The following is a 57671-nucleotide window of genomic DNA, read 5'->3' on the forward strand; positions in this document are numbered from 1 at the left end:
GAGGCCGAGATCGCTTGGATCGCCTACCTCAAGCGCGACGGCCAACCGCTGCTGAACCTGGCAGAGGGCGGATTGGGTCCTACCGGGGTGGTTTGGACCGGGGAGATGCGAGAAGCGGCTCGGGTTCGTTCCACTGGACGGAAGGGGCTGAGCCGGTTTGCGGATGACAATCCGTTCTATGGTCTCAAGCACTCCGACGAACAGCGTGAGAAGTGGTCGGTCCAGCGCAGAGGCTCTATCACCGGAGAAGCAAATCCGAACTTCGGGAAGTTCGGACCTGCTCACCCCAGCTACGGGCGCGTCATGTCGGAGGAAGCTCGCGCTCGACTGTCGGAGCAACGAAAAGGCGAGGGAAATCCGAACTTCGGGCGGCGCGCAAGCGAGGAGACACGCCGCAAGATGTCCGACGCTCAGAGGGGGCGTCCAAAGCCCTCGAGCAAACGGAATGCCCACACCAGGCACCACACGAACAAAGGCGTGTTCAAGAGCACGTGTCAGTACTGCATCGACGATGTAGCCAAACCCGATGAGTGAAGAAAGCGACATCTGCCATGTCTGAGAAGCTCAAGCTGGTCAGCCGGGTCTCGGCGATCAACTGGAACCGCGTGCCCGACGAGAAGGATGCCGAGGTGTGGGATCGCCTCACCGGCAACTTCTGGTTGCCCGAGAAGGTGCCGGTGTCCAACGACATCCCGTCGTGGGGCACGCTCACCGAATACGAGAAGCAGCTCACCATGCGGGTGTTCACCGGTCTCACCCTGCTCGACACCATCCAGGGCACGGTCGGCGCGGTGTCGCTGATCCCGGACGCCACCACTCCGCACGAGGAGGCGGTGCTCACCAACATCGCCTTCATGGAGTCGGTGCACGCCAAGAGCTACAGCTCGATCTTCTCGACACTGTGCTCCACCAAGGAGATCGACGAGGCGTTCCGCTGGTCGGAGGAGAACGAGCAGCTGCAGCGCAAGGCGCAGATCGTCATGGACTACTACCGTGGCGACGACCCGCTGAAGCGCAAGGTCGCCTCGACGCTGCTCGAGTCGTTCCTGTTCTACTCCGGCTTCTACCTGCCGATGTACTGGTCGAGCCGCGCGAAGCTCACCAACACCGCCGACCTGATCCGCCTCATCATCCGCGACGAAGCGGTGCACGGGTACTACATCGGCTACAAGTATCAGCGCGGACTCGAGGTCGAGACCCCGGAGCGTCGTCAGGAGCTCAAGGACTACACCTTCGAGTTGCTGTTCGAGCTCTACGACAACGAGAGTGACTACACCGAGGCTCTGTACGACGAGGTCGGGCTGAGCGAGGACGTCAAGAAGTTCCTGCGCTACAACGCGAACAAGGCCCTGATGAATCTGGGCTACGAGGCGATGTTCCCGCGCGACGAGACCGACGTGAACCCGGCGATCCTGTCGGCACTGTCGCCCAACGCCGACGAGAACCACGACTTCTTCTCCGGGTCGGGCAGTTCCTACGTCATCGGCAAGGCCGTCAACACCGAGGACGAGGACTGGGACTTCTAGTCCCACCGAGGATTTCGTAGCGTCAATGCGTGCTATATGCGCATTGGCGCTACGAACCGCCGGCGGTGAGACGGTCGTAGAGGTCGCCGAGCTCGTCGATCGCCTCGGCGATGTCGGCGGGCGCGACGCCGGTGGCGCGCAACGCCGCCCGTAGTTCGCCGCCGTCGAGCGCGGTCAGCGGGTTCATCCGCGACGGCGACGGCAGCGGAGGCAACGTCGAGGCGGTGCCGTAGTAGTCGTCGACCTGCAGTGAGGTTGCTGACCCACCGTCGTCGGAGGTCCGTGATACCGGTGGGCGAGAATCGATCTCGGCCAGCAGTGCTCGCAGGTCGGTGCCCATCACGGTCAGCAGGGTCAACGGGGTGCGGTCGATCTCGGCGGCCACCTCGTAACAGGTGACGAGCGCATGGATGCACCGCGGCGCCTCGTCGGGGCACGTGCAGTCGGTCTCGACGTCGGCGGATTCGGTGGGCACCAGCAGCTCACCCAGCGCCGGCGGCTGTTCGCCGCGGGTGAGCAGCATGAGTTCATCGCCAGCGTTGCGCTCGCGGAGTAGGTTCGCGAGTGTCGGGGTGTCGACGGTGCGGGTGGTCAGGATGACGTCGAACGGCTCGAGCTGGGTGCCCTCCACCGAGGCGGTCACCCGGCCGGCGCCGATCCGTAGGCCGCGCAGATGCCGATCGCGGAAATACCTGCGCGCCTTGGTGATACGCCGGCTGTCCGCGACCGATTCGCCGTCGGCGCCGCGTCCCTCGACGACATCGACGAAGGCGCGTGACCATGAGGTGAGGCCATAGCCGCGGACCGCGATCGTGCCACGCTCACCGCGGCGTTGCGTGCCCTTCTTGCGCACCGTCATTCGCTGACCGCCTCGTCGCGCAGCCGGATGAGTTCGAAGAGTTCGTCGTCGGCGAGGTCGGACACCCAGTTCTCGCCGGCCGCGACCGTCAGCCGGGACAGCTCACGTTTCTTGGCGATCATGTCGTCGATGCGCTCCTCGATGGTGCCGACACAGACGAACCGATGCACTGATACCTTCTGGTCCTGGCCGATCCGGTAGGCGCGGTCGGTGGCCTGGTCCTCGACGGCCGGGTTCCACCACCGATCGACGTGGATGACGTTGTTGGCCGCGGTCAGGTTGAGCCCGGTGCCGCCGGCTTTCAGCGTCGCCAGCAGGACCGGCGGCCCGTCGTCGGACTGGAAGTCGGCGACGAGACGGTCGCGCTCGGTGCGACCCAGACCGCCGTGCAGAAGCGGGATCTCGCTGCCGAACTCCGCGGTCAACCACGACGACAGCATGTCACCGAAGGCGGCGAACTGGGTGAAGACCAATGCGCGGTCGCCCTCCTCGGCGACGGTGGAGACGATGTCGGCCAGCAGTTCGACCTTGCCGGAGCGGTGCCCGCCGTCGCGGACGAGGTCGGTGCCGTCGGCGAGATAGTGCGCGGGGTGATTGCACACCTGCTTGAGGCGGGTCAGTGCGGCCAGCACGTTGCGGCGTCGTAGTGTGCGCTGCTGCTTGTCGCGCAGTGCCGCCATCAGTTCGTCGATCACCGCGCGGTACAGCGCCGCCTGCTCGACGGTGAGGTTGGCCCGGACGGCGAAGTCCGCCTTCTCTGGGAGGTCGGCGGCGATCGCCGGATCGGTCTTCTCGCGGCGCAGGATGAACGGCCGGGTGATCGCGGACAACCGTCGGAGGGCGGCCGGGTCACGGTCCCGTTCGATCGGTTCGGCGTAGCGTGCGCGGAACACCGACGCGGACCCGAGCAGGCCGGGGTTGACCAGGTCGATGACGGCGCGGAGATCCTCCAGGCGGTTCTCGACCGGGGTGCCGGTGAGGGCGAGGCGGTGGTCGGCGGGGACCGTCCGAACCGCCTTGGCCGCAATGGTGTTCACGTTCTTGAGGTGCTGGGCCTCGTCGACCACGATCCGATGCCAGGGTCGCGAGGACAGCAGCTCGTGGTCGCGCGCCGCGATCGCGAAGGTGGTGACCACGATGTCGACGGAGTCGCGGATGCCCGCGAACGCCGCCCCGGACTCGCGGGACGGCCCGTGGTGGATCGCCACGCGGAGCGCGGGCGCGAACCGGGCGAACTCCCGCGCCCAGTTGCCGACCAGGGACATCGGGCAGACGACGAGCGTCGGCTCCCGAGGATCATCGGCAGGCGACGCGGACGGATCGCTGCGCTCGTGGCATTCCAGAGCGATGACCTGCAAGGTCTTGCCCAGGCCCATGTCGTCGGCCAGCACGCCGCCCACACCGAGAGTCGACAGATGGGCGAGCCAGTCCAGGCCGCGCTGCTGGTAGGGACGCAGGGTGGCGGTCAACCCCGTCGGTGGCGCGACGGATTCGGGACGAAGGACGCCGGTGTCGGCGACGTCGTCGAGCCAGGAGAGGCCTTCGACTCGTGACACCGGTACGGGTAGACGGTCCGACTCGCCGGTGACGAGATTGAACAGCTCGCCGAAGTCGCTCGGCGGTTCGGCCGCGGCCAGCGCGCGCTGGGTGGCGACGAACGTGGCTGCCCGGGTCAGCGCGGCGCCCTCGGCGCGCATCCACACCCCGCGCACGCGGACCAGATCGCCTTTCTGGCCGGACAATTCGTCGAGGTCGGCGTCGGTGAGCGTGATCGCGTCGGGGGTGTCGCCGAGGGCGAGACGCCACTCGAACTCCCGGATCTCCCGCAGGCCGACCATCGCCGCCGGTGCCCCGCCTCCGGGCGGGGCGAGCGCGCGCAAGGTCAGACTCGGACGGACCTCGGCGATCGTCCGCGGCAACAGAACCGGTATGCCGACGGCGCCGAGCGCCGCCGCGCCCGTGGCGAACAGTTCTTCCGCGATCGCGGTCGGCAGCAGGAAGTCGAGGGAGCCCCGATCGGGGTCGGCGCGGCCCAGTTCGGGGAATTCGCGGACTGCCGTGGCCAACTCGGTCGTCAGTTCGTCGAGTTCGTGGGCGTCGAGGCGGTGCGGCGCGACGGGTTCGACCTGTCCGTCGATGCTCCGACGACAGACCTGCAGTCGCCACCGCGAGGTCTCGGCCACCTCGGCGCGGCTCGGCGGGTCGACCGTGTCGTCGTCCCATGCGTCGGCCCACGGAACGTCGGCGAGGTCGTCGTACTCGGGTTCGTGCAGCCGGAAGATGAGCGAGCGATCGTCGCGCGGAGCGCCGGCGTTCCACCGCGACCAGCCACCCGCGGCGGCGGCGAGCCGTTCGGGGGAGCTGGGCGGGCGGGGATCGGCGTCGGGGAGCAGTGCCCGCACGATGGGTGACGCGGGCCGTGGTTCGCCGAGGCGGACGGCGGAACGCGCGATGGCGGAACGGCATTCGTGGTCGACGAGTTCGGCGAGGAAGTCGTCCAGGGCGGGTGCGGACCCGTTGTGCAGCAGCGCATCCGGCGCGCTTCCCACGACGACGGCATGCCAGCTGCGCCACGTCGGCGTCGCGACGACGACCCAGCGCACCATCCACTCGCCGGCCACCTGCTGGACCGACGGCGCCACGGTGCCCGACCGCACGAAGGCCCGCACACCGTCGAGGAGATATCGATACCAGCGGACATCGCCGGTCACCGCGATGGATCGCGACGCGTCGAGGAGCGTGATCGCCGACGTCATGCCCAACGTCGCGGCGCGGACGAAACGTCGGTGGCCGTCGGCGTCGACGACGGGGATCTCGCTGCGGAAGCGACGGCCGTCGAGTAGGTCGCGAAGGGGCGCGGCGAGATCGGACGGGTCCCCGTCGACCCACACCGCCAGGCCGACGCCCGGTCGCCACAGGGCGTGCAGGGGCTCGGCGGGGCTGGGCTTCGGGGCAGAGTCGGTGGCAGGCTGCCCGCTGGACGGCGCATCATGTGGCATGGAGGATCGTCGGCCAGTTTAGCGACGGGCTCCGACACCAGTCGTCGACGGCGGACGGTGCGCGAGACCACCGACAGTGGTTTGCCCGCTCGGGGAGCCGGGTATCGACGATCGTCGCCCGGCAGACCGGCCGGAAGATCGTAGGAGGTACCGATGGGACAGTCCGAGAGCTCCGCGACCTCGGGGGACAGGGATACCGGCAAGGGTCCGGACACCGAAGTCGAGAAGGATCCGCCCGGCCCGCAGGACCACGGACGCGAGGGTGGGATGGCCACCCGCGAGAACGCCCCCGAAGCGGTCCAGCGCTCCGAGGGCGGCGACTCGTAGGAGGGTTGAGTTACCCGGGTCAGGACACCTGGGTCAGGACACCTCGCGCAGGAGTCCGGTCGCGACGTCGAAGACGAACCCGCGCAACGACGTGGTCTTCGTGACGAACGGGCTGTTCTGGATCCGGGTGATCGATTGGCGGACGTCCTCGTCGAGATCGGCGAACGCCTCCGCCGACCACGCGGGCTTCTGCCCGATCTCGTCCTGGATCTGGCGCTTGAAGTCGTCGTCGGTGAACGTCAGCATGCCGCAGTCGGTGTGGTGGATGAGGATGATCTCGGTGGTGCCGAGCAGTCGCTGACTGATGGCCAGGGAGCGGATCTCGTCGTCGGTCACCACCCCGCCGGCGTTGCGGATCACGTGGGCCTCGCCCTCGTTCAATCCGAGGATGCGGTAGACGTCGAGCCGGGCGTCCATACAGGCCACCACCGCGACGTGCTTGGCCGGCGGCAGGGGCAACGGCCCGGTGAAGGTCTTGGCGTATTCGGCGTTGTTCGCGAGGTATTCGTCGGTGACACTCATGCGCCGATCCTGATGTGTCGACGTCGCCCCGGCGAGGGTTTGGACGTCGGTGATCGGAAGTGACCGAAACGGCACCCGGCAGATGTAGTGCATCGTTGCGCCTGGGGCAACGATGTGCGACACCTGCCGATCGGAGACCGTCAGGAGTTGCCGTCGAGTGAGCCCTTGACGTCGTTGAGGACCAGCCAGGCGGCGGCGAGTCCCGAGGACTCGTACCAGACGTCGTCGTCGACGGCGAGCACACGTTTCCACACGGGTGCGCCCAGGCTGAGCCATTCGTCGCTGAGCAGGACCTCTTCCCCGTGGGCGAGGCCCTCCTCGCCCTCGAAGCTCACATAGATGAGGTCGGCGTCGGCGTCGCGGAGGTCGTCGTCGGTGAGGGCGAAGGAGTCGGGCACGCGCTGCGGGCCGGGCCGCTGGACGCCGATGTCCCCGAGCACCTGGCCGGCGAAGGTGTTCATCCCGGCGATGGTCTCGGAGTCGTCGCCGAAGCGCACCAGCGACACCTGGGTGTGCGAGGCGTCCATCCGCCGGCCGGTCTTGGTGGCCTCGGTCGTGTACTCGGCGAGGCGTGTCCGACCCGACCCGCTGCGGTTCACGGCGTCGGCGACGGCTTGGAACTGCTCTTGCCAGGTGCCGTCGGTCGGGACGGTGACGGTGCGGACACCGGGGAACGCGCGGGCGGAGTCCGCGGTGTCGGCGGTGGTGAGGACGAGTCCGGCATCGGCGTCGGCGACCGCCGCGGCGTCGGGCGTCGGTCCGATGGCCGGGACCGAGGTCAGCTGGGGACCGAGATACTCGGGCACGGAACCGGGCTCGGCAGCCACCGCGACGACCTCGGGGCCGAGCCCGAGGGCGCACAGCGCGTCGAGAACAGCGGGGTCGGTCACGACGATGCGTTCGACGTCGGCCTCACCCGGATCCGGCGCGGTGGGTGCGAGGCAGGTCTTCGCGTAATCACGGTCGGCCGAGACGATGTTCACCTCCGCCACCCGTGTCGTCACGGTGGAGATGGGGGAGCCGTCCGGAGTCGTCAGCGGCTCCTCGCCCGAACAGGCGGCCAGCGCGACCACGGTCAACCCGATCGTGGTCGCCAGGCCAATGCGTCGGACGAGTGAGCGCCGGGTCTCGCCGGTGGCTGCCTCGACACTTCTGGCGGCCTCGTTCGCGACCGTGACCCTCCGTTGCACCCGCCCAACCTAGCACCGGTCCCGAGGCACCCGGCGTAGGCTCGGATGCGCACTCCCGGGCGCCGGACGCCGGCAATCTGAGGGGTGCTCCGAGAGTCTGGCGCGTCGTCGAAGAAACCGCCGATGAGCACTGCCGATCCGGTGGCTCCGACATCGAATACGACAGATCGTAGGACCCGCTCGGCCCGGGCACCGGTGAGGGTTTAGGATCAGTAACCAGCGCTCGGTTTGTTCATGTGCCGACCGACGGCCGAAGGGGTTCGGCGTCGGGTTCGGGCAAGAGGAGGATCTGTGACCGCGGTAGACCAACCCACCACGCAAGTGGCTCCAGTGCGTCCGTTCCCGGAGCGCTATCAGCCCAAGGGTTCGTTCATCTACAAGCTGCTGACGACGACCGATCACAAGTTGATCGGCATGATGTACATCACCGCCTGCTTCGCGTTCTTCCTCATCGGCGGCCTCATGGCCCTGCTGATGCGTGGCGAGCTCGCGATGCCGGGCATGCAGTTCCTGTCCACCGAGCAGTTCAACCAGCTCTTCACGATGCACGGCACCGTGATGCTGCTGATGTACGCGACGCCGATCGTGATCGGCTTCGCCAACTTCGTGTTGCCGCTGCAGATCGGTTCGCCCGACGTCGCCTTCCCGCGACTCAACGCACTCGGCTTCTGGCTGTTCGTCTTCGGTTCGACCATCGCCGTCGCCGGCTTCATCACGCCCGGTGGCGCCGCCGACTTCGGCTGGACCGCGTACACGCCGCTGACCGACGCCGTGCACAGCCCCGGCATCGGCGCCGACCTGTGGATCATGGGTCTGGCCGTCTCGGGTCTCGGCACCATCCTCGGTGGCGTCAACATGGTCACCACTGTGATCTGTCTCCGCGCACCCGGCATGACGATGTTCCGCATGCCGATCTTCACCTGGAACATCCTGGTGACCAGCGTGCTGATCCTCCTCATCTTCCCGCTGCTGACCGCGGCGCTGATGGGTCTCGAGGTCGACCGCCAGTTCGGTGCCCACATCTACGACCCGGCCAACGGCGGCGTCATCCTGTGGCAGCACCTGTTCTGGTTCTTCGGACATCCCGAGGTGTACGTCATCGCCCTGCCGTTCTTCGGCATCGTGTCCGAGGTCTTCCCGGTCTTCTCGCGGAAGCCGATCTTCGGCTACTCCGGTCTGATCTACGCCACGCTCGCCATCGCCGCCCTGTCGGCCGCGGTGTGGGCCCACCACATGTACGTCACCGGCGCCGTGCTGCTCCCGTTCTTCGCCTTCATGACGTTCCTGATCGCGGTGCCCACCGGCGTGAAGTTCTTCAACTGGATCGGCACGATGTGGCGCGGTCACATCACGTTCGAATCCCCGATGCTGTTCTCGGTCGGCTTCATCGTGACGTTCCTCTTCGGTGGTCTGACCGGTGTGCTGCTCGCGAGCCCGCCGCTGGACTTCCACCTGTCCGACAGCTACTTCGTCGTCGCGCACTTCCACTACGTGCTCTTCGGCACCATCGTGTTCGCCACCTACGCCGGCATCTACTTCTGGTTCCCGAAGATGACCGGGCGCATGCTCGACGAGCGACTCGGCAAGATCCACTTCTGGCTGACGTTCATCGGCTTCCACATGACCTTCCTGGTGCAGCACTGGCTGGGCAACGAGGGCATGCCGCGTCGCTACGCCGACTACCTCCCGTCGGACGGCTTCACGACGCTGAACATGATCTCGACCGTGGGCGCGTTCATCCTCGGCCTGTCGACCCTGCCGTTCCTGTGGAACGTCTTCCGCAGCTACCGCTACGGCGAGGTCGTGACCGTCGACGACCCGTGGGGCTTCGGCAACTCGCTCGAGTGGGCCACCTCCTGCCCGCCGCCGCGCCACAACTTCACCGAGCTGCCCCGCATCCGGTCGGAGCGCCCGGCGTTCGAGCTGCACTACCCGCACATGATCGACCGCATGCGTGCCGAGGCACACGTCGGCCCGGGTCACGCCGCGGGCAAGGACCGTCAGATGGAAGAGGCTCGTCGCGAGCCGTTCACCGTGGGAACGCACGAGGGATCCCCGGATCCCGACCCGCGCTGACCCGGTGAGCAAGGACTCGACAGCCAGTTCCGGTACGACCGTCCTGGTCACTGTCACCGGTCCCGACCGGCCAGGTGTCACCTCTGTTCTCATGGGTGCCCTGGCCGGTCAGGCCGTTGCACTGCTCGACGTCGAGCAGGTGGTCATCCGCGGACAGCTGACCCTCGGAGTGCTGGTGTCCTCCACCGGCGACCCCGAGGCGCTGCAGGAAGTCGTCGAACAGGCGATGGCGTCCATCGGTTTCGACGTCCGGGTGGAGATCGGGGTCGATCCCGGTAGCCGTTCGCCGTCGTCGCATGCCGTCGTCATCCTCGGCAGCCCGGTCACCGCCACCGCGTTCAGCGCCGTCGCGGCGAAGCTGGCGAGCCAGGGCGGCAACATCGACTCGATCCGCGGGATCGCCGACTACCCGCTCACCGGCCTCGAACTCATGGTCAGCGTTGCCGGCCGGGGCGGTGTCGCCGCCGACGCCGCCCTCCGCAAAGGCCTCGCCGAGGTGGCCGCGAAGCATGCGGTGGACATCGCCGTGGAGCGCGGCGGACTCGCTCGGCGCGCCAAGCGCCTGATCGTCTTCGACGTCGACTCGACGCTCATCCAGGGCGAGGTGATCGAGATGCTCGCCGCGCACGCCGGCCGCGAAGCCGAGGTCGCCGCGGTGACCGAGGCGGCGATGCGAGGCGAACTCGACTTCGCGCAGTCCCTCCACGAACGCGTCAAGGCCCTGGCCGGACTCGACGCAAGTGTTCTCGACGATGTCGCCAAATCGCTCGAACTGACCCCCGGTGCTCGGACGACGATCCGTACGCTGCACCGTCTCGGATTCCACTGCGGTCTCGTGTCCGGCGGTTTCCGTCAGGTCATCGACGGACTCGCGCACGAACTCGAACTCGACTTCGTCCGGGCCAACACCCTGGAGATCGTCGACGGGAAGCTCACCGGCCGGGTCGTCGGCGAGGTCGTCGACCGGATGGGCAAGGCGCATGCGCTGCGGTCGTTCGCCGATCAGGTCGGGGTGCCGATGGAGCAGACGATCGCGGTGGGCGACGGCGCCAACGACATCGACATGCTCAGCGTCGCCGGGCTGGGAATCGCCTTCAATGCGAAGCCGGCGCTGCGCGAGGTCGCCGACGCCACGCTGAATCACCCGTTCCTCGACGGGGTCCTGTTCATCCTGGGCGTCTCCCGCGACGAGATCGAGGCGGCCGACGCCGCCGACGGTGTCTATCGCCGGGTACCCCTGGGCTGACCTCGCACCGCGCCATGGAATCCGAGCGCACGGTCTCCCCGCATGTCGATCCGGAAGCGATCGCGGCCGATCATCGGCGGCTGGTCGCCTACGTCGGAGGCGGCGACGACCCGTCGGACCCCGCCGACGTCCTGGCGATGGCGATGGTGCTCCGCATCGAGAAGAACGATCCGCCCGACCGCACCGAACTGCTGACCGCGGCGGCGCGAGCGGTGGCGTTATTGTGCCTCGACGAACGAAGTGCGGGCGACGGTCCGTGGGCGGCGGCGATGGACGCCTGGTGCGACGCACGGATCCGGAAGATCGCCCGGCGCGCGCGTGGCGCGCAATGGGCTGCTGCGCAGGAGGTCTGGGGTGTGACCGCGACCGAGGGCGGGGCGTCGGCACGGGCGTTCGTGCCCGGCCGCGTCGGTGACCTCGACCGGCGTGTGGCGAAGCTGCAGATCGGTGGGACCGAGGTCGAGGGAGAGCTGCCCGATCAGCCGCCGGTCTCGGGCGTCGTGCTGTGGACCAATCCCGACCTGCCGATGACCGTCGGCAAATTGGCCGCGCAGGTCGGTCACGCGTCGATGCTGGCGGCCAAGCTCCTCGCCGCGTACGACGCGATCGAGTGGCGTCGGGACGACTGCCCGCTCGCGGTCCGTCAGGCCACGCCCGGGCGGTGGCGAGAACTGCTCTCCGCCGATGCCGCCGGGAGGGCGGTGGCCGTTCGAGACGCCGGGTTCACCGAGATCGCGCCCGGTTCGGTGACCGTCATCGCCGAGGTCATCCGGGCCCAGGAGGACACGTGAGCGCTGCGGTACCGCCGGAATGGGTGAAAGCTCTTGATCTGCAACCCCATCCGGAAGGCGGCTGGTTCCGGGAGACGTGGCGGAGCGACGTCGTCGTGCCGTCGGCGTCGCTTGCCGACGGCTATACCGGCGACCGTGCCGCCGGCACGGCGATCTACTTCGTCCTCATGCCGGGCGACGAGTCGGCGTGGCACACGGTACGCGGCGCCGAACTGTGGCTGCACCATCGAGGAGCGCCGGTCGAACTCGATCTCGGCGGGGACGCCGATGCCCCCGGTGACCCCACCACGATTCTGGTCGGGCCCGACATCGAATCCGGTGAGCACCCGCAAGCGCTCGTGCCGCCGGGCGTGTGGCAGCGTGCCCGGCCCGCCGGGGACGAGCCGTCACTCGTCAGCTGCATCGTCGTGCCCGGGTTCGACTTCGAGGACTTCCGGCTGGCCTGACGGTCGGCCCTCGGATCCCGGCTAGCCGGCGGCGACCGGTGAGTTCACCGGCGCGAGGTGGCCGAAGGTGCCCAGCCACACGTCACGATCGGGCGCCAGCGACGCGACGATCAGCTCGTCGGCGTCGGCGTGCCCGGCGAACCACGAGAGGTAGTCGCGCACCTCGCCCGGCGTCCCGACACCCGAGTACGTCAGCATTTCGTCGATCTGGCGTCCCTGCGGCATCGAGAGGATGGCGTCGGCTTCCTCGTCGGTGAAGGTCCGGCCGCGGCCGTAGAGCAGCGACACGCGTTGACGTTTCGCGATCTGCAGCTGCGCCTGCGCACGGTCGGCGTCCTCGTCGGCGATCGCTCCGACACCCGCGATGACGTAGGGCTCGGCGAGGACCTCCGACGGCCGGAACTCGCGGCGGTACAACGCCACGGCCTCGGTGAGCGCCTGCGGCGCGAAGTGGGAGGCGAAGGCGTACGGAAGTCCGAGGGCCGCGGCGAGCTGCGCGCCGAACAGCGACGAGCCGAGGATGTAGAGCGGCACGTGGGTGCCCGCGCCCGGGGTCGCGCGAACGCCTTCGACACGCGACTCGTCGCCGAGGAAGGCCTGCAGCTCCAGGACGTCGTGCGGGAACCGCTCCGCGGAGGCGTGGGTGCGGCGCAGGGCCGCGAAGGTCTGCTGATCGCTGCCGGGCGCGCGCCCGAGCCCGAGGTCGATGCGCCCGGGATGGAGTTCGGCGAGTGTGCCGAACTGCTCGGCGATGGTCAGCGGGGAATGGTTCGGCAGCATCACGCCGCCGGCGCCGAGACGGATGGTCGAGGTGTGCGCGGCGATGTGTGCGATGAGCACCGCCGGTGCCGACGACGCGATGGCCGACATGTTGTGGTGCTCGGCGTACCAGATCCGGCGGTAGCCCCACTTCTCCGCGTTCTGTGCGAGATCGACACTGGCGGACAGGCTTTGCGCGGCAGTCTCGTCACGACCGATCTGCGCGAGATCCAGGATCGACAAGGGGAGGTTCGAAGGGGTCACGACGATGTTCAATGCGGCCGACGCCCCGGACTATTCCCGCCGTCCGGTCTGCCGTGAGTCGAACGGGTCGACCATTCCCTCGTGGTGCAGGATGGGGGAGTGACCGAATCCGATCCCGACCTCCTGATCGATTTTCGCGACGTCGCCGTCGTCCGGGGCGGCAAGACTCTCGTCGGCCCGCTGTCGTGGCAGGTGGAACTGGACGAACGCTGGGTGATCATCGGACCCAACGGCGCGGGAAAGACGACACTGATCCGACTGGCCGGGGCGGAGATCCACCCGACGTCGGGCACCGCCTTCGTGCTCAACGAGAAGCTCGGCCGGGTCGAGATCCGCGAGCTGTCGACCCGGATCGGGGTCTCGAGCCCGTCGCTGGTCGATCGAGTGCCGCCGGAGGAGATCGTCAGCGACGTCGTCATCTCGGCGGGATATGCGGTCCTGGGGCGGTGGCGCGAGAGCTACGACGCCGTGGACCGTGCGCAGGCCGTCGAATCGCTGGAATCGATGGGTGCCGAGCACCTCGCGGACCGTCGCTTCGGCACGCTGTCCGAGGGCGAGCGCAAGCGTGTCGTGATCTCGCGCGCGCTGATGACCGACCCCGAACTGCTCTTGCTCGACGAACCGGCCGCCGGGCTCGACCTGGGTGGCCGCGAAGAACTCGTCGATCGTCTCGCCCGCCTCGCCGCCGACCCCGACGCGCCGGCCATCGTGCTGATCACCCACCACGTCGAGGAGATCCCCGAAGGTTTTACCCATGCGATGATCCTGTCCGAGGGTGGTGTGGTGGCCCAGGGGCTGCTCGAGGAGGTACTCACGAGCGAGAACCTCACCGCCGCCTTCCGCCAGCAGATCGTTCTGGACAAGGTCGACGGCCGGTACTTCGCGCGGCGCCGGCGCCGCGCGGGTGGCCACCGTCGAGCAGCAGGAGGTAACTGAATGACGTCGACACAGGAGCAGGGCGCGGACATCGTGTCCGCACCGTTGCGGGATGCCGCGACCGTCGTGCTCGTCCGCGACGCTGCCGACGGCATCGAGGTGTTTCTCCAACGCCGCGTCAAGCAGATGGCCTTCGCGGGGGGAATGACGGTGTTCCCGGGCGGCGGCGTCGACAAGCGGGACGCCGACGCCGACCTGGCGTGGACGGGTCCCGAGGCCACCTGGTGGGCCGGGCAATTCGGCAGCGACGCCGAGATCGCCCAGGCCCTGGTGTGCGCGGCCGTCCGCGAGACGTTCGAAGAGTGCGGCGTCCTGCTCGCGACCGATGCCGACGGCGCCTTCGCCGACCCGGAGGGACTGGCCGAGGATCGGCAACGCCTCGTCGAGAAGTCGTTGTCGTTCGCGCAGTTCCTCACCGCGCGCGGACTGACGCTGCGTGCCGATCTGCTGCGTCCGCTCGCGCACTGGATCACCCCGGTGAACGAGAAGCGACGCTACGACACCCGGTTCTTCCTGGCCGCGATGCCCGACGGACAGCATGCCGACGCCGAGACCACCGAAGCCGAGGTCGCCCGGTGGGTGAACGCCCGCGTCGCGATCGATTCCTGGGCCGCGGGCCAGCACTTCCTCATGCCGCCCACGTGGTCGCAGCTCAACTACGTCTCGCAGTTCTCGACCATCGACGAACTGCTCGACGCCGAGCGTGTCATCGAACCGATCCTGCCGAACGTGACAGCCGGCGCCGGGCTGGCCGGCCTCGGTTTCCCGGGCTCCGACGAGTACTTCCGGACTCTCGGCGATCAGCAGCCGCCCGAGATCACGCTCTGACCGGACGCGCTGTCAGGTTGAGGGCGCCAGAGCCCCGGCGGCGTTCGTCCGTCCGCCGAACAGCATGACGATGTCGCGGATCGGCGCCTCGACGACCTCGCCCGTCCCGGCCGCGAAGTCGCAGTCGGTGGCCACGTAGCGTCGTCCCTCGTTTCGGCGACTTGCGTGGAACGGGAAACCCGTCGACCACAGGTAGTCGGCGCACGCCGTCGCGGCGTCGGTCGGCATCGGCCGGTCGAGTCCGAGCGGGACGGCGATGTCCTGCCCGTGCAGGAGCGAATCCAGTAGCGGCGCCATGGGAGTCGTCCCGATCGGATGCCGACGCGAACCGACCATGGCGCGCAACTTCGAGGCGGCCTGATCCGCCGTGGTGTCGTCGCGCAGCGCGAGTTCGCGGATCATCGTGTTGAACCGGAAGCCGTATCGGCACGCGGCGATCATCGCTCGTGCCGGTGAGGTGTGGGAGTGGGTGAGGTGGACCGCGACGTCGCGCACCGTCCACGCGTCGCACAGCGACGGGGTGGCGAGTTGCTCGGGCGTGAGGGTCTCGATCAGCGCGGCGAGTTCGAGTCGTTGCTCGTCGATGCGCTGCCAGATGAGGTCGGTGTCCATCGGTCGCTCCCGCCGCACAGATAGTCAGGTTACCTGACTGATATTAGTCAGGTTTTCGTACTAAAGTCAACGACGTGTCCGACCCGGAGATCGCCGTTCTGATGTTCATCGCCCATCGCGCGACCGAGCGCCGAGTGTTGGCACGGATCGCCGAGGAAGGGGCCGACGACATCACTCCGGCGCAGTCCCGGGTGCTACAGCGGCTGGCACCCGAACCCATGCGGCTGACCGATCTCGCCGAGCAGGCGGGTGTCACCAAGCAGACCGCGGGCGGCATCGTCGACCAGCTCGAGGCGGCGGGCTACCTGACCCGGGTGCCGGACCCGTCCGACCGTCGCGCCCGGCTGGTGACGCTGAGTGAGCGGGGCGTTCACCTGTGCGAGGTCGCCGCGCGAGAGGTCGAGGCGCAGCAGCAGGAGTGGCGCGAGCATCTCGGCGACGCCCAGTTCGCCGCCCTGGAAAGGGCATTGCGGTCGTTACGCGACGTCACCGATCCATATCGATGATCTCGGCGTCCTCGTCGGTGCCGATGTCGTCGCGGTCGGCCCAGTCGATGAGGGTGTCGAGTCGGTGCGCGACGTCGTCGATCTCCGCGTGCAGGTCTCCGAGTTCGGCGAACCGGGCCGGCACGGTGGCGATGGTGAAATCGTCGGGTTCGATGTCGTCGATCTCGGCCCAGGTGATCGGCGTCGACACGGTGGCCCGCTCGTTGCCACGCACGGAGTAGGCCGACGCCATGGTGTGGTCGCGGGTGTTCTGGTTGTAGTCGACGAAGACCGCCGCCGGGTCGCGGTCCTTGCGCCACCAGGTCGTCGTCACGTCGTCGGGCGCCCGACGTTCGACCTCCCGGGCGAACGCGAGAGCCGCACGCCGGACCTGCGGGAAGCCCCACTCCGGCGCGATGCGGACGTAGATGTGCAGCCCGCGACCGCCCGAGGTCTTGGGGAACCCGCGCATACCCAGTTCGTCGAGCACTTCTTCGACGACGTGCGCCACGCGCCGGATCCGGGGGAACGTGCAGTCGGGCATCGGGTCGAGGTCGATACGCCACTCGTCGGGCGACTCGGGGTCGTCGCGTCGTGAGTTCCAGGGGTGGAACTCGACGGTCGACATCTGCACCGCCCAGATCACCGATGCCAGTTCGGTGACGCACAGTTCGTCGGCGGTGCGGCCGTACCGCGGGAAGTAGATCTCGGTGGTCTCCAGCCAGTCCGGCGCACCGGCGGGGATGCGCTTCTGGTGGACCTTGTTGCCGCTGACGCCCTTGGGGAACCGGTGCAGCATGCACGGACGGTCGCGCAGCGCACGGACGATCCCGTCGCAGACGGACAGGTAGTACTCGGCGAGATCGCGCTTGGTCTCACCGCGCTCGGGAAAGTAGACGCGGTCGGGACTCGACAGCCGGACGGTGCGGTCGCCGACCTCGAGCTCGATGGGATCACCTGCGGAACCCGACGTTTTCGCCATGACCGCCACTGTATGGCTCCGATGCCGGTGGGCGGCGGACTCCGGGCCGCGTCGTGCGTGCCGGGTCGTCGGCCTGGGTCGTCGGGCTGGGGCATCGATCGGACTTACCTACCGGTAGCCTTCGACCATGCCTGAGTTCGTGACCCTCGAGTGCTCCGACGCTCATCCGGGGGTCGGCACCATCCTGCTGCACCGGCCGCCGATGAACGCGTTGAGCCGGCAGGTGCAGGCCGAACTGGCCGCCGCGGCCGAGGAGGCCACGGTCCGCGCCGACATCAAGGCCGTCGTCGTCTACGGCGGCCCGAAGATCCTGGCGGCCGGCGCGGACGTCAAGGAGATGCGGGACGTCGGCTACGCCGAGATGAGCCGGGTGGCGGGTCGCCTGCAGAGCGATCTCGGCGCGATCGCCGCCATCCCGAAGCCGACCGTCGCGGCCATCACCGGGTACGCGCTCGGCGGTGGCCTCGAAGTCGCGTTGGGTGCCGACCGACGGATCGCGGGCGACAACGCGAAGCTCGGGCTGCCCGAGGTCCTGCTCGGTCTCATCCCCGGCGGCGGCGGCACGCAGCGGCTGGCACGTCTCATCGGGCCGTCGAAGGCCAAGGATCTGATGTTCACCGGCCGCTTCGTCGACGCCGCGGAGGCACTGGCGATCGGACTCGTCGACGAGGTCGTCGCGCCGGACGAGGTCTACAACGCCGCGCTCGCCTGGGCCGGACAGTTCGACGGCGCCGCCTCGGTGGCGCTCGCCGCGATCAAGAAGGCCGTCGATCAGGGGCTCGGCGTCGACCTCGACACCGGGCTCAAGATCGAAGAGCAGTTGTTCGCCCCGCTGTTCGCGACCGAGGACCGCGCCATCGGTCTGACTTCGTTCCTCGAGAACGGCCCCGGGAAGGCGGAATTCGTCGGCCGCTGAGCCGTCGTCGCCGCGCACCCTTCCACCACAGCATCCCGTCACCACGCACACAGGAAGCGATCATGACCACCGACGCCACACCGGGCACCGATCCCGCTCCCAATCCGCACGCCACCGAGGAACAGGTCAAGGCGGCCCTCACCGACACCAAACTCGCCCAGGTGCTCTACCACGACTGGGAGGCCGAGACCTACGACGAGAAGTGGTCGATCAGCTTCGACGAACGCTGCATCGACTACGCGCGTGGCCGTTTCGACGCCGTGTCCACCGACGAGCCCCTGCCGTACGGCCGCGCGATGGAACTCGGTTGTGGCACCGGCTTCTTCCTGCTGAACCTGATGCAGTCGGGTGTTGCGTCGAAGGGGTCGGTCACCGACCTCTCGCCGGGCATGGTCAAGGTCGCCCTGCGCAACGCGGAGAACCTCGGTCTCGATGTCGACGGCCGGGTCGCCGACGCGGAGAAGATCCCGTACGACGACGACACCTTCGACCTCGTCGTCGGACATGCTGTGCTGCACCACATTCCCGATGTCGAGCAGGCGCTGCGCGAGGTGCTGCGGGTCCTCAAGCCCGGCGGGCGGTTCATCTTCGCGGGTGAGCCGTCGACGATCGGTGACTTCTACGCGCGCTGGATGAGTCGGGCGACGTGGTTCGCCACGACGAACGTCACGAAGCTCGGTCCGCTGCAGGGGTGGCGGCGCCCGCAGGACGAACTCGACGAGTCCTCGCGTGCGGCCGCGCTCGAGGCCGTCGTCGACATCCACACCTTCGATCCCGACGAGCTCGCCGGCATCGCCCGCGCCGCCGGCGCGCAGAAGGTGGCCACCGCCACCGAGGAACTGGCCGCCGCGATGCTCGGCTGGCCGGTCCGCACCTTCGAGGCCGCTGTGCCGCCGGAGAAGCTCGGCTGGGGCTGGGCACGATTCGCCTTCGGCGGATGGAAGCGCCTCACCTGGCTCGACGAGAACGTGCTGCGCAAGGTCGTGCCGCCGAAGTTCTTCTACAACGTCGTGGTGACGGGGACGAAGCCGCAGTAGGCGGTTCCGCCGTCAGGCCATGGGCTACTCCTTCGATCTCGACGACGTCGCGTTCCTGCGGTCGCGGCACGGCGAGAAGGCGCTCGACACGGTGTCCGCCCTCGAGCTCACCCCGTCGACGATGCTGGCCGACATCACCGAGGTACGCAGTCGATACGCGCCCCACGACGCCGCGCTGATCGAGACGGTGCAGTGTCGTAGGCGCGCCCGCTCGAAGCTGCGCGATGCCGAGGGTCTCCTGTTCACCGATGACGCCCTGCAGCAGGCGACCGCGTCGGTGGTCGCCGCGCACCGTGCGGAAGAGATCGCGGCGCGGTTCCCGGAATCGGTGGTGCACGACCTGACCTGTTCGATCGGGGCGGAGTTGCGAGAGCTGGTGCGCGCCAACGGTATCTCGGGTGTCATCGGGAGCGACATCGACCGGGTCCGGCTCGCGATGGCGCGTTCCAACGTGCCGGAGGCGACGCTGCTGGTCTCGGACGCGCTCACCCCGACCTCGACTGCGGACGTGCTCCTCGCCGATCCCGCGCGGCGATCGGATGCGGGCCGCATCTTCCGACTCGATCAGCTGACCCCACCGCTCTTCGAGCTGCTGACGACCTATCCCGGTCGCGCGCTCATCGTGAAATGCGCTCCCGGACTGGACCATCAGATGTTGCGAAACCGCTATGGCTTCGACGGCGAGGTCCAGGTCACCTCACTCGACGGCGGCGTGCGCGAGGCGTGCCTGTGGGCGGGCCCGGGTGTGGAGCCCGGCCGTCGGGCCACCGTGCTGCGCACCCGCACCGACGGAACGGTCGCCGAGGTCGAGGTCACCGACCGCGAGGACGACGACGTGCCGGCCGGTGAGGCGGGGGAGTGGATCGTCGACCCGGACGGGGCGATCGTGCGCGCCGGGCTGGTCAAGCACTACGCCCGCCGGTCCGGGCTCTGGCAACTCGACCCGCAGATCGCCTATCTCACGGGTGATTCCGTCCCCGACGGCGCCCGCGGGTTCCGGGTGATCGAGCAGACGGGGGTGACCGAGAAGGCGCTCCGGAAGGCGCTCACGGCGCTCGACTGCGGCCCCCTGGAAATCCTTGTCCGCGGACTCGACGTCGACCCCGACCGGCTGCGGAAGAAGCTCAAGCTCAAGGGCTCCCGGCCGTTGTCGGTGGTGCTGACCCGGATCGGGCGCAAGGGTGTCGCGTTCATCTGTGAGCCGGGTGTCCGGTTCTGAAACGAACCCGATCACGCAGAGTGCGGGATCGGTATCGGTTTCCGGTACGAATCCCGCACTCTACGAACACCTACTCGAGATCGGCCTTGCTGTCGAAGAAGTACACCTCGCCGAGATTGGTCGCGGTCGCGATCTGTCCGGCGTAGGACACCGAGACGCCGGTCGCGAAGCCGCGCGAATCCGGCAGCGGCAGAGTCCGTTTCGTCGCGCCGTCGGTCGTGGACACCTCGACCAGGGACAGGGAGTCCTTGCCGGGATCGCGGGCGACCGTCCACGCGGTCTGCTGCTGGGTCAGCGCGGACAGGCTCACTGTCGCCAGATCTGTGCGCTGCCAGACCTGTTCGGCGCGATCGCCCCGATCACGCAGCAAGGTCAGCGGGGCGCCGAGCGAACCGGTCGGGATGATCAGACCGTCCGGGGAGACGGTCATCGTCGCGAATCCGTGGCCGCCGATGTCGTAGGTCCACCGCGTCGATCCGTCCTCGGCGTTCAGGGCGACGATCTTGCCGTCGCGCGAGAACGCATAGACGGTCGCGCCGTCGGCCGAGAGCGTCGGGGTCCCGATGACGCCGCTGGGCACGTCGGCCTGCCACGCGGTCCGGACTTCGCGGTTCCCGGCAACGGCGCCGTACTTCATCGCGCGGATCTGCGACGTCGCTGCGCCCTGGGGAAAGAAGTTGAGGAAGAAGCGTTCTCGTTCGGTGTCGACGGCAGCGGGGGCGGGGATCGCGCACTGCGGCCCATTGCTCACGCAGTCGCCGAAGCCGCGGAGCGGTTGCGCCGGATCGGCGTCGTCGCGCAGTCTCACCTCAGGCGCGAGGAGTTCGTTGCGCTGGGTGTCGATCAGCAGGATCTGACCCTGTGTGGTGGCGACCAGCACCTCGTTCGGGGCCGCGAACTTCGCCGACAGCGGTACCCCGATCACGCCGGCCCGCCAGCGGATGGCGCCGCCGGCATTGAAGGCGAGGAAGGTCGTCTCCTCGCCGAGATAGGGCTGGTCGTACTGATCGACGAGCATCGCGTTGATCTCGACACCGGCCCGCATGTCCTTGCAGAAGTTCTTGCGTCCGGAGCGGCTGTCGAGCACGAGCACGTTGCAGCCCTGCGCCGCATTCGACGTCACGCCCACGTTCCCCTTGCCGGAGATCGTCACCGGTGCGGTGACCGGGCCGCCGGTCGGGCGTGTCCAGCTCAGCGTCAGGTCTTCCGGCACATCGGCATACGCGAAGTTGGCGTTGCCCGGGACACCTCCGTAGCTGGGCCAGCCGACGCTCGGCACGGAGCGGACGTCGATGTGGCCGTCCGAGCAGGCGGCGAGCGCCATCGAGCACACGGCCGTCAGCGCGACGAGCGGGCGGGTCAGCGCGGATCGGCGGCGTCGAGACACCTGCGGTCGTGCCAAAGCCATCCTGCTCCTCGTCGTCGTGCCCTGTTCTGCGTCGTGTCCAGGCGCCGGGCATGCCATCGAACGGCACTCCGCGCCAGCAGTGAGCCTATCGTGCGCGAAAATCGCGTCGATTAGGGTTTCTGGTCATGACCACCATGTGGAATGCGTCGTACCGGTCCCGCCGGCGCGCGGGCCGACGCCGCGACCCCGACCAGGCGCGTTTTCTCACGCTGGACTCGCTGCGATGGATCAGACGCAACCGGGCGTACACACCGTGGTACCTCGTGCGCTACTACCGCCTGGCGCGGTTCCGCCTCGCCAATCCGCACATCGTGCTGCGGGGCATGGTGTTCCTCGGGCGCAACGTCGAGATCCACGCGACGCCGGAACTCGCGCGCATGGAGATCGGTCGCTGGGTCCACATCGGCGACGGCAACTCCATCCGCTGCCACGAGGGCAGCCTCCGCATCGGCGACAAGACCGTCTTCGGCTGCAACAACGTGGTGAACTCCTACCTCGACCTCGAGATCGGCGGTTCCACCCTCATCGCCGACTGGTGCTACATCTGCGACTTCGACCACAAGATGGACGACATCACGCTGCCGATCAAAGACCAGGGCATCGTGAAGGGCCCGGTGCGCATCGGGCCGGACACGTGGGTCGCGGCCAAGGTGTCGGTGCTGCGCAACACCATCGTCGGGCGAGGATGCGTGCTGGGCTCGCACGCGGTGGTCAAGGGCGTCATCCCCGACTACGCCATTGCGGTCGGCGCACCCGCCCGGGTGGTCAAGAACCGGATGGACGACTGGGCCTCGAACGCCGCCGAACGCGCCGAACTCGAACGCGCCCTCGCCGACATCGAACGGAAGAAGGCCGCGGCCGAGCGGGACCCTTCGTGACGCCCTCCGCAGGCTCCGGGCTCCTCAGGGAGCAGGGGGCTATGGCTGGCCCGGGTCCCGTTCTGGCAGCGGGCGTTCCGGGATGTCGGGCCGTCCGATCGCGTGCCGGACCCGACGCTTCGCGGCGAGGTGCACGCTCGCGGTGCGCTCGGCGACCTCGGCCCAGGAGAACTCCGCGGTGAGCCGCGCCCGGGCCCGCAGTGCCCGCTGCGCGGCCGCGCCCGGATCGGACAGCGTGGCCCGGACCGCCGCGGCCAGACCGGCGACATCCGCGGGCTCGAACGTCAGCCCGGTGTCCGGCTCGCGAACCGCCTCACCCAGACCCCCGGCCGTGGTCACGATCAAGGGCACGCCGGTCGCCGCCGCCTCCAGCGCCACGATCCCGAACGGCTCGTAGCGACTCGGCAGCACGATGGCGTCGCAGCGGTGCATCAGCGTCACCAGCTCGGTGTGGTCGACCGGGCCGACGAACCGCACCGCCTTGCCGACCCGATGCTTGCGCGCCTGCTCCATCAGCCAGTCCCGCTGGGTGCCGTCACCGGCGATCGTCAGCGTCGTACCCGGATGGCTGCGCCGGATCCGGGGGAGAGCCGCGAGCAGATCCTGCACGCCCTTCTCGTATTCGAGCCGACCCGCGAACAGCAGCTCGGCCGGACCGCTCGTCCGAGCACGTTCGGCGAACGGCCACGTACGGATGTCGATGCCGTTGTGGATCACCGTGATGTCGGTGGCGTCGTAGCCGAACAGTCGGTTCACCTCGTCGCGCATCGACGCCGAACACGTGATGAGAGCATCGGATTCGGACACCAGCCACCACTCGACCGAATGCACCTGCCGGTTCGTCCGACCGCTCACCCAGCCGCTGTGCCGCCCGGCCTCCGTCGCGTGGATCGTGGAAACCAATGGCACATCGAAGAACTCGGCCAGCGCGATGGCCGGGTGGGCGACCAGCCAATCATGCGCGTGCACGACCTCCGGCATCCATCGCGACCCGATCGCTCCGCTCCCGGCGCCGTGCAGAATCCGAAGTCCCGCCCGCACGAAGGCATGCCCCATGGCCAGCGTCCAGGCCATCATGTCCTGCCCGAACTCGAACTCCGGCGGGTCCTCGGCGACGGCCAGAACCCGGACACCTTCGACGACGGTGTCCGTCGTCGGATGAGTCACCGCATCGGTCCCCGACGGACGCCGGGTCAGCACCACCACGTCGTGCCCGGCGGCGGCCATCTCGGTGGCGAGGTGATGGACATGCCGGCCGAGTCCGCCCACCACCACCGGCGGGTACTCCCACGACACGAACAACACCTTCATCGGATTCCCCCCTCGACACCGACCCGGTCGGCGGTCAGAGCCGTGTGCAGCCGGCGCGCATCGAGTGCGGGAAAGAGATTGTCGGCACGCGCCCAGGCGGCGGCGAGCGTCTCGGCTGCGTCGTCGCGGCCCCGCATCGCCGCGTCGCTGATCTCGCGGGTGGCATGCGCATGCGTGTGAGCTCGCGACACAGCGTACTGCGCCGCGGTGTCCTTCGACACCATGAACGGCCAGTCCGAGGACACGGTCAGCAGCGCCTCGCGCACGATCTGATCGGCGACCCGGCTGCGTGAACTCCCGTGTTGCCGCAGCTTGGCGACCGCGTCGAGCGCCGTCTCGGTGACCTCGGCGTTCAGGTCGACCAGGTGCTGCACGGCCGGGCCGTTCCACACCCGCCAGTCCTTACCCGACCCCCACGACGACCTGGGGAGGTCGATGGGCGCGCCGACGAGCCCGGCCTGCGTTGCGCCCGCGAGTGTCCCGACGGTGACCCCGACCTCGGGCAGACGTCGCAGCACCCGTTCCAGCCAGACCGGGCCCTCATGCCACCAGTGCCCGAACAATTCGGTGTCGAACGCGGCGACCACCAGCGCAGGCCGGCCGATCCGCGCGGACTCGTCGACCAGACGCTGCCGCACATGCGCGATGAAGTCCTCGACGTGCCGGTCGACAACCGCGTCGACGCGAGCCGGGTCGTAGGGCTTCTTGTCCTGCCCGGACACGGTCCGGCCGGTGACCCGGAACCGCTTGAGCCCGGTCTCATGGTCATAGGTGTGGAAATCCCGATAGGCGCCATGACCCGGATAGCCCGACTTCGGCGACCAGACGCGATAGCTCACCGTCAGGTCACGTCCGTAGGCGACGACGGCGCTGTCGCCGACGGGGCGTCCCAGCGCGGTGTCGCCGTGCAAGGCGGGCCCGTCGACCATGAAGTGGCGCACGCCCGCGCGGTCGTACTCCATCTCCATCCCCGGCGCGAAGGCGCACTCGGGTGCCCAGATCCCGGTCGGCTCGACACCCCACCGCGCATGGGCGTCCGCGAGCCCCTCGGTCAGCGAGAACCGGCGCAGTCGCGGGTCGAGCAGCGGTGCGAACGGGTGGGCCAGGGGGCCGCCCAGGATCTCGACGACACCGCTCGAGGCCAGTCCGCGGATCAGTGGTGACGCGCCGTGACGCCATCGGGAGGCAAAGGTGTCCAGCGCGCGCTGGGCGTCGAGGTACTCACGGCGGCCCGCCGCGGCTCGGTCGGCGTCGCGGGACATCGCTGCCTGCGTGGCCCGGAGCTGCCAGTCGGCGAGCCACTCGTACATCGACGACGCACAGTGCGGATCGTCGAGTTGCGCGGCCAGCACCGGCGTGATCCCGAGGGAGAGCTGGTCGGTGAAACCGTCGGCGGCCAGCCGCTCGAGCATGTCGAACAGCGGCAGGTACGACGCGGCCCACGACTGATACAGCCATTCCTCGCCGACCGGCCAACGGCCGTGATTGGCCAGCCACGGCAGATGCGAGTGCAGGACCAGCGTGAACTGGCCCGGGACGGGTTCGGTGCGGGTGGTCACCCTCAGCCCCGCAACGCGACGGCGAACAGGTCGAGCGAGTCGTCGATGTCGTACACGCCGGAATCGACGACATCGAAGTCCGCGGCGACCACGCCGGCGACATCCGCGGCCAGCTCGTCCGGCCAGGGCTCGCCGGCGAGCGCACGCTCGATCTGGGCGTCGATGAGCGAACCGCCCCATTTGGTGTCCAGGGCGCGAAGGCGCGGTCCGTGGACGACTCCCCACATCGCGTCGATCACGAAGCCGCCGTCGAGAAGCAGTTCGGTGAGTTCGGCCGCGTCGAGCTCACGGGTGTGGAACGGGTTGAGCGGTGTGTCGCGACCGGGGGAGAAGGTGATGCGGTTGGGCGTCGACATGAGCAGGACCCCGCCCGGACGCAGCACGCGGTGGCATTCGGCGACGAATCGCGGCTGATCCCAGAGGTGTTCGATGACCTGGAAGTTGACCACGATGTCGACCGAGGCGGAGGCGAGGGGGAGGTCGACGAGGTTGCCCTGGTGGACGACGAGCTGGGGATAGCGGCGTCGGGTGTGTTCGACCGCGGCGGCGTCGTAGTCGACGCAGACCACCGACGACGCCCCGGCGTCGGCGATCATCGCGGCGCCGTACCCCTCGCCGGAGCCGGCTTCGAGGACGTCGTGGCCCGCGCACCGGTCGGCGATGTGGCGGTAGGCGATCTCGTGGCGCCGGAACCAGTAGTTCTCGGCGGGAATCCCCGGGACCGTCCGCTCGCCGGTCAGCGCCAATTGCTGGTCGGTGTCGAGCGCCTCGAGACCAGTGGTTGCCGTCCCGCGCGACGATCCGAGGTCTGCGTCAGTCATCTGACAGAGAGTAGGGCATGCCCCGGGGACCGCCGGGGCCGTCGTGCCGAGCGAGCGAACGGTAGCGCGCATTGTGTGAGGTAGTCGATGTTTAGTGGAAACATAGGAGACGCTAAAGTGGTGGGGACCCATGGCCTTACCCGCCGGTAAGTTGCCGAACCCGATGCAGGAGGTCGACGTAGACCCATGACAAACATTGTCGTACTGATCAAGCAGGTTCCCGACACATGGTCCGAGCGCAAGTTGTCCGCCGACGACTACACCCTGGACCGTGAGGCCGCCGACGCCGTCCTGGACGAGATCAACGAGCGCGCCGTCGAGGAAGCGCTGAAGATCAAGGAGGCCGACGGCGGTGAGGTCACCATCCTGACGGCGGGTCCCGAGCGCGCCACCGACGCCATCCGCAAGGCCCTGTCCATGGGCGCCGACAAGGCGATCCACATCAAGGACGACCTCATGCACGGCTCGGACGCGGTCCAGACCGCCTACGTGCTGGCCCGGGCGCTCGGCACGGTCGAGGGTGTCGAGCTGGTCATCGCCGGCAACGAGGCCACCGACGGTCGCGTCGGCGCCATCCCGGCCATGATCGCCGAGTACCTCGAGCTCCCGCACCTGACCCACCTGCGCAAGCTGACCCTGGAGGGCGAGACCCTCAAGGGCGAGCGGGAGACCGACGACGGCATCTTCCACGTCGAGGCCAGCCTGCCGGCCATCGTCAGCGTGAACGAGAAGATCAACGAACCGCGCTTCCCCTCCTTCAAGGGCATCATGGCCGCCAAGAAGAAGGAGGTCACCGTCCTGACCCTCGCCGAGATCGACGTCGAGGCAAGCGATGTGGGCCTGGAGAACGCCGGCTCGGTCGTGACGGCGAACACCCCGAAGCCGCCGAAGACCGCGGGCGAGCGCGTCACCGACGAAGGCGACGGCGGCACCAAGGTCGCCGAGTACCTGGTCGGCCAGAAGATCATCTGACCTTCTCCACGCAGACCACCRGCGAACCCCCAGACATTCAGGAGAAAACCACCATGGCAGAAGTACTCGTTCTCGTGGAACAGGACGCCGAAGGCGCCCTGAAGAAGGTCACCAGCGAGCTCATCACCGCCGCCCGCGCACTCGGCACCCCGTCGGCGGTCGTCGTCGGCAAGCCCGGCTCGGCCGACGGCATCCTCGACGGACTCAAGGAGGCCGGCGCGGAGAAGATCTACGTCGCCGAGTCCGACGATGCGGGTAGCTACCTCATCACCCCGCAGGTCGACGTGCTGGCCTCGATCGCCGAGACCGCCTCGCCGGCCGGCATCCTCGTCGCGGCCACCGCCGACGGCAAGGAGATCGCCGGCCGCTTGGCCGTGCGCCTCGGCTCGGGCGTCCTCGCCGACATCGTCGACGTCAAGGAAGGCGGCGTGGGCATCCACTCCATCTTCGGTGGCGCCTACACCGTCGACGCCCAGGCCAAGGGTGAGGTCCCGGTCTTCTCGATCCGCCCCGGTGGCGTCGAGGCCGCTCCGCAGGCCGGCGCCGGCGAGCGTGTCGACGTCGAGGTCCCGGCTCAGGACGAGGGCGCGGTCAAGATCACCAAGGTCGAGCCGAACGTCGGCGGCGATCGTCCCGAACTGACCGAGGCGTCGATCGTCGTCTCGGGTGGTCGCGGTGTCGGCAGCGCCGAGAAGTTCTCCGTCGTCGAAGAACTCGCCGACGTGCTCGGTGCCGCCGTGGGCGCGTCGCGCGCGGCGGTCGACTCCGGTTACTACCCCGGTCAGTTCCAGGTCGGTCAGACCGGTAAGACCGTGTCGCCGCAGCTGTACGTCGCCCTGGGCATCTCCGGCGCCATCCAGCACCGCGCCGGCATGCAGACCTCGAAGACGATCGTGGCCGTCAACAAGGACGAAGAGGCCCCGATCTTCGAGATCGCCGACTACGGCGTCGTCGGCGATCTGTTCAACGTCGCGCCGCAGCTGACCGAAGAGGTCAAGAAGCGCAAGTGATCATGAGCTGATCAACTGCAGAACCCGGTGACCCCCGACTCCCCGTCGGGGGTCACCGTGCGTTCGGTGGCCGTTCACCCGCAGGTGGCCGCGGCGAGGCCTGTTCATCCGGTGGCGGCCCGAGTTCATCGAACCCGCACCGACACGACACGCTGCGGTGGTCCTGCCGATGCCCGGTCTCGTTTCCATTCGAGTCATGAACGCCATGCAGTCGCCAGTCCGCACCAGCCATGTCGCGCGCGCTCGGTTCTCGCGGGCCGTGCCGACGACCCTGCTCACCGCGGGGCCCATCCGGGTCCTCGTGTCCGACGATCCCGCCGACATCGTCGCCGCCCAGGAACTGCGGTATCGCGTCTTCGCCGACGAACCCGGCTTCTCCAACCGCATCGGTGACGCGGTCACCGGACGGGACGCCGACCGGTTCGACGCCTTCTGCGAGCACCTCATCGTCCGCCACGCCGACGACGGGGTCGTCGGGTGTGCGCGCCTGCTCTCCCCGGCGCGGGCGATCGCCGCCGGCGGCTGGTACTCGGCCACCGAGTTCGACCTCCGCGAGATGAACGACATCGTCTCCGCCACCGTCGAATTGGGTCGGGCGTGTGTCCACTCCGAGTACCGCGACGGGTCGGTCACCGCGCTGATGTGGGCGGCGCTGCTGCAGTACATGGACGACGCCGACCTGCGATACCTGATGGGCTGTGTGTCGGTGCCCCTGCACACGCCGGGTGAATGGCTGCCGGGGTCGTCGCTGCGCGCCCTGCGCGATCGTCTGCGGGACGACCACCGGGACCCCGAGCGACGTGCCCACCCGCTGGCACCGGCGCGCATCGGCGGACGCCTGCTCGACGACATCGTGCCGTCCGACACGGTCGCGATGCCGGCGCTGATGCGTGGATACCTCCGCCTCGGCGCCCGCATCTGTGGCGAGCCGGCGGTCGACGACGTCTTCGACGTCGCGGACTTCCTGACCCTGCTCGACCGCGAAGGGGCCAACAAGCGATACCTCGACCGGCTGCGATCGAGTGCCCGACGGCTGGGTTCGGCCCGCGCGGATGCCACGCCGGAGCCCGGTGGCGCGGCACGATGACCGCCCTGCTGGTCGGTCCGGTCGGACCTCGCTCCGAGCGTCCCCGACGCGAACACGCCGCGTGTCCGCCTGCCCGCCCGGCCGGCGCGCTCGCGCACCCGTGGTTCCCGATCAGCACCTGTGGCGACGGTTGCATCGGTGCACCGCGGGCCGGGCGGTTCGACGCGGTCTTCGGCGCGACGATCGTCGCGTGGCGTCTGTGCCGACTCGTCGTGGTCGTGGTGTGGATCGTCTGGGCGGCGCTGACCACCGGGGCGGTGGCGCGGCTGCGTCGTCGTCCGCCGCGTCCCCTGCGTCGATCCGCGTCGGGTGCACTGCTGGCGGCCCTGGGCATCGCCGTCCGCGTCGAGGACCGGCGCGGTGGCCCGACCCGCGCCGGACTCGTGGTCGCCAACCACATCTCGTTCCTCGACGTCTTGGCGCTCGCGCTGATCAGCCCTGCTGACGTGGTGGCCAAATCCGATGTCGTCGGGATGCCGGTGGTGTCGTCCCTTGCGCGCCGGTTCGGCGTCATCGCCGTCGACCGCGGCACACTCCGCGGTCTGCCGGGGACGGTCGGCGACGTGGCCGGGCGGCTGCACCGCGACTCGTCGGTCATCGTGTTCCCCGAGGGCACCACGTACTGCGGCCGCTCGGCCGGTGCATTCCGACCCGCGTTCTTCCAGGCCGCGATCGATGCGGACGTGCCGGTCGTGCCGGTGAGGTTGCGTTTCGTCGGCAGCGACGGGACCACGGCGACGGCACCGAGTTTCATCGGCGCCGACACCCCGGCCGACACGCTGCGGCGGGTCATGCGGGCGCGTGGTCTCGTCGTGACGATGGTCATCCACCCGCCCGAGGAACCCGGCGCAGATCGTCGCGAGCTGGCGCGTCGGTGTGAGCGCGTCGTGGCGGGGCGGTTCCCGGCCGCGGAAAGTGACATCAACCGTTCCCTGATATAGGTTTCTCCGGTAGCCGTCCGCAGCTCTGCGGACGATCAACCGCGTACCTCCAGGAGGCCGACGATGACGTCCACTCAGACCCGAGAAGCCGCGCGCGCCAAGTTCTTCGAACTCCGGGACGTCGACGGCCGGGTCGACGACGCCGACCTAGACACCGTGTGGGCGGGGCTGTCGCCGCTGCGGCCCGAGGAGATGCTCGGCGCATGGAAGGGCGGCGAGTTCACCACCGGGCACGCCATCAACGGCGCGCTCGCCAAGGCCAACTGGTTCGGCAAGACGTTCACCTCACGCAGCGACGTCCAACCGCTGGTGTGCCGCGACGAGAACGGCAACCTCTACTCCAACACCACACTCGGCAAGGGCAAGGCCAGCCTGTGGGCGATCGAGTTCCGCGGCGAGATCACCGCGTCGATGGTCTACGACGGTCAGCCGGTCATCGACCACTTCAAGCGCGTCGACGACACCACGGTGATGGGGATCATGAACGGCAAAGGCGGAGTCATCGACGGCCGTCACTTGTACTTCTACCTCGAGCGGGTCTGAGGCGGGCTGTCGTTCCGCGTCCGATCGCGGAATTTGTCGGCGACCTACGCGCGTTTATCCTTGCTAGCGATGCCCGTGCCAAGCCGACCGCCCGTGAAGGCGCCTGTCTACCTCGACCACGCCGCTTCGACGCAGATGCTGCCCGAAGCCGTCGAGGCGATGACGGCCGTCTTCGCGCAGCCGGGTAACGCCTCGTCGCTGCACGGATCCGGTCGCACCGCACGTCGTCGGCTCGAGGAGGCGCGCGAGGCCATCGCCGCGGCGGTCGGTGCCCGGCCCTCCGAGGTCGTCTTCACCGGCGGCGGCACCGAGGCCGACAACCTGGCGGTCAAGGGGATCTACTGGGCACAGCGGAACGCCGATCCCCGCCGTCGCCGGATCATCACCTCGGCGATCGAACATCACGCCGTCCTCGACCCCGCGCAGTGGCTGGCCGAGCAGGCCGGAGCCGAGCTCGTCCTGCTCCCGGTCGACGCCGACGGTGTCGTCTCGCCCGCCGACCTGCGCGCGGAGCTCGAGGAGCACGCCGCCGAGACCGCTCTCATCTCGCTGATGTGGGCCAACAACGAGGTCGGCACGATCCAACCGATCGCCGAGCTCGCCGCGGTCGGGTCCGAATTCGGCGTCCCGGTGCATTCCGACGCGATCCAGGCCGTCGGCCATCTGCCGGTGGACTTCGCCGCGAGCGGCCTCTCGGCGCTCAGCCTGACCGCCCACAAGTTCGGCGGGCCGCAGGGTGTCGGCGCCCTGCTGCTGGGTCGCGATGTCGGGTGTGTGCCGCTGCTGCACGGCGGCGGCCACGAACGCGACGTGCGCTCGGGAACCCAGGACGTCGCCGGTGCGGCCGGCATGGCCGCCGCACTGTCGTGGTGCGTCGAGCACCTCGACGAGAACACCGCGCACGTCCGCGCCCTGCAGACCCGGCTGACCGACATTCTCCTCGGCGTCGACGGAACGGTGCGGAACGGTGCCGACGGCGATCGTCGCCTCCCGGGGAACGTGCACGTGTCGTTCGCCGGTTGTGAGGGTGACTCGCTGCTCATGCTTCTCGACGCCAAGGGCGTCGAGTGTTCCACCGGATCGGCCTGCACCGCCGGGGTCGCCCAGGCCAGCCATGTCCTCCTGGCGATGGGTCTGGACATGGCCGACGCGCGGTCGTCGCTGCGGTTCTCCCTCGGCCACACCACCACCGAGGCCGACATCGACGCGGTCGCCGCGGTCATCGACGAGGTCGTCGACCGGGCGCGGGCGGCCGGACTGGTCTCGGTCCCCGGCGGAAGGATCTCCTGATGCGCGTATTGGCAGCGATGAGCGGCGGCGTCGACTCGGCGGTCGCCGCGGCCCGGGCGGTCGAGGCCGGTCACGAGGTGGTCGGAGTTCATCTGGCGTTGTCGACGGCTCCGGGTGCGCTGCGCACCGGCTCGCGTGGATGCTGCTCGCGCGAGGACGCCTCCGACGCCCGCCGGGCCGCCGATGTCCTCGGAATCCCGTTCTACGTCTGGGATTTCGCCGACCGGTTCAAGGACGATGTGATCGACGAGTTCGTCGAGGCCTATGCGGCCGGACGCACCCCGAACCCGTGTCTGACGTGCAACGAGAAGATCAAATTCGCGGCCCTCGCCGACAAGGCGATGGCGCTCGGCTTCGACGCGCTGGCCACCGGTCACTACGCGCAGCTGACCGACGGCGAGTTGCGACGAGCGGTCGACGCCGACAAGGACCAGTCGTATGTGCTGGCCGTGCTGACGCGTGATCAGCTGTCGCGGGCGATGTTCCCGATCGGTGACACCCCGAAGTCCGAGATCCGGGCCGAGGCGGCCCGGCGCGGCCTGGCCGTCGCGGACAAGCCGGACTCCCACGACATCTGCTTCATCCCGAGCGGTGACACCCGCGCGTTCCTCGGTGCCCGCATCGGCGTCCGGCCGGGCGCGATCGTGGACGCGACGTCGGGCGAGCGCCTCGCCGAGCACGACGGGGTCCACGGTTTCACCATCGGGCAGCGCAAGGGCCTGGGGGTCGAGGCGCCGGCCGCCGATGGCAAGCCCCGCTATGTCACCGAGATCGACCCGGATTCGGGGACGGTGACGGTCGGGACGGCTGCCGACCTGCAGGTCTGGGGCATCACCGCGACGCGCGCGGTGTGGACCTCCGGCGTCACTCCGGACGAACCCTTCGACGCGATGGTGCAGGTGCGAGCCCACGGCGGGCTCGCGCCGGTGCGCGCGACCGCCACCACGATCGACGGTGAACCCGCCATCGACATCGCGCTGCAGGAGCCGCTCACCGGCGTCGCCCGCGGTCAGGCCGCGGTGCTGTACCTGCCCGATGCCCGACGCGGCGACCAGGTCGTCGGGTGCGGACGCATCGCCACCACCTCATCGCAGCCGACTGTCGTCGCATCTCGGTGACCGGAGCGGCACTGCCCACCGGAGTGGGCACCGGCGTGGGGTCGATGCCCGGCACCGACGCACGTGCGGCCGCCGCGGTGGTGAACGGGGAACTCGATCTCGCCCACCTCGTCGAACTGCCCGCGCGAGGTATCGGTGCGGATCTGATCGGCCGGATGGCGGCGATCCTCGTCGACCTGCCGATGGACACCGCGACATGGGGTTACCGGCTGGCGCAACGCCACTCCCGCCTGGCCCGACGCGCCGCGGACCTGCTTGCCGAGGACCTCGACGTCGTCGAGGAACTGTGGGAGACAGCGGGTTTCATCGGTACCGGCCGCACCTTCAAGGTTCAGGTGGCCGGCCCGTTCACCACCTCGGCATCTGTCGAGCTGACGAACGGGCAACGAGTCCTGAAAGACCACGGAGCGGTCCGCGACATCGTCGAGTCGACGGCGGAGGGTGTGCGCGAGCACGTCGCCGAGGTGGAACGCCGGCTCGGTGCGCGCGTGGTGGTCCAGCTCGACGAACCGATGGTCGGCCAGGTCATCGACGGCACGGTGAAGCCGCTGACCCGCTTCGACCCCATCCGGGCGATACCGGCGGTCGAGGTGGCTCGCGCACTCACCGAACTCGTCGACCACGTCGGCGTCCCGGTGGTCTTGCACGATTGCGGCACACCGCGGTGGGACCTCCTCGAACATCTTCCCGGGGTTGCGTATTCGATCGACATCACCACACCGTCGGCGACCGATCTCGACGGCATCGGGATGCTCGTCGACCGCGGCGGCGTCCTGCTCGCGGGTCGTGTGCCGTCGACAGCGCCCGATCGTCCGCTGGCCGCCGAACACGTGGCGACCGAACTCGCCGCGCTGACCGACCGCATCGGGCTGGACCGCAAAGTGTTGTCGGACAACGTGATCGTGACGCCGAGCTGTGGTCTGGCCGGGGCGTCGACGAAGTGGGCCAAGACGGCCTTGGCGATCACCGCAGAGGCCGGTCATCTGCTCGGCAGCGATCCCTCCGCGCTCTGAAAACCCCTGCGGGCCCGGCGTCGCGGACCTATTCTCGTCGGTATGCCGCACCCGATCATGTTCGACGACGCGGATCCCTATCTGGGCCGCATACGGGAGATCGCGCTCGCGCTGCCCGACGCGACCGAGGTCGTCGCGCACGGTCGCCCGACCTTCCGCTGCGGCAAGATGTTCGGCAACTACGGCGGTGGCGTCAAGGGCAGCAAGGTGCGTCACGATCAATCGATCCTGGTCCTCGCCGACGACTCCGAGCGGCCCGCGCTGCTGGACGATCCGCGGTTCTTCCTGCCCGCCTACCTCGGGCCGGCCGGCTGGGTGGGGCTGATTCTCGACGCCGAGACCGACTGGGACGAGGTCGCCGAACTCCTCGACACGAGTTACCGCCAGATCGCACCCAAACGGTCGGTGGCGAAGCTCGGTCCGTTGTGATCGTCGGCGCGGAAACTCCCGCGGTCCCGTCTCCGTCCCGCTGATCGGATCCGATCAGCGGGAGGGAAGCAGTACCGCGCGAATGAGGCATCGGTTGACGAGCTGGGTCTGTCCCACCACTCCGATACCCTCGGAACGTGGCAGATACAACGGAGTCGGGTCAGCCGGTCACCGAGCAGTCGGGGCCGGAGGCGGACCTGCGTGAGGAGTGGACCGCGCTCGCCGAGGAGATCCGCGAGCACCAGTTCCGCTACTACGTGAAGGACGCGCCGGTCATCACCGACGGCGAGTTCGATCTGCTCCTCCGACGCCTGCAGGCGCTCGAGGACGCGCACCCCGAACTCGCGGCCGCCGACTCACCCACCAAGCTCGTCGGGGGTGGCTTCTCCACGGCGTTCTCCGCAGTGGACCACCTCGAGCGAATGATGTCGCTGGACAACGTCTTCGACCACGACGAGATGCGCGCCTGGGTCGACCGCGTGGTCGCCGACGCCGGCGCCCGGGCCGACTTCCTCTGCGAGCTCAAGATCGACGGCGTGGCCCTGGCGCTGGTCTACCGGAACGGGGTTCTCGAGCGAGGTGTCACCCGTGGCGACGGACGCACCGGTGAGGACGTCTCACTGAACGCGCGCACCATCGACGACATCCCGATGCGCCTGACCGAGTCCCCGGAGTACCCGATTCCCGAGGTCCTCGAGGTGCGTGGCGAGGTCTTCTTCCGGGTGGAGGACTTCGAGGCGCTCAACGCCTCGCTCGTGGCGGAGGGCAAGCCGCCGTTCGCGAACCCGCGCAACTCGGCCGCCGGCTCGCTGCGGCAGAAGAATCCGCAGGTCACGGCCCGTCGCAAGCTGCGGATGATCTGTCACGGGATCGGGCACACCGAGGGTTGGCGACCGGAGTCGTTGCACGACGCCTACCTGGCGCTCGGGGCCTGGGGTCTGCCGGTGTCGACCCACACCACCAAGGTGTCCGGCGCCGACGAGATCATCGACAAGATCGCCTACTGGGGCGAACACCGTCACGACGTCGAGCACGAGATCGACGGCATCGTGGTCAAGGTCGACGACGTCACCGTGCAGCGTCGCCTCGGTTCCACCTCGCGGGCGCCGCGGTGGGCGATCGCCTACAAGTACCCGCCCGAGGAGGCCACCACCAAGCTCTCCGACATCCAGGTCAACGTCGGACGCACGGGCCGGGTCACACCCTTCGCAGTCCTCGAACCCGTGCTGGTCGCCGGGTCCACGGTCTCGCGCGCGACCCTGCACAACGGTTCGGAGGTCAAGCGCAAGGGCGTGCTGATCGGGGACACCGTCACGATCCGCAAGGCCGGCGACGTGATTCCCGAGGTCCTCGGGCCCGTCGTCGATCTCCGCGACGGCACCGAGGTGGAGTTCGAGATGCCCGAACTGTGCCCGGCCTGCGAGACGCCGCTGCGTCCCGAAAAGGAGAGCGACGCCGACCTCCGCTGTCCGAACCAGGAGAGTTGTCCGGCCCAGTTGCGCGAGCGGCTCTTCCACCTGGCCGGTCGGGGTTCCTTCGACATCGAGGCGCTCGGCTACGAGGCCGCGTCGGCCCTGCTGTCGGCGGGGGTGCTCACCAACGAGGGTGACCTCTTCTCGCTGACGGCCGAGGACCTGATCCGCACGGATCTGTTCACCACCAAGGCGGGGGCGCTCTCGGCCAACGGCAAGCGGTTGCTGGCGAACCTCGACAAAGCCAAGGACGTGGCGCTGTGGCGCGTGCTGGTCGGGCTGTCGATCCGCCATGTCGGGCCCACCGCCGCCCGCGCCCTCGCCACCGAATTCGGTTCCCTCGAGGCCATCGAGGCCGCCGACATCGACCAGCTCGCCGGCGTAGAGGGGTTGGGAATGACCCTCGCCCAGTCGATCCACGACTGGTTCACCGTCGACTGGCATCGAGACATCGTCGAGAAGTGGCGCGCCGCAGGCGTTTCCATGGAAGACGAGCGCGACGAGTCGATCCCGCGGACCCTCGAGGGCAAGACGATCGTCGTGACGGGTTCGCTGGTGGACTTCTCCCGTGACGGGGCCAAGGAGGCGATCCTGCAACGCGGCGGCAAGGCGTCGGGTTCGGTGTCGAAGAAGACCGACTACGTGGTGGTGGGGGATTCGCCGGGCACCAAGGCCGACAAGGCCGAACAGCTCGGCGTGCCGGTGCTCGACGAGGACGCGTTCAAGAAGTTGCTGGAGACCGGCAGCCCCGAGTGACCGTCGATCAGCCCAGAGCGGACTCGAACGCGCGGAAGGCACGCTGGTCGAAAAGGACGAAACGGACCTCCTCGATCGAGGTCTCCGGCAGCGTGGCACGCACCGTGTCGACCGCCTTGCGGGCGCCGTCGTCCATCGGCCAGCCGTACACGCCGGTCGAGATCGCCGGGAAGGCGATGGTGGTGGCACCGAGTTCGGTTGCGAGGCGCAGGGACTCGCGGTAGCAGGAGACGAGCAGGGATGTACGGTCCTCGTCGTAGGAGTGCACCGGTCCGACCGTGTGGATGACCCAACGTGCGTCGAGGTCTCCCGCGGTGGTGGCCACGGCCTCGCCGACGGGTAGTCCACGTTCGTAGGTGCCCGCCCGCAGCTCCTTGCACTCGGCGAGGATCGCCGGGCCGCCCCGCCGGTGGATCGCGCCGTCGACACCGCCGCCGCCCAGCAGTGTGGAGTTCGCGGCATTCACGATCGCGTCGACCGACTGTGTCGTGATGTCGCCCTGTATCAACGTGATGGACGTCATCAGACCATGATGCCTCCGGATCGACCGGCTGTGGCTAACTCTCGGCGCGCAGCACGGTACTGACGATCCCGGCGAGATAACCGAGTCGGGCGACCTCCGACGGCCGGAAGTCCGGTCCGCCGATGCGTCCGAGCAGGATCGCCTTCGACTCCGAGCCCAGGGGAGCCGCCGCGAGACGGGTGTCCATGTCCTGCCAGGCGCCGGGCACCCAGTCGCCGTCGGCGTCCAGCTCGACGGCTCTCTCGAGCGGTAGCCAATCCGCCCTGGTCAGCGGGGTCTCCGGGGCGCCGGACGAGCCGAAGAGCTGCAGCACGCCGCCGCTGGCGGGTGTGACCACCATCGCCCAGGAGACGCGCAGGACGCGGGGCGCATTGTCCACCAGGATCTGCAACCGGTCACGTCCGGCAGTGGCCACCTGATCGACCAACTCGAGTTCACGATGGGTGTCCAGCACGCCCGAGTAGGGGCGGATCGAGTCGACACGGACGCCGTTGACCTTCTCGGCCGCGGTGATCAGGCTGTCGGGCAGCGCCCCGGGCGCCACCTCGACGACGAGGTCGTCCACGGCGTAACCGTTGCCGCGCTCGACGACCTCGAGGGACAGGATGTCTGCGCCGACCGAGCCGAGCTGCACGGCGAGCACGCCGAGGCTGCCCGGCCGGTCTTCGAGATAGACCCGCAACAGGTAGGACACGTGCGACATTCTCGCACCCACGCGCGGGCGGCGCGCAGTGCACGGCTGCCAACCGGTGGCTGGGGGAAGCGGTCGTCGCGGGTTCCCATAGTCTGGAGACGTCGCCCAGACGCCGACACGACATCGGTCGACGACACGGCGGGGACGACGAGACCCGAACGAACAGTGATGGAAGGAAGGACGCTGCGGTGGCTGGCGAACCGAAGTCCATATCGCGCAACGAAGTCGCGCATCTGGCGCGTCTGTCGCGCCTGGCGTTGAGCGAGGACGAACTCGATGTCTACGCCGAGCAGCTGGACTCGATCCTGACCCACGTCGCGTCGGTGTCGGAAGTGGCCGCCGATGACGTGCCCGGCACGGCCCACCCGGCCGAACTGGCGAATGTGCTGCGCCCCGATGTCGTCGTCCCGGGGCTGACGACCGACGCCGCGCTGTCCGGTGCACCGGCCGTCGAGCAGGACCGTTTCGCGGTTCCGCAGATCCTGGGAGAAGAGCAGTGAGTCCCGATTCCAGCGCCGCCGCGCCGCGTCCCGACGGTGATCTGACCGGGTTGTCCGCCGCCGAACTCGCCACCCGGATCGGTGCCCGCGAGGTCAGCTCGGTGGAGGTCACCCAGGCCCACCTCGACCGTATCGCCGAGATCGACGACCAACTCGGCGCGTTCCTCCACGTCAGTGGCGCCGAAGCGCTGGTCGCCGCGAAGGCCGCCGACGACGCGATCGCCGCCGGGGACGCCCCGTCGGCCCTCGCGGGTGTACCGATCGCCCTCAAGGACGTCTTCACCACCACCGACGCACCGACCACGTGCGGGTCCAAGATCCTCGAGGGTTGGGTTCCGCCCTACGACGCCACGGTCACCGCACGCCTGCGCGCCGCGGGTATTCCGATCCTGGGCAAGACCAACATGGACGAGTTCGCGATGGGCAGCTCGACCGAGAACTCCGCCTACCAGCTCACCCGGAACCCCTGGGATCCCAGCAAGATCCCGGGTGGTTCGGGGGGTGGCAGCGCCGCCGCGCTGGCCTCGTACCAGGCCCCGCTGGCGATCGGTACCGACACCGGCGGCTCGATCCGCCAGCCGGCCGCGGTCACCGCGACGGTCGGCGTCAAGCCCACGTACGGCACGGTCTCGCGCTACGGGCTCGTGGCGTGCGCCTCGTCGCTCGACCAGGGCGGCCCGTGTGGCCGTACCGTCCTCGACACCGCGATGCTGCACGAGATCATCGCCGGGCACGACCCGCGGGACTCGACCTCGATCGATGTGCCGGTGCCCGACGTCGTCTCGGCGGCCCGCGAAGGGGCCGAGCGGGATCTCGCCGGCGTCCGGATCGGTGTCGTCACCGAGCTGCAGGGCGAGGGTTACCAGTCCGGCGTGCTCGACTCCTTCCACCAGGCCGTCAAGCTCCTCGAGGAGCGCGGCGCCGAGGTGGTCGAGGTCAGCTGTCCGCACTTCACCTACGCGCTGGGTGCCTACTACCTGATCCTCCCGTCGGAGGTGTCGTCGAACCACGCGCGGTTCGACGCGATGCGCTACGGACTGCGGGTCGGCGACGACGGCTCGCATTCGGCCGACGAGGTCATGGCTCTGTCCCGGGAACAGGGATTCGGTCCAGAGGTCAAGCGCCGCATCATGATCGGGACCTACGCGTTGTCCTCGGGCTACTACGACGCCTACTACGGTCAGGCGCAGAAGGTGCGCACCCTGATCGCGCGTGACTTCGCCACCGCCTTCGAGAAGGTCGATGTGCTCATCTCGCCGACCACGCCGACCACCGCGTTCCCGATCGGGGAGAAGGTCGACGACCCACTCGCGATGTACCTGTTCGACCTGTGCACGCTGCCGGTGAACCTCGCCGGCATCGGATCGATGTCGGTGCCGTCGGGGCTGTCGGTCGACGACGGCATGCCCGTCGGGCTCCAGATCATGGCGCCCGCCCTGGCCGACGACCGGCTGTACCGCGTGGGAGCGTCGTACGAAGCGGCTCGGGGGCCGATCGTCTGACGACCCGGGCGGCGTGCCGTCTTCGGTGCACGCCGCCGCGGGCCGTCAGTTCCGCATCGGCTGCGGCGGTCCGGACTGTTCCGACCCGTACCGGTGGCCTACCCCGGCCGCACCGTCGAGTGCGCCGAGAAGGTCGATGCTCGTCTGTACGAAGCTGACCCCGGGTAGCCACGGCGCCGACGGGACCCGCGGTCCGCGGATGTGGGTGTCCTCGGTCGGTCGGGGCGGCCACCACAGTCCGGCGGCTGACCAGCGCACGACGGGGTCGCTGGAATTGGCGAGAACCGTTCGCGAGGTGCGGGAATCCGGGGCGACGGTACCCTCGGGCGGCGCGACCAGCACGGTCTCGTCGAGCAGAGCGGGGCGCTCGTTCTCCAGCCATACCCGGGCGGCGTCGGCGCCCACGGCACCGAGACTCTGCCCGTAGAGGATCACCCGCGGACGTTCGCGGTCGGGAACACCGTCGAGAACGGTTGTCAGAGCCGACACCACCGCGATCGCCGAGTCCGCCGATCGGGAGCGGTCGGACACGAAGGCCTGCCACGACGGCACGTCGTCGTAGGGGAGTGCGAGAACCCGGACGTCGCCGGCGAACCGGCTCTCGAAACCGTCGACCGCTGCCGGGTCGATCCATCCCGATCCGGTCGGCACCGCGACCACGACCGCCTGCGTCGACAGTCCGCCCGAACGCGTCCACGTCCGCACGAGTTGTGCAGCGGCGCGGTCGAATCCATCGGTGCTCAGCTCCCCGCGGGCCAGGACGTCCGAATGCGTCGCCACCGTCGTCGACGACGCCGGCACCGGCTGTTCGTCGGCGCCGGCGTCGGCGGGTGCCAGCAGTCCCGCCGTGAGTGCAACTGCGCCGGCCGCGAGCAGAGCGCAGCTACGCGGGACGGCGACGATCGCCAGGACGAGGACGGCGGGCGGGATCGTGGCCGCCGCCACCCATCCGGGCCCGACGGGTGCGACGTCGACCGCCGCACGGATGAGGTTCTGCCACCAGACCGCCACGCCGACCGCGCATCCGAGGATCACCAGGCAGGAGCCGAACACGACGCGCCGTGCCTGGTCGTCCGGCTGTCGCCGGCTGCGCCGGGCGACGATCATCCCGATGATCGCACCCAGCGCGCCGAATGCCGCTGTCACGATCGCGGTCGTCGTCGCGTCCCGGGGCAGAGTGCCCGGATAGACCGCCATGAGGTAACCGAGGGTCACCGCGACACTGATCGCGGGATGCGGCCACGATCGGAACGGGCCGTCACGCAGCCAACGGGCGTCTCGGTACTTCGTCATCGCCGCACCTCGCGCTCGTCGGGATCGACCAGGGCGCGCTCGACGGTCGTGTGGACCAAGGCCGACAACGACTCGCCCCGGGCCGGGGGACCGCCGTACTGCCGCCACGTGTTCCACGCCAACCCGATCCGAGCGCCATGCGTGGCAGTCGTGCAGGCAGCTGTCCGGCAGGAGGCGTACATCCGGTCGATCAGCATGCGGTCCAGCGCGATCCGGGCCCAGGCGCCGAGCGGTTTGCCGTTTCGCTGCGCCGCCCGCAACAGGTCGTAGCCGAGATCGTGGGTGCGGCACAGCGGGGTGAAGTGCGGTGGCAACGGAACCGGCGACGAGCAGTCCCCATCCGGGTCGATCGGGTATCCGTCGACGATCCGCGGGGAGTACCCCTGCGCCACGACGAAGGACGGCGGAAGGGACGCCAGTGCGGTGGCCGGGTGCGGTCCCACGAGGGCGACGACCACGGCCGCGTAGGGATTGGTCGCATCGGCCGCCGGCGCCGTCACCGCCGGGCTCGGTGCTGCGAGGAGCGGGCCTGCGACGGCGTGTGCGGTCGAGATCCGCTGGCCGGTGACGAGTACGGCCAGGGTGAGCATCGCCGCCCACCACCGCGACCGTCGTCGGCGAGTGGTTGCGGAGAGATCGCGGTGCTGGTGTAAGTCGTTGTCCGACGGAAGCTCTCGGATGTTCTCTGATCCGGTCATGAGCATCGACGCTATGAGTCCGGATCCGGCCGGCACATCGCTCCGCGGGACCGGCCGCGGTCGTCCCCAGGCCGGTTCGTCGGCGCCGAAACGCTACGACGGTATCGGGTCGTCTCCCTCGGAAGTATGAGGTCTTCGAGCGGTCGGCGAGCCTAGGGTGAGGGCATGTTCGGATACCGCAAGAAGCTCCGCGCGGTGGGGGCGTCCTCACTCGAATGGGCCTCGACCGCCCCGGTGGCCCAGGACCCCGCGGTGCGCCACTACTTCTCGTCGCGCCTCAACTGGTTCTTCCTGTTCGTGGCGCTGGTCATGTACTCGGTCGCCTGGCCAACGCTGCCGATCACCCACTCGATGCCGGTGTTCGTGCTACCCGTGGTCGCTGCCTTCGCGGCCCTGCCGATCGCCCTCGCGTGGTCGGCCCCGTTGCTGGGGTGGGCGATCTCGGTGGTCTCTGCCCAACTCATCGGCATCGTCGTCCCGACCCGGGGCGGGTGGGAGCTGACGATCCAGGTCACCCACCTGATCGAACTGCTGGTCCTCACGTTCATGGCCTTCCTCAAGTGCCCGCTGCGATGGATTCCGGTGGTCTGGGTCTCGACGTCGATCGTCATCGCCTTCGCCGTGCAACCGACCGCGCGCGTCGGGTGGGTCTTCGGGATCTCGGTGCTCGCGGTCCTGGTCGCGTTGCTGCGCGGATTGATGGCTTCGCGACGGCAGTTGGCGGTGCGCACCGAGCAGACCGAGGCCGCCGAAGCAGAGGCGGCCGTACTCCAGGAGCGCGCGCGCATCGCCCGGGACCTGCACGATGTGGTCGCTCACCGGATGTCGATGGTGGTGGTGATGTCACAGACCGCCAGATATCGCCTGCCGGATGTGAGCCCTTCTGCCGCAGCGGAATTCGACGCCATCGCCGAGGCGGCACGTACGTCCCTCGACGAGGTCCGACAGTTGCTCGGGGTCCTGCGCGTCGAGGGGGCGGATGCTTCGGCGGCACCCAATCCCGGCCTGGCCGAACTCGATTCGCTGGTCACCGAGACACGCCGCGCGGGTGCCGAGGTCGTGCTGGACCTGGCCATCGACGCCGACGCGGTCGGTGAATCGGCCGCGCTGGTGATCTATCGGATCGTGCAGGAGTCGCTGGCCAATGCCACCCGGCATGCCCCCGGCGGGCGCGTGGACGTCGAGGTGACGCACGGGGAGGGCGATCTCGTCGACGTCGCCGTGGTCAACACGGCCGCGACCGCTGGACCATTGCAGATCGGCGGGAGCGGAGTGGGTATCCCCGGGATGATCGATCGCGCTCAGGCGGTGGGTGGTTCGCTGGTCGCCGCCCCCACATCGACCGGCGGGTTCGCGGTACGCGCTCGCATCCCGGCGACGCCGCGCCGGGACGTCGTCGTGCCCGAGCCGATCGTGACCTCCACGGGTTCCGGTGAGCCGTCGTCACGACGACGGTAGCGTGACGGCGTGCCGATCACCGTAGTCATCGCAGATGACCAGGCCATGGTGCGTCAGGGCTTTTCGGCGCTGCTCGCCGCGCAACCCGACCTCTCGGTCCTTGGCGATGCCGCCGACGGGGTCGAGGCCGTCGAGGTGTGTCGTCGGGTGCGTCCCGATGTCGTGCTGATGGATGTGCGGATGCCGCGCAAGGACGGACTGTGGGCCGCGGAGCAGATACTCGCGTCGTCTGCCGAACCACCCACGCGCGTGTTGATGCTGACGACCTTCGACATCGACGACTACGTGTACGAGGCGCTGCGCATAGGGGCATCGGGATTCTTGCTGAAGGATGCGCCCGCCGATGAGCTGGTGCGAGCGGTCCGCGTCGTGGCCGCGGGTGAGGCGTTGCTGGCACCGTCGATCACACGGCGGCTGATCACCGAGGTCACCGCCAGGCGCCGGCGGCCGGCGCGGGATCAGAAGCTCGACACGCTCACCCCGCGGGAGCGCGAGGTGCTCGACCTGGTGGCCGACGGCAAGTCCAACGCCGAGATCGGCGCGGACCTGTTCGTGACCGAGCAGACGGTGAAGACCCATGTGAGCAGTCTCCTGAACAAACTCCGGCTCCGGGATCGGGCGCAGGCCGTCGTGTTCGCCTACGAGAACGGCATCAAGTGATCTCGCGACCAGCGCCGGGCTCGCCGGGGCACTAGATTGGGGTTGCTCGGGCAGGTTGACCGATGACGACAGGGAGGGTGGTCTCACCAGTGGCCAAGAGGTTCGGCATTCTGACCTCCGGGGGAGACTGCCCCGGACTGAACGCGGTCATCCGCGGCGCAGTGCTCAAGGGTGAGACCGTGTACGGCCACGAGTTCGTCGGCTTCCGGGACGGCTGGGCCGGACTGGTCTACGGCGACATCGTCGAACTGAACCGGTCGACGGTCCGCGGCCTGTCGAACCAGGGCGGCACCATTCTCGGCACGAGCCGGTTCGGTCCCTACTCCGAACCCGACGGCGGTCCCGAGAACATCAAGAAGGTGTTGAAGAACCTCGAGATCGACGGCGTGATCGCGATCGGCGGCGAGGGCACTGCGGCGGCGTCGAAGCGGTTGTTCGACGACGGCATCAACATCGTCGGGGTTCCCAAGACCATCGACAACGACATCGCCGCCACCGACTACACCTTCGGGTTCAACACCGCGGTGGAGATCGCGACCGAGGCCAWCGACCGCCTCCGCACCACCGGCAACTCGCACAAACGGTGCATGGTCCTCGAGGTCATGGGTCGCCACGCGGGCTGGATCGCCCTGCACTCCGGGATCGCCGGCGGCGCCCACGTCATCCTGATCCCGGAGAACCCCGAGAGTCTCGACCAGATCTGTGCCTGGGTCACCAGCGTCAAGTCGCGCGGGCGTTCGCCGATGGTCGTCGTCGCCGAGGGGTTCAAGCTCCCGGAGATGAAGGAGGCGTACTCCACCAAAGGTCTCGACGGGTTCAACCGTCCCCGTCTCGGTGGCGTGGGAGAGGTGCTCGCCCCGCTCATCGAGGAGCGGACCGGGATCGAGACCCGGGCCACCATCCTCGGCCACATCCAGCGCGGCGGCGTGCCGTCGGCCTACGACCGGGTGCTCGCGACCCGCATGGGGATGGCGACCGCCGACCTCGTCGCCGAGAAGGGCTGGGGGCAGATGGTCGCTCTGCACGGCACCGAGATCGCACGCATCACCTTCGACGAGGCACTCGGTGAACTGAAGACGGTGCCGTTGGATCAGTACAAGGAGATCCGGGTCATCTTCGGCTGAGTGACTTCGGGGCCTCAGGCCACCGGGGTGACCGTCGCAGCCGGCTCGCGCGGGATGATGATCCAGAGCGCCAGGTAGATCAGGACCTGGGGTCCGGGCAGCAGCATCGACAGGATGAACAACGCGCGGATGAGCGTCGGATCCCAGCCCCAACGCTCGGCGATACCGCCGCAGACACCGCCCAGCCACGAGTTGCTGCGCGAACGCATCAGGCGGGGGCCGCTGTAGGCGGGTTGCGGGGTGGTCATCTCGTCCTCCTGTGTGGATTGTGGTCCGGCGTCGTTCGCCGGTGACATCCACGCTACGAGCGGGTCCGGCTCCCGGCATCGGTGATCACCCTGAACGTGCCCCTGGGATATCGCCGCATAAACTGGCCGCTATGACTTCCGCAGCCGTCGACCTGTTGGACTACGACGAGGTGCTTGCCGCATTCGATCCGGTGATGGGTCTCGAGGTGCACGTCGAGCTGGGCACCGCGACCAAGATGTTCTGCGGGTGCCCCACCGAGTTCGGTGCCGACCCGAACACCCAGGTGTGCCCGGTGTGTATCGGACTGCCCGGCTCGCTCCCGGTTGCCAACGCCAAGGCCATCGAGTCCGCGATCCGCATCGGACTCGCGCTGAACTGTTCTATCCGGCCGTCGAGCGTCTTCGCGCGGAAGAACTACTTCTACCCGGATCAGCCGAAGAACTACCAGATCTCGCAGTACGACGAGCCGATCGCCTACGACGGTTTCCTCGACGTCGTGCTCGGCGACGGCACCACCTGGCGGGTCGAGATCGAGCGCGCCCACATGGAGGAGGACACCGGCAAGTCGCTGCACATCGGCGGCTCGACGGGTCGAATCCATGGGGCGAGTCATTCGCTGCTCGACTACAACCGCGCGGGCGTGCCGCTCGTCGAGATCGTGACGCGGCCCATCGAGGGCGCGGGGGAACGCGCGCCCGAGGTGGCCCGGGCGTACGTGTCGGCACTGCGTGATCTGCTCAAGTCGCTGGACGTGTCGGACGTGCGCATGGACCAGGGCTCGATGCGTTGTGACGTCAACCTGTCGCTGAAGACGAAGGACGCCACCGAGTTCGGTACGCGCACCGAGACCAAGAACGTCAACTCGCTCAAGAGCGTCGAGGTGGCGGTTCGCTACGAGATGCGCCGTCAGGCCGCCATCCTGAAGGCCGGGGGCGAGATCGTCCAGGAGACGCGGCACTTCCACGAGACCGACGGCACCACGTCGGCCGGGCGCCGCAAGGAGACCGCCGAGGACTACCGTTACTTCCCGGAGCCGGATCTTCCTCCGGTGCAGCCGGATTCGGCCTGGATCGAGGAGTTGCGGGCGAACCTGCCCGAGCTGCCGTGGCTACGTCGCGCTCGCATCCAGGAGGACTGGGGAGTCTCCGACGAGGTCATGCGTGACCTCGTCAACGTCGGCGCGGTCGATCTCATCATCGCCACCGTCGACGCCGGGGCAGCACCCGAGGCGGCGCGTGGCTGGTGGGTGTCCTTCCTTGCGCAGCAGGCCAATTCTCGCGGAGTCGAACTCGCCGACCTGTCCATCACGCCGGCGCAGGTCGCCGAGATCATCGGACTGGTCGACGAGGGCAAACTCACGACCAAGCTGGCGCAGCAGGTCGCGACCGCCGTCCTCGACGGTGAGGGTGAGCCCGCCCAGATCGTCGCCGACCGCGGCCTCGAGGTGGTTCGGGACGACTCCGCGCTCCAGAAGGCGGTCGACGACGCGCTCGCCGCCAACCCCGACATCGCCGACAAGATCCGCGGCGGGAAGGTCCAGGCCGCCGGCAAGATCGTCGGAGATGTCATGAAAGCGACTCGCGGACAAGCAGACCCGGCCCGCGTCAAGGAACTCGTCATCGCGGCCTGTTCCTGAGGCGGGCACAGCCCCTCTGCTCCCTGAGGAGCGAGGGGCGATCCCCTCTGCCCCCTGATCCGAAAGAACGACCAATCCGTTGGTCTGAGGGGTGCAAGCGATGCCCTCCCTTTGCTCCCTGAGGTGCGAGGAGCGTTAGCGACGAGCCACGAAGGGTTCGCGACGCACCTCGCCAGGACCCTTCGTGACGCGCCCTCCGCAAGCTCCGGGCGCTCCTCAGGGAGCGGGGGTTGGCCGCGCCATCCGCAAGCTCCGGCCTCCTCAGGGAGCGGAGGTTCTTTCGTTGTGCACGACGGCGCGAGGCGTCCCGGTCACGTCCGGTCGTTGCCACCGCCGGAGGGCAGGAAGCGGAACACGCGATCGTCGGTGGGCTTCGCTGAACCCACCTCCTTGTTGACGGTCGCCACCTGCAGCAGCCCATTGGGGAGCGCGGCCATCCGGCCGAGGGCACCGTACCGCCGGTCGAGCACGACAGCAGGAGCGGTGATCGTCGGCACCTCGCGAGTGGGCTCGTTGATGGCCTCGATCCGTTGGGTGCGCGTCGTCGAGACGAAGATGCTGCCGCCGGCGACCCCGCAACCCGCGATCTGCGGCCGGTCCGGCCACGTCCACAGCACCTTGGGCCCGCCTTCTTCGAGCACCTGCACGCGATCCTCGGTGGCCGTCTGGTCGGCGACGTAGACCGTCCCCGTGGAAGCGTTGGAGCACAACGCCACCGACGACCCGAAGCCGGATGCGAGGATCGCCGGCCGAGGGCCGTCGCCAGAGGTGAACGAGGTCACCAGCAGTACCTTGCCGGCCAGGGACGACGGATCGTCCGCGGCCGCGGGATTCCCCGCATTGCCGGTGGCGACGACGAGTTCGGTCGGCGACCGGAAGTACATCGCGCCCATGTTCCCGGTGGCGCCCTTGGGGATGCCGGTCAGGATCGGCTTGGGCACGTCTCCCGGTGCCAGGCGGACGATGCGGTTGTCCGACGGGGTCGTGATGTAGGCGTAGATCAACCGGTCCTGAGAATAGGTGGGGGAGTAGGCGAAATCGATCAGACCGCCGTCACCGGACGCATCGACCGGCGTCTCTCCCAGGGTCCGGGCAGGCCCGTAGCGTTTGGTTGTGATGATCTTGCCGGTCGTACGTTCGGCGACGACGGTGACCTCGCCCTGCTCGTCGCCGGGCATCACACCGCCGGTGGACGCGAGGCACGTCGCGATCACCGCGGGGTCGGGGTCGACGCACGGGCCGGTCGGTGGCGGTTGCGTCTCGCGCGGGGTCTCCGGCGGTGGCGTCGGTTCGGGCTGGCCGCTCGGCCGGTTGTTGGGGCTGAACGCACCCGCCTCGCGTTGATTGTCCTGGGCGCTGAAGTCCGCGCAGCCGCCGACCAGCACCACGACCGCCGTCAGCAACGTCACCAGCACTCGCCACCGGGCCCACACCCGGCGGTCCGCCGTCGCGGCTGAACTCGTCCGGGCATCGTCGCGCGTGCCCGTCGGGCGCCCCTTCCACATGCCGTCCACAGTAATGGTGCTCCGGGTGGCGGTGCCCCGAGCGTGGTGCCCCGACTCACCCCGTCGGGGTCCGGTGACCGCAGTCCGCGAGCCTCTAGAGTCGGGCGTGTGAGCGAACGCGACACGTCGGGCACCAGCGAGCGCGACACACCGGCGACGAGTCCCTACGACGAACCGACCGGACAGATCCCGGTCCCGGGTGCCGGGGGTGGAGTGCCCGGTGCCGGACCCGGCCCGGCGGCCGCGCGGCCCGAGCCCGGCCCGCCGACACCGCCCGCGGTGACCGACCGTGACGACTTCTACAACCGGCACGCCCGGCGGTCGCCGGCCCCCTACTCCCGGGTGGACGACCTCGACGACCTCGATCCCGGCGACGTGGAGACGCGTCCCGCCGCCGCGGGTACTCCGACGACGTCACGGCCCATCGCCGAGCCACCCCGACCCGCCGCGAAGACCGCGCCCCCCGCCCCACCGGCGGCCGGGGCGGCAGGGCCGGCGGACGACGATTTCGAGACCGTCCAGTTCGCGAAGCATCCCGGTCCCGCCCGCGCGCAGCCCATCGACGGCCCCACCGACGACGCGGTCACCACGCCGGAGCCGGCGCTGCCGCCGGTCGGCACCGCGCGCTACGACTTCGTCGATGACGACGACGATCTGATCTCCCGTGCCCGAGCGCACGACGCCGCGTCCGACACCGAAGTGCTCGACGACGAGCCGCGCGGTCGACGTCGGTTCGGGCGGCGCCGAACCGACGACGACACCGATGATCGGCGCGGTGCCGGGGCCGACGACGACCTCGAGGACGCGCTCGCGAAATCGCGGCGCGGCACCATCGACCTGGGTTTGCTGCTGTTGCGTGTTGCGCTCGGCGGCCTGGTCGGTGCGCACGGCCTGCAGAAGCTCTTCGGGTTGTGGAACGGTCCGCGGTTGAGCGGCTTCGAGTCCATGCTCGTCGACGCCGGCTTCACCGCCGACTACGCCCAGATCCTCGCCATCGTCGGTGCGCTGTCGGAGACGATCGGTGGACTGATGGTGATCCTCGGGCTGCTGACCCCGATCGGGGCGTCGGCGATCCTCGGCACCATGCTCGTCGCCGCGGCCTACAAGATGTCGATGGCTGATGGCTTCTCGTTCTTCGCCGCCGCCGGCGGGGTCGAGTTCGAGCTCTTCCTCGCGGTGGCCGCGGCGGTCGTCATCCTGACCGGCCCGGGTCTGTACTCACTCGACTATCCGCGGGGTTGGGCGCGACGGCCGTTCGTCGGCTCGTTCCTCTGGCTCATCGTCGGCGTGGCGGCAGCCGTCGCGGTCTGGGTCCTGGCCAACGGGAGCAACCCGCTCATCTGAGTCGGCACCGACACCGAACGCGGGGGACGTATCGGAATCCGATACGTCCCCCGCACTCTGTGGTGAGGAGTCAGTCGACCTGACGCACCGCGCCGCGGTCGGCCGACGTCGCGAGCTTGGCGTACGCGCGGAGTGCGGTGGTCACCGTGCGCTGACGGTCCTTCGGCTGCCACGGCCGTTCGGAGGCCTCCATCTTGGCGCGGCGCTCGGCGAGCACCTCGTCGTCGACCAGGACCTCGAGGCGGCGGGTCTTGACGTCGATGAGGATCGGGTCGCCGTCCTCGACGAGTCCGATGGCACCACCCGACGCGGCTTCGGGGGACATGTGACCGACCGACAGGCCCGATGACCCGCCGGAGAACCGGCCGTCGGTGATGAGGGCGCACTTCTTGCCCATCCCGGTGCCCTTCATGAAGGCCGTCGGATGCAGCATCTCCTGCATGCCGGGGCCACCCGCGGGACCCTCGTACCGCACGACGAGTACCTCGCCGGCCTGGATGGTCTTGGAGAGGATGACCTGGACGGCGTCTTCCTGGCTCTCGACGACACGGGCCGGGCCCTCGAAGTGCCACAGGTCCTCGTCGATGCCCGCGGTCTTCAGGACAGCGCCGTCGGGGGCGAGGTTGCCGCGCAGCACGCACAGACCGCCTTCGACGGTGTAGGCGTGCTCGAGGTCGCGGATGCAACCGCCTGCGGCATCGGTGTCGAGCGAACTCCACCGGTTCGACGTCGAGAACGGAGTGGTGGTGCGGACGCCGCCCGGTGCGGCGTGGAAGAGTTCGACGGCCTCGTCGATAGCCTTGCCGCCGCGGATGTCCCAGTCGTCGAGCGCTTGGGCCATGGTCGGGGTGTGCACGGTCGACGCGGTGTCGTCGAGCAGGCCCGCGCGGCGCAGTTCCCCGAGGATCGCCGGGATTCCGCCGGCCCGGTGGACGTCCTCCATGTGGTAGTCCGAATTCGGCGAGACCTTCGACAGACACGGCACGTTGCGGCTGATCTCGTCGATGACTCCGAGGTCGAAATCGGCGACCTCTCCCTCCTGCGCGGCGGCGAGGATGTGCAGGACGGTGTTGGTCGAACCGCCCATCGCGACGTCGAGGGCCATCGCGTTGCGAAACGCGGTCGGCGTGGCGATGTTCCGCGGCAGCACCGATGCGTCGTCGTCGCGATACCAACGTGTCGCCGCATCGACGACGACCGTGCCGGCGCGCGCGAACAGGGCGCGGCGGGCCTCGTGGGTGGCCAGCGTCGAGCCGTTGCCGGGCAGTGCCAGTCCGAGAGCTTCGGTCAGACAGTTCATCGAGTTGGCCGTGAACATGCCCGAGCACGAACCGCACGTGGGGCACGCCGACCGCTCGACCTCGTCGAGTCCGGCGTCGTCGACAGCACTGTTCGCCGACGCCGAGATCGTGGTGATCAGGTCTGACGACGGATGTGCGACATCGCCGACGACGACTGCCTTGCCGGCTTCCATCGGCCCGCCGGAGACGAACACCGTCGGGATGTTCAGGCGCATCGCGGCGTTGAGCATGCCGGGAGTGATCTTGTCGCAGTTGGAGATACACACCAGCGCGTCCGCGGTGTGGGCGTTGACCATGTATTCGACCGAGTCGGCGATGATCTCGCGGCTGGGCAGCGAGTAGAGCATGCCGCCGTGACCCATCGCGATGCCGTCGTCGACGGCGATGGTGTGGAACTCCCGCGGCACGCCACCGGCGGCCCGCACGGCCTCGGCCACGATGTCGCCGACGTCCTTCAGGTGCACATGCCCCGGCACGAACTGGGTGTAGGAGTTGGCGATGGCCACGATCGGCTTGCCGAAGTCGTCGTCGGTCATCCCGGTGGCGCGCCACAGGGAGCGGGCGCCGGCGGCTTCGCGGCCGACGGTGGTGGTACGTGACCTCAGAGCAGGCATGGGTTCCTCGAATCGATCGTGTGGCTCAGGCGGCCCGGCGCGATCGGACGTGCRGTGACGGACCGGCGCCGGACTCTTCGGCTCAACACCGCGACCCCGGGTGTGTTCCCACGGGCTGTGGCCGGGGGTGAAACTGTGTTGACGGGCGCCGCCTCGCTGAGGGTGGGCGTGAGGGAGCACCGAGAAGCAGGCTACTCCGCTGTGACGATGGGTAACAAAACCATTCGGGCGTGCGGGCCGGGCCGCGCCGGTGCCGTCCTCGGTCGGGGTCAGATCCCCAGCACCGTCTTGGCGATCGAGAAGTAGAGGAGAAGGCCGGTGGCGTCGCAGAACGTCGAGATGAACGGCGTGGAGAACACCGCGGGATCGACGCGGATCGACTTCGCGATCAGCGGCATCACGCCGCCCACGGTCGCGGCAAGGGTGCACACCGACAGGATCGTCAGGCCGATCACCACACCGATCTCGAGGCCGTAGACGAGTGCGGCGACGGTGAACCCGGCGAGTCCGAGTAGCGCGCCCATGGTCAGTCCGACGCGGACCTCCTTGGCGGCGACGCGGGCGACGTCGCGCGGGGCGACCTCGTCGGTGGCGAGTGCGCGGGTCACGGTCGTCGCCGCCTGCGAACCGGTGTTCCCGCCGATCCCGGTGAGCAGCGGGATGAACAGTGCCAGCGCGACCCGCTGCTCGAGGGTGCCCTCGAAGATCTCCAGCACGTTGACGGTGAGGATCGCCGACACCGCGAGCACGAACAGCCACACGATCCGGGCGCGCGTGATCGACAGGATGGACGAGAACAGGTACGGGTCGCGGAGGGGTTCACGCGCGCCCGCACGGGCCTCGTCGGTGTCCCGGGCCTGCTCGACGACGTCGACGGCATCGTCGATCGTCAGGACGCCGACCAGGCGGCTGTCGCTGTCGACGACGGGCATGGCGAGGATTCCCCGGTCCACACACCTCTGTGCGGTGGCCTCGGCGTCATCCTCGGCATGAGCGAACATCGGCTTGTTCATCAGGTCGTGGACGGGTTCGGCCGGGTCGGCCAGGAGGAGGTCGCGCAGGCTGACCACACCGCACAGCGAGCGAGCGCCGTCGAGGACGGGCACCGTGTAGATCGTCTCCGCGGCGTGTCCGCGTTCTCGCACGCGGGCCAACGCGTCGCCGGCCGGTTCGTCCTCTCGGGCGTGGACGAACTCGGGACTCATCCGACGCCCCACCGAACCGCGCGGGTAGCCGAGAACCACCGCGGTCATGTCGCGTTCGGCCGGGGTTAACTGCTGGATCAGCGACTTGGCGACTCCCGCGGGCAACTCGTCCAGCAACTCGGCGCGATCGTCGGGGTCGAGGTGGTCGAAGGCGGCGGCCACGTCCGCGGTGCCCAGATCGTCGATGAGGCGGCGCTGCGAGCCGGCCGACAGATCGTCGAACACCTCCACCGCGAGGTCCTTGGCCAGCAGACGGAACGCGACGCCACGGGACTTGTGGGGGAGCCGGTCGAGCAGGGCGGCGATGTCGCCCGCGGGCATCGCGGACAGCGTCGTCCCGACGTCTGCGAGGCGACCTGCCGAGATCAGTTCGTCGAGTTCACCGGCGTCGAATGTTCGGGTGTGCTCCACGGCCGCACTCTATCGCCGGCAGGTGGAGGCCTCTGAGACCGAGCGGAGTCGGATCCGTGCCGGAAACGAGGAGACCGTGACTACTCGGCAGAGCGGGCCGCCTCGAAGGGGTCCGGAATGCGGCCACCACTGACGAGCGACAACGCGGGAAGATCACGGAAACCGATGGCGGGCAGACGAACTCGACTGCCATCCGTCAGGACCGCACGCACCGAACTCCACTTCGGGAACTGCAGTCCGGCGATGTCGGACCAGGCGATCTCGGTGGTCGAGAACATCCGCACCGAGTTGAGTCCGTTCTCGGTGACCACGGTCCGCAACCGGTGGATCCACAACCAGACCAGGACCGGGACGATCAGGGCGAAGGCAAACCACGGGGAGGCGCCGACCAGGAGCACGACCACCAGCGCGGCCATCGGGACCGTGAAGTAGGCGGTCCGGTTGATACGGAACGTCACCGGATAGTCGAATGCGACGTCGTCGGCAGGGGTCGCGCTGGTCTTCGGGTCTACGGGGTCGGTGGAATCAGTCGGCACCGCTCCATTGTGCCAACCGGCCCCGAGGCCTCTCGCCGACGGGTTCGTCGCGCCGGACCGAAATCGAGGTGCGCAGACAACCGACTCGACCAGTGTTTTCCCAGATGGTGAGACGGCGTGGTCCGGAGTTTGACTCAGAACCGAACACAGTCCTACCGTGAACCCGTGATGCAGAACGGGATCCTCGTAGTAATCGGCTGGCGCGTCTTCGCCTGACCGGTCACCTCGCAGACCCCCAACCGGCATCGACGCGCCACCCTCGAACAGCGGAAGCTGTCGGGGGTTTTTTCATGCCAGGTACTTCCATCACCGATATCGGATTCCACAACCAAGATGAGGATCGTGCAGTGAGCGCACCAACAGCACGCACCGACGCCGGCCGCAACGAGCCGACGCGCAACGCAGGACTGCGGCAGCAGTCTCCGGCGGCGGGCAACCTCCGTGCGGTAACCCAGCACACCGTTGCTCCCGAGCGTGTCAGCGGCGCCCAGTCTGTGGTTCGTTCCCTCGAGGAGCTCGGTGTCGAGGTTGTCTTCGGCATTCCGGGTGGCGCGGTCCTGCCGGTCTACGACCCGCTGCTGGACTCGCAGAAGGTCCGCCACGTCCTCGTCCGTCACGAGCAGGGCGCAGGTCACGCCGCGACCGGGTACGCCCAGGTCGCCGGACGCGCCGGCGTCATGATGGCCACGTCCGGTCCCGGTGCCACCAACCTGGTGACCCCGCTGGCCGACGCCCAGATGGACTCGGTGCCGGTCGTCGCGATCACCGGCCAGGTCGGTCGCGCGCTCATCGGCACCGATGCGTTCCAGGAAGCCGACATCTCGGGTATCACGATGCCCGTCACCAAGCACAACTTCCTGGTCAGCCGGGCGATCGACATCCCGAAGACCATCGCCGAGGCGTTCCACATCGCCGAGAGCGGTCGTCCCGGCGCGGTCCTGGTCGACATCCCCAAAGACATCTTGCAGGCGCAGACCACGTTCTCCTGGCCGCCGCAGATCGACCTGCCCGGTTACCGCCCGGTGACCAAGCCCCACGGCAAGCAGGTTCGCGAGGCGGCCCGCATGATCAACGCCGCGAAGTCGCCGGTGCTCTATGTCGGCGGCGGTGTCATCAAGGCGAACGCGTCGGCCGAGCTGCTGGAACTGGCCGAGCTGACCGGCATCCCGGTGGTCACCACGCTGATGGCACGCGGCGCGTTCCCCGACAGCCACCAGCTGCACCTGGGCATGCCCGGCATGCACGGCACGGTGGCGGCGGTCGCGGGCCTGCAGCGCAGCGACCTGCTGATCACCCTCGGAGCACGCTTCGACGACCGGGTCACCGGACAGCTGTCGTCGTTCGCGCCGAACGCCAAGGTCATCCATGCCGACATCGACCCCGCCGAGATCGGCAAGAACCGGCCCGTCGACGTGCCGATCGTCGGTGACTGCAAGGCGGTCATCGCCGAGCTCACCGAGGCGCTGCGCGAGGAGCGGGCGACCAGCGGCTCGACTCCCGACATCTCGCAGTGGTGGTCCTACCTCGACAACCTGCGTCGGACCTATCCGCTGAGCTACGACCGTCAGACCGACGGCTCGATGTCGCCGGAGTTCGTCATCCAGGCCCTCGGCAAGGCCGCCGGCCCGGACGCGGTGTACTGCGCAGGTGTCGGCCAGCACCAGATGTGGGCCGCACAGTTCATCTCCTACGAGAAGCCGCGCACCTGGCTCAACTCCGGTGGTCTGGGCACGATGGGCTACGCGGTGCCCGCCGCCATGGGCGCCAAGGCCGCCGACCCCGACGCCGAGGTCTGGGCGATCGACGGTGACGGCTGTTTCCAGATGACCAACCAGGAACTCGCCACCTGCGCGATCGAGGGCATCCCGATCAAGGTGGCGCTGATCAACAACGGCAACCTGGGCATGGTCCGTCAGTGGCAGACGCTGTTCTACGAAGAGCGTTACTCGAACACCGATCTGTCGACGCACTCGCGGATGATCCCGGACTTCGTCAAGCTCTCGGAGGCGCTGGGCTGCGTGGCCTTCCGCGTCGAGCGCGAGGAAGACGTCGACGAGGTGATCGCGAAGGCGCGGGAGATCAACGACCGCCCGGTGGTCATCGACTTCATCGTCGGCAAGGACGCGCAGGTGTGGCCGATGGTCGCCGCCGGTACCGGCAACGACGAGATCATGGCCGCCCGCGACATCCGGCCGCTGTTCGACGACGACGAGTCGGCGTCGGGTCCGGTGGAGATCCACCAGGCGATGGATGGCCATCAAACGGTCGACAACGCGCCGGCCGATCGCGCAAACCAGAAGGACGAGCAGTGAGCACCACCCATACCCTCAGTGTCCTGGTCGAAGACCGACCCGGCGTCCTCGCGAGGATCTCGGCGCTGTTCTCGCGGCGCGGATTCAACATCGAGTCACTCGCCGTGGGCCCCACCGAGCTCAAGGGCATCTCGCGGATGACCATCATGGTCTCGGTGGAGGACTTCCCCCTCGAGCAGGTCACCAAGCAGCTCAACAAGTTGATCAACGTGATCAAGATCGTCGAGCAGGACCCGGCGAGCTCGGTCTCGCGCGAGCTGATGATGGTCAAGGTGCGGTCGGATTCGACGGTGCGCACCGAGGTCATCGAGGTGGTGAATCTGTTCCGCGCCAAGGTGATCGATGTCTCGCCCGAGTCGCTGACGATCGAGGCCACCGGCACGTCGGAAAAACTCGAAGCACTTCTGCGGATGCTCGATCCGTATGGAATCCGGGAGATCGCGCAATCGGGCGCGGTGACCCTCGGTCGGGGACCGAAGAGCATGTCGGCCAACCGCTGACAGAGAATCCCGCTGTCCTCGCGCTCATCTGAGCATCGGCGAGGAGCGACAAGGGAATTACGAATCCCGACGGATTCCGAGAATCCGCCAGGGACACCACATATCGAAGGGAAACATAGTGGCCATCGAACTGTTCTACGACGACGACGCGGATCTGTCGATCATCCAGGGTCGCAAGGTCGCGGTGATCGGCTACGGCAGCCAGGGCCATGCGCATTCGCTGTCGCTGCGCGATTCCGGCGTCGACGTCGTGATCGGTCTGCGTGAGGGCTCCAAGTCGAAGGCCAAGGCCGAGGAGCAGGGCCTCAAGGTGCTCACCGCATCCGAGGCCGCCGCCTGGGCCGACGTCATCATGGTGCTGGCGCCCGACACCTCGCAGGCGAAGATCTTCACCGAGGACATCGAGCCGAACCTGCAGGACGGCAACGCGCTGTTCTTCGGCCACGGTCTCAACATCCACTTCGGCCTCATCAAGGCGCCGGAGAACGTGACCGTCGCGATGGTCGCCCCGAAGGGCCCCGGCCACCTCGTGCGCCGCCAGTTCGTCGACGGCAAGGGCGTTCCCGCGCTCATCGCCGTCCACCAGGACCCCAAGGGCGAGGGCCAGGCGCTTGCGCTGAGCTACGCCAGCGCCATCGGCGGTGGTCGTGCCGGAATCATCAAGACCACGTTCAAGGAAGAGACCGAGACCGACCTCTTCGGCGAGCAGGCCGTGCTGTGCGGCGGCACCGAGGAACTGGTCAAGACCGGCTTCGAGGTGATGGTCGAGGCGGGTTACGCCCCCGAGATGGCCTACTTCGAGGTGCTGCACGAGCTCAAGCTGATCGTCGACCTCATGTACGAGGGCGGCATCGCGCGCATGAACTACTCGGTCTCGGATACCGCCGAGTTCGGCGGTTACGTGTCGGGCCCGCGGGTCATCGACGCCGACACCAAGGAGCGCATGCGCGGCATCCTCACCGACATCCAGGACGGCAC

General features: G+C 68.8%; 54 protein-coding genes (2 of these 54 running past the window's edge). 34 read left to right on the forward strand and 20 right to left on the reverse strand.

Translation table 11 applies throughout. From position 1 onward, the window contains the following. Positions 1-534, forward strand: the 3' portion of a protein-coding gene (locus A9310_RS23610; protein ID WP_065632659.1) for an NUMOD3 domain-containing DNA-binding protein. The gene continues 228 nt to the left of window position 1, outside the view; only the last 534 of its 762 coding nucleotides appear in the window; its start codon lies beyond the left edge, outside the window; the stop codon is at positions 532-534. Between the two features lie 17 nt (positions 535-551). Next, complete coding sequence (gene nrdF, locus A9310_RS23615; RefSeq protein ID WP_065632743.1) at positions 552-1526, forward strand: class 1b ribonucleoside-diphosphate reductase subunit beta; 975 nt, start codon at positions 552-554, stop codon at positions 1524-1526. Positions 1527-1575: 49 nt separating this feature from the next. Here the strand turns inward: nrdF and A9310_RS23620 are convergent, their stop codons facing one another. Then, complete coding sequence (locus tag A9310_RS23620; RefSeq protein ID WP_065632660.1) at positions 1576-2385, reverse strand: hypothetical protein; 810 nt, start codon at positions 2383-2385, stop codon at positions 1576-1578. Then, positions 2382-5384 (reverse strand): DEAD/DEAH box helicase, encoded by a 3003-nt coding sequence (locus A9310_RS23625; protein ID WP_065632661.1) that lies wholly within the window; start codon positions 5382-5384, stop codon positions 2382-2384. Before A9310_RS23625 ends, A9310_RS23620 begins: the two co-directional genes overlap by 4 nt. A 153-nt stretch (positions 5385-5537) precedes the next feature. Here A9310_RS23625 and A9310_RS26095 point away from each other — a divergent pair, with 153 nt between their 5' ends. Further along, positions 5538-5711, forward strand: coding sequence for a hypothetical protein (locus A9310_RS26095; protein ID WP_091344398.1), 174 nt, complete (start codon positions 5538-5540; stop codon positions 5709-5711). 33 nt (positions 5712-5744) lie between these two features. On the opposite strand, the gene A9310_RS23630 is transcribed toward A9310_RS26095, so the two are convergent. Together A9310_RS23630 and A9310_RS23635 are read right to left on the reverse strand one after the other, a co-directional pair. Continuing rightward, positions 5745-6233, reverse strand: coding sequence for a carbonic anhydrase (locus A9310_RS23630; RefSeq protein ID WP_065632744.1), 489 nt, complete (start codon positions 6231-6233; stop codon positions 5745-5747). Between the two features lie 140 nt (positions 6234-6373). Continuing rightward, the gene (locus A9310_RS23635) at positions 6374-7423 is read right to left on the reverse strand and encodes an ABC transporter substrate-binding protein (RefSeq protein ID WP_065632662.1); all 1050 of its coding nucleotides are present in this window, start codon (positions 7421-7423) and stop codon (positions 6374-6376) included. Positions 7424-7714: 291 nt separating this feature from the next. On the opposite strand from A9310_RS23635, the gene ctaD reads away from it, so the two are divergent. From ctaD to A9310_RS23655, 4 genes are read left to right on the forward strand one after another with little or no spacing between them, the layout of a single operon-like run. Continuing rightward, a complete protein-coding gene (gene ctaD / locus A9310_RS23640) occupies positions 7715-9499 on the forward strand; it encodes a cytochrome c oxidase subunit I (protein ID WP_065632663.1) in 1785 nt (594 codons plus the stop codon). 4 nt (positions 9500-9503) lie between these two features. Continuing rightward, positions 9504-10745, forward strand: a complete 1242-nt coding sequence (gene serB, locus A9310_RS23645; RefSeq protein ID WP_058252179.1) for a phosphoserine phosphatase SerB — start codon at positions 9504-9506, stop codon at positions 10743-10745. 14 nt (positions 10746-10759) lie between these two features. Further along, positions 10760-11536, forward strand: coding sequence for a peptidyl-tRNA hydrolase (locus tag A9310_RS23650; protein WP_065632664.1), 777 nt, complete (start codon positions 10760-10762; stop codon positions 11534-11536). Continuing rightward, positions 11533-11982: a cupin domain-containing protein gene (locus A9310_RS23655; protein ID WP_065632665.1), complete on the forward strand. Its 450-nt coding sequence runs from the start codon at positions 11533-11535 to the stop codon at positions 11980-11982. The genes A9310_RS23650 and A9310_RS23655 overlap by 4 nt, the downstream gene beginning before the upstream one ends. A 21-nt stretch (positions 11983-12003) precedes the next feature. Here A9310_RS23655 and A9310_RS23660 read toward each other — a convergent pair whose 3' ends face one another. After that, on the reverse strand, positions 12004-13005 hold the full coding sequence (locus A9310_RS23660) for an LLM class flavin-dependent oxidoreductase (protein WP_058252200.1): 1002 nt from the start codon (positions 13003-13005) through the stop codon (positions 12004-12006). Between the two features lie 99 nt (positions 13006-13104). On the opposite strand from A9310_RS23660, the gene A9310_RS23665 reads away from it, so the two are divergent. After that, positions 13105-13941: an ABC transporter ATP-binding protein gene (locus A9310_RS23665; protein ID WP_065632666.1), complete on the forward strand. Its 837-nt coding sequence runs from the start codon at positions 13105-13107 to the stop codon at positions 13939-13941. Then, positions 13942-14769, forward strand: coding sequence for an NUDIX domain-containing protein (locus tag A9310_RS23670; protein WP_065632667.1), 828 nt, complete (start codon positions 13942-13944; stop codon positions 14767-14769). A gap of 12 nt (positions 14770-14781) precedes the next feature. On the opposite strand, the gene A9310_RS23675 is transcribed toward A9310_RS23670, so the two are convergent. Beyond that, positions 14782-15381 carry a maleylpyruvate isomerase family mycothiol-dependent enzyme gene (locus A9310_RS23675; protein ID WP_065632668.1) on the reverse strand — a complete coding sequence of 200 codons (600 nt, stop codon included), beginning with the start codon at positions 15379-15381 and terminating at the stop codon, positions 14782-14784. 74 nt (positions 15382-15455) lie between these two features. On the opposite strand from A9310_RS23675, the gene A9310_RS23680 reads away from it, so the two are divergent. Continuing rightward, positions 15456-15887 (forward strand): MarR family winged helix-turn-helix transcriptional regulator, encoded by a 432-nt coding sequence (locus A9310_RS23680; RefSeq protein ID WP_083207515.1) that lies wholly within the window; start codon positions 15456-15458, stop codon positions 15885-15887. Here A9310_RS23680 and ligD read toward each other — a convergent pair. Then, positions 15868-16848 carry a non-homologous end-joining DNA ligase gene (gene ligD / locus A9310_RS23685; protein ID WP_065632746.1) on the reverse strand — a complete coding sequence of 327 codons (981 nt, stop codon included), beginning with the start codon at positions 16846-16848 and terminating at the stop codon, positions 15868-15870. The two genes, A9310_RS23680 and ligD, sit on opposite strands and share 20 nt — an antisense overlap. A 127-nt stretch (positions 16849-16975) precedes the next feature. On the opposite strand from ligD, the gene A9310_RS23690 reads away from it, so the two are divergent. The 3 genes from A9310_RS23690 to A9310_RS23700 all read left to right on the forward strand — a co-directional run bounded on the left by A9310_RS23690 (position 16976) and on the right by A9310_RS23700 (position 20020). Beyond that, on the forward strand, positions 16976-17764 hold the full coding sequence (locus A9310_RS23690; protein ID WP_058252172.1) for an enoyl-CoA hydratase/isomerase family protein: 789 nt from the start codon (positions 16976-16978) through the stop codon (positions 17762-17764). A gap of 62 nt (positions 17765-17826) precedes the next feature. Continuing rightward, positions 17827-18801, forward strand: coding sequence for a class I SAM-dependent methyltransferase (locus A9310_RS23695; RefSeq protein WP_065632669.1), 975 nt, complete (start codon positions 17827-17829; stop codon positions 18799-18801). Between the two features lie 19 nt (positions 18802-18820). Next, positions 18821-20020 carry an SAM-dependent methyltransferase gene (locus A9310_RS23700; protein ID WP_065632670.1) on the forward strand — a complete coding sequence of 400 codons (1200 nt, stop codon included), beginning with the start codon at positions 18821-18823 and terminating at the stop codon, positions 20018-20020. 70 nt (positions 20021-20090) lie between these two features. On the opposite strand, the gene A9310_RS23705 is transcribed toward A9310_RS23700, so the two are convergent. Then, on the reverse strand, positions 20091-21428 hold the full coding sequence (locus tag A9310_RS23705) for a PQQ-binding-like beta-propeller repeat protein (RefSeq protein ID WP_065632671.1): 1338 nt from the start codon (positions 21426-21428) through the stop codon (positions 20091-20093). Positions 21429-21553: 125 nt separating this feature from the next. On the opposite strand from A9310_RS23705, the gene A9310_RS23710 reads away from it, so the two are divergent. Then, positions 21554-22306 (forward strand): acyltransferase, encoded by a 753-nt coding sequence (locus A9310_RS23710; protein ID WP_065632672.1) that lies wholly within the window; start codon positions 21554-21556, stop codon positions 22304-22306. A 39-nt stretch (positions 22307-22345) separates the two neighbouring features. Here A9310_RS23710 and A9310_RS23715 read toward each other — a convergent pair whose 3' ends face one another. From A9310_RS23715 to A9310_RS23725, 3 genes are read right to left on the reverse strand one after another with little or no spacing between them, the layout of a single operon-like run. Beyond that, complete coding sequence (locus A9310_RS23715; RefSeq protein ID WP_065632673.1) at positions 22346-23617, reverse strand: glycosyltransferase family 4 protein; 1272 nt, start codon at positions 23615-23617, stop codon at positions 22346-22348. Continuing rightward, positions 23614-25176, reverse strand: a complete 1563-nt coding sequence (locus tag A9310_RS23720; protein WP_065632674.1) for a glycoside hydrolase family 57 protein — start codon at positions 25174-25176, stop codon at positions 23614-23616. The genes A9310_RS23715 and A9310_RS23720 overlap by 4 nt, the downstream gene beginning before the upstream one ends. A gap of 2 nt (positions 25177-25178) precedes the next feature. After that, a complete protein-coding gene (locus A9310_RS23725; RefSeq protein ID WP_065632675.1) occupies positions 25179-25997 on the reverse strand; it encodes a bifunctional 2-polyprenyl-6-hydroxyphenol methylase/3-demethylubiquinol 3-O-methyltransferase UbiG in 819 nt (272 codons plus the stop codon). Positions 25998-26183: 186 nt separating this feature from the next. On the opposite strand from A9310_RS23725, the gene A9310_RS23730 reads away from it, so the two are divergent. The 10 genes from A9310_RS23730 (at position 26184) to ligA (ending at position 36628) form a co-directional block, all read left to right on the forward strand. Further along, a complete protein-coding gene (locus A9310_RS23730; protein ID WP_065632676.1) occupies positions 26184-26969 on the forward strand; it encodes an electron transfer flavoprotein subunit beta/FixA family protein in 786 nt (261 codons plus the stop codon). A 53-nt stretch (positions 26970-27022) separates the two neighbouring features. Continuing rightward, a complete protein-coding gene (locus tag A9310_RS23735) occupies positions 27023-27979 on the forward strand; it encodes an electron transfer flavoprotein subunit alpha/FixB family protein (RefSeq protein WP_058252164.1) in 957 nt (318 codons plus the stop codon). Between the two features lie 100 nt (positions 27980-28079). Next, positions 28080-29066, forward strand: coding sequence for a GNAT family N-acetyltransferase (locus A9310_RS23740; RefSeq protein WP_065632677.1), 987 nt, complete (start codon positions 28080-28082; stop codon positions 29064-29066). After that, positions 29063-30007: a 1-acyl-sn-glycerol-3-phosphate acyltransferase gene (locus tag A9310_RS23745; RefSeq protein ID WP_065632678.1), complete on the forward strand. Its 945-nt coding sequence runs from the start codon at positions 29063-29065 to the stop codon at positions 30005-30007. Before A9310_RS23740 ends, A9310_RS23745 begins: the two co-directional genes overlap by 4 nt. Before the next feature lie 63 nt (positions 30008-30070). After that, entirely contained in the window at positions 30071-30550 is a 480-nt protein-coding gene (locus A9310_RS23750) for a DUF4334 domain-containing protein (RefSeq protein ID WP_065632679.1), read from the forward strand. 69 nt (positions 30551-30619) lie between these two features. Further along, positions 30620-31840 (forward strand): cysteine desulfurase family protein, encoded by a 1221-nt coding sequence (locus A9310_RS23755; protein ID WP_175401208.1) that lies wholly within the window; start codon positions 30620-30622, stop codon positions 31838-31840. Then, on the forward strand, positions 31840-32958 hold the full coding sequence (gene mnmA / locus A9310_RS23760; protein ID WP_065632681.1) for a tRNA 2-thiouridine(34) synthase MnmA: 1119 nt from the start codon (positions 31840-31842) through the stop codon (positions 32956-32958). Before A9310_RS23755 ends, mnmA begins: the two co-directional genes overlap by 1 nt. After that, the gene (locus A9310_RS23765; protein WP_065632682.1) at positions 32955-33971 is read left to right on the forward strand and encodes a vitamin-B12 independent methionine synthase; all 1017 of its coding nucleotides are present in this window, start codon (positions 32955-32957) and stop codon (positions 33969-33971) included. Before mnmA ends, A9310_RS23765 begins: the two co-directional genes overlap by 4 nt. A 42-nt stretch (positions 33972-34013) precedes the next feature. Then, positions 34014-34400, forward strand: a complete 387-nt coding sequence (locus A9310_RS23770) for an MmcQ/YjbR family DNA-binding protein (RefSeq protein ID WP_065632683.1) — start codon at positions 34014-34016, stop codon at positions 34398-34400. Positions 34401-34537: 137 nt separating this feature from the next. Continuing rightward, positions 34538-36628 (forward strand): NAD-dependent DNA ligase LigA, encoded by a 2091-nt coding sequence (gene ligA / locus A9310_RS23775; protein ID WP_065632684.1) that lies wholly within the window; start codon positions 34538-34540, stop codon positions 36626-36628. Positions 36629-36635: 7 nt separating this feature from the next. On the opposite strand, the gene A9310_RS23780 is transcribed toward ligA, so the two are convergent. Further along, positions 36636-37151, reverse strand: coding sequence for an O-acetyl-ADP-ribose deacetylase (locus A9310_RS23780; RefSeq protein WP_065632685.1), 516 nt, complete (start codon positions 37149-37151; stop codon positions 36636-36638). Positions 37152-37185: 34 nt separating this feature from the next. Further along, complete coding sequence (locus A9310_RS23785) at positions 37186-37854, reverse strand: amino acid-binding protein (RefSeq protein ID WP_065632686.1); 669 nt, start codon at positions 37852-37854, stop codon at positions 37186-37188. Between the two features lie 179 nt (positions 37855-38033). Between A9310_RS23785 and gatC the strand changes: the two genes are divergently transcribed. Continuing rightward, the gene (gatC, locus tag A9310_RS23790; protein WP_065632687.1) at positions 38034-38345 is read left to right on the forward strand and encodes an Asp-tRNA(Asn)/Glu-tRNA(Gln) amidotransferase subunit GatC; all 312 of its coding nucleotides are present in this window, start codon (positions 38034-38036) and stop codon (positions 38343-38345) included. Continuing rightward, a complete protein-coding gene (gene gatA / locus A9310_RS23795; RefSeq protein ID WP_065632688.1) occupies positions 38342-39847 on the forward strand; it encodes an Asp-tRNA(Asn)/Glu-tRNA(Gln) amidotransferase subunit GatA in 1506 nt (501 codons plus the stop codon). Before gatC ends, gatA begins: the two co-directional genes overlap by 4 nt. Before the next feature lie 45 nt (positions 39848-39892). Here gatA and A9310_RS23800 read toward each other — a convergent pair whose 3' ends face one another. After that, positions 39893-41140, reverse strand: coding sequence for an alpha/beta-hydrolase family protein (locus tag A9310_RS23800; RefSeq protein ID WP_065632689.1), 1248 nt, complete (start codon positions 41138-41140; stop codon positions 39893-39895). Beyond that, positions 41137-41844 carry a hypothetical protein gene (locus A9310_RS23805; RefSeq protein ID WP_254661327.1) on the reverse strand — a complete coding sequence of 236 codons (708 nt, stop codon included), beginning with the start codon at positions 41842-41844 and terminating at the stop codon, positions 41137-41139. The genes A9310_RS23800 and A9310_RS23805 overlap by 4 nt, the downstream gene beginning before the upstream one ends. A 159-nt stretch (positions 41845-42003) precedes the next feature. On the opposite strand from A9310_RS23805, the gene A9310_RS23810 reads away from it, so the two are divergent. The 3 genes from A9310_RS23810 (at position 42004) to A9310_RS23820 (ending at position 45080) form a co-directional block, all read left to right on the forward strand. Continuing rightward, complete coding sequence (locus A9310_RS23810) at positions 42004-43296, forward strand: sensor histidine kinase (RefSeq protein WP_065632691.1); 1293 nt, start codon at positions 42004-42006, stop codon at positions 43294-43296. A gap of 9 nt (positions 43297-43305) precedes the next feature. After that, positions 43306-43956 carry a response regulator transcription factor gene (locus A9310_RS23815; RefSeq protein ID WP_065632692.1) on the forward strand — a complete coding sequence of 217 codons (651 nt, stop codon included), beginning with the start codon at positions 43306-43308 and terminating at the stop codon, positions 43954-43956. A gap of 89 nt (positions 43957-44045) precedes the next feature. Beyond that, positions 44046-45080: a 6-phosphofructokinase gene (locus A9310_RS23820; RefSeq protein ID WP_065632693.1), complete on the forward strand. Its 1035-nt coding sequence runs from the start codon at positions 44046-44048 to the stop codon at positions 45078-45080. A 14-nt stretch (positions 45081-45094) separates the two neighbouring features. Here A9310_RS23820 and A9310_RS23825 read toward each other — a convergent pair whose 3' ends face one another. Further along, positions 45095-45328 (reverse strand): PspC domain-containing protein, encoded by a 234-nt coding sequence (locus A9310_RS23825; protein WP_065632747.1) that lies wholly within the window; start codon positions 45326-45328, stop codon positions 45095-45097. 131 nt (positions 45329-45459) lie between these two features. Between A9310_RS23825 and gatB the strand changes: the two genes are divergently transcribed. Next, entirely contained in the window at positions 45460-46965 is a 1506-nt protein-coding gene (gene gatB, locus A9310_RS23830; protein ID WP_065632694.1) for an Asp-tRNA(Asn)/Glu-tRNA(Gln) amidotransferase subunit GatB, read from the forward strand. A gap of 311 nt (positions 46966-47276) precedes the next feature. Here the strand turns inward: gatB and A9310_RS23835 are convergent, their stop codons facing one another. Next, positions 47277-48380 carry a sorbosone dehydrogenase family protein gene (locus A9310_RS23835; RefSeq protein WP_065632748.1) on the reverse strand — a complete coding sequence of 368 codons (1104 nt, stop codon included), beginning with the start codon at positions 48378-48380 and terminating at the stop codon, positions 47277-47279. A gap of 198 nt (positions 48381-48578) precedes the next feature. On the opposite strand from A9310_RS23835, the gene A9310_RS23840 reads away from it, so the two are divergent. Continuing rightward, positions 48579-49814: a DoxX family protein gene (locus A9310_RS23840; RefSeq protein ID WP_065632695.1), complete on the forward strand. Its 1236-nt coding sequence runs from the start codon at positions 48579-48581 to the stop codon at positions 49812-49814. A 70-nt stretch (positions 49815-49884) separates the two neighbouring features. On the opposite strand, the gene ilvD is transcribed toward A9310_RS23840, so the two are convergent. The 3 genes from ilvD to A9310_RS23855 all read right to left on the reverse strand — a co-directional run bounded on the left by ilvD (position 49885) and on the right by A9310_RS23855 (position 53881). Beyond that, entirely contained in the window at positions 49885-51729 is a 1845-nt protein-coding gene (ilvD, locus tag A9310_RS23845; protein WP_065632696.1) for a dihydroxy-acid dehydratase, read from the reverse strand. Between the two features lie 269 nt (positions 51730-51998). After that, on the reverse strand, positions 51999-53345 hold the full coding sequence (mgtE, locus tag A9310_RS23850; RefSeq protein ID WP_065632697.1) for a magnesium transporter: 1347 nt from the start codon (positions 53343-53345) through the stop codon (positions 51999-52001). Between the two features lie 80 nt (positions 53346-53425). After that, a complete protein-coding gene (locus tag A9310_RS23855; protein WP_065632698.1) occupies positions 53426-53881 on the reverse strand; it encodes a PH domain-containing protein in 456 nt (151 codons plus the stop codon). 347 nt (positions 53882-54228) lie between these two features. On the opposite strand from A9310_RS23855, the gene A9310_RS23860 reads away from it, so the two are divergent. The 3 genes from A9310_RS23860 to ilvC form a co-directional block, all read left to right on the forward strand. Continuing rightward, the gene (locus A9310_RS23860) at positions 54229-56193 is read left to right on the forward strand and encodes an acetolactate synthase large subunit (RefSeq protein ID WP_058252142.1); all 1965 of its coding nucleotides are present in this window, start codon (positions 54229-54231) and stop codon (positions 56191-56193) included. Continuing rightward, complete coding sequence (ilvN, locus tag A9310_RS23865) at positions 56190-56693, forward strand: acetolactate synthase small subunit (protein ID WP_058252141.1); 504 nt, start codon at positions 56190-56192, stop codon at positions 56691-56693. The genes A9310_RS23860 and ilvN overlap by 4 nt, the downstream gene beginning before the upstream one ends. A 118-nt stretch (positions 56694-56811) precedes the next feature. Then, positions 56812-57671, forward strand: the 5' portion of a protein-coding gene (gene ilvC, locus A9310_RS23870) for a ketol-acid reductoisomerase (RefSeq protein ID WP_065632699.1). It continues 154 nt past the right edge of the window; 860 of the gene's 1014 nt are visible here — the first part of the coding sequence; its start codon is at positions 56812-56814; the stop codon falls past the right edge of the window.

The sequence above is a fragment of the Gordonia sp. UCD-TK1 genome (assembly GCF_001691435.1).
In the GTDB taxonomy this organism is placed as follows: domain Bacteria; phylum Actinomycetota; class Actinomycetes; order Mycobacteriales; family Mycobacteriaceae; genus Gordonia; species Gordonia hongkongensis.

What these genes read in the sequence shown, in the direction of transcription:
- gatB (WP_065632694.1), top strand. Translation starts at nt 45,460, where the DNA reads ATGACTTCCGCAGCCGTCGACCTGTTGGACTACGACGAGGTGCTTGCC.
- A9310_RS23745 (WP_065632678.1), top strand. Translation starts at nt 29,063, where the DNA reads ATGACCGCCCTGCTGGTCGGTCCGGTCGGACCTCGCTCCGAGCGTCCC.
- A9310_RS23700 (WP_065632670.1), top strand. Translation starts at nt 18,821, where the DNA reads ATGGGCTACTCCTTCGATCTCGACGACGTCGCGTTCCTGCGGTCGCGG.
- mnmA (WP_065632681.1), top strand. Translation starts at nt 31,840, where the DNA reads ATGCGCGTATTGGCAGCGATGAGCGGCGGCGTCGACTCGGCGGTCGCC.
- A9310_RS23650 (WP_065632664.1), top strand. Translation starts at nt 10,760, where the DNA reads ATGGAATCCGAGCGCACGGTCTCCCCGCATGTCGATCCGGAAGCGATC.
- A9310_RS23750 (WP_065632679.1), top strand. Translation starts at nt 30,071, where the DNA reads ATGACGTCCACTCAGACCCGAGAAGCCGCGCGCGCCAAGTTCTTCGAA.
- A9310_RS23800 (WP_065632689.1), bottom strand. Translation starts at nt 41,140, where the DNA reads ATGACGAAGTACCGAGACGCCCGTTGGCTGCGTGACGGCCCGTTCCGA.
- A9310_RS23780 (WP_065632685.1), bottom strand. Translation starts at nt 37,151, where the DNA reads ATGACGTCCATCACGTTGATACAGGGCGACATCACGACACAGTCGGTC.
- A9310_RS23675 (WP_065632668.1), bottom strand. Translation starts at nt 15,381, where the DNA reads ATGGACACCGACCTCATCTGGCAGCGCATCGACGAGCAACGACTCGAA.
- A9310_RS23625 (WP_065632661.1), bottom strand. Translation starts at nt 5,384, where the DNA reads ATGCCACATGATGCGCCGTCCAGCGGGCAGCCTGCCACCGACTCTGCC.
- A9310_RS23735 (WP_058252164.1), top strand. Translation starts at nt 27,023, where the DNA reads ATGGCAGAAGTACTCGTTCTCGTGGAACAGGACGCCGAAGGCGCCCTG.
- A9310_RS23805 (WP_254661327.1), bottom strand. Translation starts at nt 41,844, where the DNA reads ATGCTCATGACCGGATCAGAGAACATCCGAGAGCTTCCGTCGGACAAC.
- A9310_RS23620 (WP_065632660.1), bottom strand. Translation starts at nt 2,385, where the DNA reads ATGACGGTGCGCAAGAAGGGCACGCAACGCCGCGGTGAGCGTGGCACG.
- A9310_RS23670 (WP_065632667.1), top strand. Translation starts at nt 13,942, where the DNA reads ATGACGTCGACACAGGAGCAGGGCGCGGACATCGTGTCCGCACCGTTG.
- A9310_RS23725 (WP_065632675.1), bottom strand. Translation starts at nt 25,997, where the DNA reads ATGACTGACGCAGACCTCGGATCGTCGCGCGGGACGGCAACCACTGGT.
- A9310_RS23695 (WP_065632669.1), top strand. Translation starts at nt 17,827, where the DNA reads ATGACCACCGACGCCACACCGGGCACCGATCCCGCTCCCAATCCGCAC.
- A9310_RS23730 (WP_065632676.1), top strand. Translation starts at nt 26,184, where the DNA reads ATGACAAACATTGTCGTACTGATCAAGCAGGTTCCCGACACATGGTCC.
- A9310_RS23690 (WP_058252172.1), top strand. Translation starts at nt 16,976, where the DNA reads ATGCCTGAGTTCGTGACCCTCGAGTGCTCCGACGCTCATCCGGGGGTC.
- nrdF (WP_065632743.1), top strand. Translation starts at nt 552, where the DNA reads ATGTCTGAGAAGCTCAAGCTGGTCAGCCGGGTCTCGGCGATCAACTGG.
- A9310_RS26095 (WP_091344398.1), top strand. Translation starts at nt 5,538, where the DNA reads ATGGGACAGTCCGAGAGCTCCGCGACCTCGGGGGACAGGGATACCGGC.
- A9310_RS23770 (WP_065632683.1), top strand. Translation starts at nt 34,014, where the DNA reads ATGCCGCACCCGATCATGTTCGACGACGCGGATCCCTATCTGGGCCGC.
- ligD (WP_065632746.1), bottom strand. Translation starts at nt 16,848, where the DNA reads ATGGCGAAAACGTCGGGTTCCGCAGGTGATCCCATCGAGCTCGAGGTC.
- A9310_RS23715 (WP_065632673.1), bottom strand. Translation starts at nt 23,617, where the DNA reads ATGAAGGTGTTGTTCGTGTCGTGGGAGTACCCGCCGGTGGTGGTGGGC.
- A9310_RS23630 (WP_065632744.1), bottom strand. Translation starts at nt 6,233, where the DNA reads ATGAGTGTCACCGACGAATACCTCGCGAACAACGCCGAATACGCCAAG.
- A9310_RS23705 (WP_065632671.1), bottom strand. Translation starts at nt 21,428, where the DNA reads ATGGCTTTGGCACGACCGCAGGTGTCTCGACGCCGCCGATCCGCGCTG.
- A9310_RS23755 (WP_175401208.1), top strand. Translation starts at nt 30,620, where the DNA reads ATGCCCGTGCCAAGCCGACCGCCCGTGAAGGCGCCTGTCTACCTCGAC.
- ilvD (WP_065632696.1), bottom strand. Translation starts at nt 51,729, where the DNA reads ATGCCTGCTCTGAGGTCACGTACCACCACCGTCGGCCGCGAAGCCGCC.
- A9310_RS23785 (WP_065632686.1), bottom strand. Translation starts at nt 37,854, where the DNA reads ATGTCGCACGTGTCCTACCTGTTGCGGGTCTATCTCGAAGACCGGCCG.
- A9310_RS23810 (WP_065632691.1), top strand. Translation starts at nt 42,004, where the DNA reads ATGTTCGGATACCGCAAGAAGCTCCGCGCGGTGGGGGCGTCCTCACTC.
- A9310_RS23825 (WP_065632747.1), bottom strand. Translation starts at nt 45,328, where the DNA reads ATGACCACCCCGCAACCCGCCTACAGCGGCCCCCGCCTGATGCGTTCG.
- A9310_RS23710 (WP_065632672.1), top strand. Translation starts at nt 21,554, where the DNA reads ATGACCACCATGTGGAATGCGTCGTACCGGTCCCGCCGGCGCGCGGGC.